Raw genomic sequence first — 56,898 nt, forward strand, 5'->3', positions numbered from 1 at the left:
GCTGGTGGTGGCCGCGCCGGAGGTGGTCTCGGAACCGGAGGTGGTTTCCGAACCGGGGGTGGTGGTCATCCCGCCCATCCCGGGCTCGGTGGTGGCGCTGCCACCAGGGGCTCCGATCGCGGAGGTCACCGAGGCGACGGCGTCGTTCGCCTTGTCCTTGTCGTCATCGCTGCAGCCGGCAGCGAGCAGCAGACCCGCCGCGGCCAGGACCGCGGCGCTCCCGGCAGCAGTACGTCGAGCGAAGTGGTTCATATCCATCCTCTCGCGAGTGGCCCCCCGGGGGTGCCCCCGGAATGGAGCCTGGCCGACATCCGCAACGGCCCGGCGGAACAGTGTTCGCCGAGCCGTTGCTGGATTGGTGTCGGAGCGGATATTACCCACTGTTTGCGGTAATCAAACGGATTCCGGCCGCGACGCGGCCCGATTGCCGACGATTACGCGTTCGGTCCGTACTCCTCGAGCATCTCGGTCACCAGCGCCGCGATCGGCGAGCGCTCGCTGCGAGTGAGTGTGATGTGCGCGAAAAGCGGATGGCCCTTGAGCTTTTCGATCACCGCCGCCACACCGTCGTGCCTGCCGACCCGCAGATTGTCGCGCTGGGCGACATCATGGGTGAGCACCACCCGAGAACCCGTGCCGAGGCGGCTCAACACCGTCAGCAGCACATTGCGCTCGAGCGACTGCGCCTCGTCGACGATCACGAACGAATCGTGCAGCGACCGACCTCGAATGTGGGTCAGCGGCAGCACTTCGAGCATGTCGCGACTGAGCACTTCCTCGAGCACTTCCCGGCTTGCCAGCCCGTCGAGCGTGTCGAAGACGGCCTGTGCCCACGGGCCCATCTTCTCGCTCTCCGAACCCGGCAGGTAGCCCAGTTCCTGCCCGCCCACCGCGTACAGCGGCCGGAACACGACCACCTTGCGCTGGGTCCGCCGCTCGAGCACTGCCTCGAGTCCGGCGGTCAACGCCAGTGCCGACTTCCCGGTACCGGCGCGCCCACCCATCGACACGATCCCGATGCTCTCGTCGAGCAGCAGATCGAGGGCTATGCGCTGTTCGGCCGAACGCCCGTGCAGCCCGAAGGCCTCCCGCTCCCTGACCAGCTGGATCCGCTTGTCCGCGGTGACCCGGCCCAGCGCGCTCGAGCTGCTGCCCAGCAACCGAACACCGGTGTGGCACGGCAACTCTCGCGCATCGTCGAGGTCGATCACCGCATCGTTGTAGAGCTGGTCGATCTGCGCGCCCGCGACGTCGAGTTCCACCATCCCGCTCCAGCCGGAGGTCACCACGTCCTGCGCGTGGTACTCGTCGGCCGACAAGCCGACCGCGCTCGCCTTGACGCGCAGCGGGATGTCCTTCGACACCAGTACCACGTCCTCACCCTCGGCCGAGAAGTTCAGCGCGCAGGCCAGGATGCGGGAATCGTTGGTGTCGGAACGGAATCCGGCGGGCAGCACCGACGAATCGGTGTGGTTGAGCTCCACCTGCAGGGTGCCGCCGTCGGTGCCGATGGGCAGCGCCTGGTCGAGCCTGCCGTGCTGCACACGCAGGTCGTCGAGCATGCGCAGAGCTTCGCGGGCGAACCAGCCGAGCTCGTGGTGGTGCCGTTTCGCCTCCAACTCACTGATCACGACCAGGGGCAGGACCACACTGTGTTCCCCGAACCGGGTGACGGCCCAGGGGTCCGACAGGAGTACAGAGGTGTCCACGACGAAAGTCTTGCGACCGGAACGTGAGGGGCGAGCCCCTTTCTTCGAGGCCGAATTGCTCGAGGCCGAGGCCGAGGCCGTGTGCTTCGCGGAAGCGGAAACGGAGCGTGCAGCAGTCACGGTGGGCTCCTTATGTGTTCGCACGGCACCCGCGCGAACGATCTCGCTGGACCGGTCCGTCCTTGTGGGCGTTTGACGCTGAGTCAACCGCCCCGAGGGCCAGGTGCCGGCCCTCTCGCACTGAATAGCTCAGTCACGGTCAGGACCTCCCGTACGAATCACACCGACGCGACTCGCATCACCGACGCTACCGCCGAATTCGTAGCCGCGCTGCTGGACCGGCGCACGTGTCCGTGAATTTGTCGTTAACCGGCACTGTCGCGGCGGATCCGGCACGTGTGCGCCACCGAGGGCTAGAGTCGATGCCATGGCCGATGACCAGGATCTGGAGAAGCTGTCGTCGAAGGAACTGCACGATCGCGCGGTGAAGACAGCCGTGCGACACGGCGACGTGAAGTTCCTGTGGGAACTGCTCAAGTCGATTCCGGCGGCCCAGGCCGAGGCGGGCGACCTCGGCGAGAGCTCGGCCGACATCAAGTACGTGCTGCCGATGCTCGACGACTACTTCCACGCGGGCGACGGCAAATTAGCCGATGTGCTGCGCCCGACCTACCTGGAGTACCTGCGCGAGCACGGATAGCTCAGCGGCCGGTGATGGCTTTCACCACGCCGACGACGGCGCCGCGCAGGACGTTGCCCTTGCTGAAGTGGTCGTCCCACAGCACGATTCGGCCCTCGCGCAGCTCGAAGGTGCCGCTCACCCAGAAGCCGATGCGCACCGGGCCCACGTGCAGGTAGTCGGTGCGGTCGGTGAGCACGATGTCGCCGTCGGCGGCGATGTGGTGGATCTCCGCGGAGAACCCGAGTTTGGGTCGATCCAGGCCGCGCAACAGCGCGGCGACCCGATTCTTGCCGCGCACGGTCGGCAGCGAGGCGTTCTTCCAGACGATCGCGGGATCGAGCAGATCCAGCGACTCGTCGACCGCGCTGAGCTCGAGTGCGTTGAAGAATTCGCGAACGATGGTGACAGCGGGCTCCGGCAGTTCCGGCTGGTCGGTCATGCGATGAGCCTAGGGTGCCGAGCGCGGTCGGGCCAGGGGTCTGCTCAGTTTCGCTGATCGATCAGGACCGCGAGCCCGTCGAGAATGCGGTCGATACCGAATCGCAGGGCATCGTTGGGACCGCCGCTGCCCGCCGGGGCGGCGGCTTCCTCGGTGAAGGCCGCCAGCACCTCGGGATAGCGGCCCGCGGCGGCGGTCATCATCTCGGTGAACTGCTCGGTGAACTGCAGTTCACCGTCGCCGCTCATCGACGCGACCTGCTGGGCCAGGTTGCGGGCGTGACCGTTGAGCAAAACGATCGTGTCCAGCTTTTCCGAGCCGGTGAGGCCGGTTCCCGCCAATGCGGTGAGCGCGGCTTCGGTCCATCCCATCTCGTTCGGGCCGAAGGGGCGCACACCGAGGGTGAGCTCGATCGTCCACGGGTGCGCGAGGTAGCGCTCGAAGATCGACTTGCCCCATTCCCGCAGGCCTGAGCGCCAATTCTGTTGCGCACCGGTGGTGTTCGGCGGCTCGCCCATCGCCGTGTCGAGCATCAACGCGGTCAGCTGCTCCTTGCCCGGCACATACCGGTACAGCGACATCTTGGTGAAGCCGAGGCGTTCGGCCAACCGCTGCATCGACAGCGCGGACAGCCCTTCGGCATCGACGAGCGCGATGGCCTCGGCGACGATCCCGTCGAGGGTCAGGGCGGGTTTGGGCCCGCGCTTGGGGCGCTGCGTGGTCCCCCACAGCAGCTCGACGGTGGTCGGCGACGGCATCTGCCCATCCTCTCGAAAATCGTCTTGACGTGAAACTGTGTCTACCATACTCTTATCTGCATCCATCGGATACAGATTCCATCGGACACAGATTTTCAGGAGTTGCGTCATGCGTACTGTCCTCATCTCCGGCGCCAGCGTCGCCGGCCCCGCCCTCGCCTACTGGCTGCACCGCTACGGCTTCTCCGTCACCGTCGTCGAGCGCGCCCCCGCGCTGCGGGCGGGCGGTCAGGCGGTGGACTTCAAAGGCAGGACCCACCTGACCGTGCTCGAGCGGATGGGCATCCTCGACGAGGTCCGGGCCCGGCGTACCGGCACCACCGACCTGGTCTTCGTCGACGACAACGGCCGTGAGCTCGGCGTGATGTCGGGCGAGTTCACCGGCGGCGACCTGGAGATCCTGCGCGGCGACCTGGCCGAGGTCATGTACGACAAGACCGCCGACACCGTCGAGTACCTCTTCGGCGACACCATCACCGAACTGCACGACACCGGCGACGGCGTGGCCGTGCGGTTCGAGCACAACCCGCCCCGCACCTTCGACCTCGTCCTCGGTGCCGACGGAATCCATTCGCGGGTGCGGAAATTGACGTTCGGACCCGAAGCCGACTACGTGGCGCACCTCGGCTACTACTACTGCGTCGCAGGCGCGAGCCGCTGGAGCGACGCGGCCACTCCCCGCGACAAAGCGGCAGGCTCCGCCCACAACACCCCGGGCAAACTCGCCATCGACGGCGGCCCGAAGGCCCAGCAGATGTACATGTTCACCGCCCCCGAACGCGACTATCCCCGCAACGACGTCGACGCCCAGCGCCGCATCATCACCGAAACCTTCGCCGACATGGCATGGCACGCCCCCCGCATGCTCGCCGACCTGGCCGACTTCGACGACGTCTACCTCGACTCGATCAGCCAGGTCCGGATGAACGGCACCTACACCCGGGGCCGCGTCGCCCTCGTCGGCGACGCCGCCTACGGAAACACCCTGGCGGGCTTCGGCACCGGCCTCGCCATCGTCGGCGCCTACGTCCTCGCGGGCGAACTGGCCTCCGCCGCGGGTGATCACGTCACCGCCTTCGCCAACTACGACCGGATCATGAAGCGCTACGCCAAAATCGCGGGCAACACCAACGCGGGCCCCTTCCTGGCACCCAGAACCGCCCTGGGCATCAGGGCCCGCAACTGGTTCCTCGGCTCCCGCTTCTTCACCCTCATGATGAAATACGGCGACAAGGCCGCCAACGACATCGACCTGATCGACTATCCGCAGCTGGTCGGGGTGTGAGAAGACGTGGTGTCGAACGGTGGGCGGTGGTGGGCCCATGGTGCCGCGCGTTCGAACGCGGCAGCGAGTCGGAGCACGGTGGCGTCGGCGAGGTGGCGGCCGATGATCTGCAAGCCCACCGGCAGGCCATCGGTGGTCAGTCCCGCGGGTACGCTCGCCGCGGGCTGGCCGGTGAGGTTGGCGGGGTAGTTGAAGCCGATCCAGGCCGAGTCCGATACCTGGCGCCCGTCGATCTCGGTGGGACCGCGGTCCCCGATCGGGAACGCGGGTACCGCCGAGCTGGGGGTGACCAGCACGTCGCAGCGAGTCATCAAGCGCGTCATCGCATTCACCACCGCCTTGCGGGTGATGTTGGCGTCGGTGAACTGCTGTGCCGTCCACGGTGCGCGCATCCAGTCGACCAGGTGCGGTGACATCCGGTGGCCGTGCCGATCGATCATCGCGCGCATGCCGGTCAGATCCGTCTCGGCCACGATCAGTGCCGAGAACGCATCGGCCGGATCGGGCCACTCGGGCACCACCGCCTCCACCACACAACCGAGCCGGTCGGCCAGGACATCGGTAACCGCTGCGGTGACAACCCGGCGAACCTCGGGATCGACTGCCAGATAACCGAAGTCGACACTGAACCCCACCCGCAATCCCGCCACGGCGTCGTCGCGTTCGCGGCCCGCCGCGGCGGCACCGAGCCAGTCGACGTCACCGCTGGGAATCGAATGCCGGTCGCGGGGATCCGGCCCGGCCAGCACCGACAACATCAGTGCGGCATCGGCGACCGTGCGGGTGATCGGGCCGATGTGTTCGATGCTCTCCCAGCCGGATACGCCGGGTAGTCGTTCGTCGCGGCAACCCGGATACACCGGGACGCGCCCCATGGACGGCTTCACCCCCACCAGCCCGCACAGCGCCGCGGGCACCCGGACCGAGCAGCCGCCGTCGCTGCCGAGTGCGACGGTCGCCATCTCCGCCGCCACCGCGGCAGCCGAGCCCGCGCTGGACCCGCCCGGAGTGAGTGCGGGGTTCCACGGGTTGCGGGTGGTCGGGAACAGCGGGTTGTCACCGGTTGCGCTGTACCCGAATTCGGAGGTGTTGGTCTTGCCGAGGCAGATCGCGCCCGCCGCCAGACTGCGTTCGACCACGATGTCGTCTTCGTCGGGAACGAAGTCTCGATACACCCACGAGCCGGAGGTCGTGCGCACCCCGGCGGTACTCAGCAGGTCCTTGATCCCCATCGGTACCCCGGCCAGCGGACCCGGATCACCGCCGTGGGCCAGCGTTTCGGCGACCCGATGCGCCTGTGCCAGCGCGATTTCCGGCGTCGGGGTGCAGAAGGCGTGCAGGGTGGGGTCGAGCTGTTGCATCCGGGCGAGTGCGGACTCGACGACCTCCACCGGGGAGACCTCGCGAGCCCGGATCAGCGCGCTGAGTTCGGTCGCGCTGAACCGGGTCCACTCCCCTGCTGTCACGCGGGCACCTTCGCGGAATCCACTTCAGCGATGCGCGTGCGGCTTTCGACGGCCAGGGTCACGCCGATCAGCACCGCGAAGGCGACGACGAAGCCGACCACCGCGTCGACCGAGCCGGGCAGCCGGTAGTGCGCGATTCCCGCCGCCGTAGCTCCCAGCGCCCACGCGGCGAAAGCGCTCCAGCGGATATCGACCAGTGCCGCATAGCCACGTCGGTTGCGTAGCAGATGGTCGGCCAGCAGCACGGCGCCGATCGGCGGCACGAACACCCCGAGCAGCACCAGCCAGTCCACGATCCGGCTCCACACGCCGGTCAACGCGATGATCGTGCCGATACCGCCGAGGACCAACGCCAGCCCGCGCATGCGCAGCGGCGTGATCCCCGACCAGCCGACGGCGCCGTTGTAGAGGCAGTGTGAGGCGACCGAGCCCAGATTGGCGAGCACGAACAGCACCGCGAGTCCCGTCAGCGGAGCGCCGTGCCCTGTGAGCAGACCGAGGAACGCGCCGCCTTCGGTACCGGGATCACCGACACCGCCGACCGCGACGACCAGCCCGCCGACCAGGAAGGCGATGGTGTTGGCGAACGGAAACGCGCTGGCGGCGGCCAGCACCGCGCTACGTCCGTCGGCTGCCCAGCGGGTGAAGTCGGCCGTCATCGTGCCGGAGTCGGCGAAACCGGCGATCACGATGCCGACACACGCCCAGAAACCGAGCGCGTTGCCGTGTGCCTCGTAGGACAGCACCCCACTCAGCGTCGCGTCGCCGTCGCGCAGGCCGAAGTACAGCGCGATCGCCGCCATCACCAGGAACAGCGGAGCGCCGATCATTCCGATCACCGAGAGCGCGCGGATGCCCGCGACCGTCAACGCGGTGTAGATGACGGCGCCGAGCAGCGCGCCCCACAGCGGACTCCAGCCGAACACGCCCTGCAGGGTCGTGCCGGTGAGTCCGATCTGATAGGAGAACCAGCCGATCACCACGCTTGCGAGAAACCCCGCGGCGGCGACCTTTCCGCGTCGTCCGAACGCTGACACGGCCTGCAGCGAGAAGTTCCGGCCGGAGTTGCCCGCGATCCAGCTCAGCGCGCCGACATAGCCGAAGAGCAGCAGGTTGCCGACCAGGATCGCCCAGAAGCCGAGAGCTATGCCCTGATTGAATACGATCAGCCCACCGAAGACCGCGTTGCCGATGCACATCGGGAAACCCGCCCACACCGCCGCGACCGACAGCGTGCTTCGCCGCGCCGCCATAGGCACTGGTAAATGCTCATATTCCGCGGCCGAATCGAGTTGATCGGGCACTGAGACCGACTGGACCGACATGATGCTCACCGAACTTCCTGTGGTGTTTTCGTATACGAAATCACCGGAAGGGTAAGCAGGGTCTATTACCGTCGGGCGCTTCGTCGGTTACGTCGATGTGACTCGACCCAGCCCTTGACTTGGAGTGCACTCCAAGTCATAGGGTCGGCGACATGAGCATTCGACTCGGCTATCAGATGCCCAACTTCAGCAACACGTCCTCGGTGCGTGAGCTGTTTCCCGCGGTGATCGCGCAGGCCAGGGAGGCGGAGGGGGCGGGGTTCGACGCCGCTTTCGTGATGGATCACTTCTATCAGTTGCCGTTGATCGGCGCGCCCGAGGAGCCGATGCTGGAGGCGTACTCGGCGCTGTCGGGCCTGGCCACCGCGACCGAGCGAATTCAGTTGTCGGCCTTGGTCACCGGCAATACGTACCGCAATCCCGCCCTGCTGGCCAAGACCGTCACCACGCTCGACGTGGTGAGCGGTGGTCGGGCGGTGCTCGGCATCGGGGCGGGGTGGTTCGAGCTGGAGCATCAGCAGTACGGGTTCGAATTCGGCACCTTCACCGAGCGGTTCGAGCGGCTCGACGAGGCCTTGCAGATCATCACGCCGATGCTGCGCGGGCAGCGCCCCACCTTCGACGGAAAGTGGTATCACACCGAGAACGCGATGAACGAGCCACGCATCCGCGACGACCTGCCGATCCTGCTCGGCGGCGGCGGCGAGAAGAAGACCTTCGGCATGGCAGCTCGCTTCGCCGACCACCTCAACATCATCTGCAACGCCTCCGAACTGCCGCGCAAACTCGACGCCCTGCACCAGCGGTGCGAGGAGGCGGGCCGCGACCCCGCCACCCTCGAGACCAGCTTCCTCGCCCTGACCATCGTCGACGAAGACGGCGACCGTGCCCGAAAGACCCAGGCCGACATGCTGTCCCGACTCGGCGTCGACCTGTCCACGCTGACCGAAGCCGAACGCCGGGCCACGGTCGCCGACCGCCAATTCGCCGGCACCCCGGACGAAGTCGCCGAACAGATCCAGGCCCGGGTCCTCGACCACGGCATCGACGGCGTCATCATCAACCTGATCGCCAACGGCCACGAGCCCGGTGTCATCGACCGGATCGGCCGCACCCTGCGCCCTGTGGTGAACTGAGCGAGCTCACCACGACGCGAAGTGGTCTTCTCCTCGCTGGCGGATCTGCTGGCGGCGACGGAAGAAGACTTCTTCGGGGGTGACGGTGGTGAGCGCGTCGGTGATGCGACTCAGGCGGGTGTCGTAGCGGTTTTCGTGGATGTGGCGTTCGATGCCTGCTTGCCATTCAGGAGGAAGGCGCGACCAGATCGCGGCGACTCTGGACTGGGCGGCGGGTTCGGATTCGGCGAGCAGTTGCAGGAGAGCGGGCCAGTAGGTGGCGTCGGTGGCGTGCGCGGGCAGGGCGGCTACCGAGGTTTCGTCGAGTTCGGCGAGGGTGGCGGCGATGTGGCGGCGGGCCGGTTCGCTCAGGCGGGCGGACAGGGCGAACAGGCCGCGCCACGGGTCGGCTTCGTCCTTGCCGTCCAGCGAGCGGACCAGCGCGCCGAGCACGTCGGTGTCGGCGAATTGCGGATTCGTCGACAAGGCCCACAGGGCAACGGGATCGAGTCGGCCGATCACGGTGAGCAGAGCGGGCGAGGCGTTCCGGTTGACCGCGGTGAGCAGGAATCGGCCGACCTCGTGCGTGGTGCCGCGGCCGAAGAAGATGTCGCCGAGGATGCCTGCGATCTCGGGGTCGACCTTGCAGAACAGGGCGAGCATCGCGTGATGCAGGGTGGGCGGCCCCGCCAGGACGGTGTGGAGCATGCCCGGCACCCGCTGACGCGGGCCTGCCAGCAACTGCCGCACGATCCGGCTCAAGGTGTGCGCCGGGTAGGCGTAGGCGGCGGTGAAGATCAGGCCCGCGTCATCGAGGACGGTCTGCTCCAACGCCGCGATCAGCGGCTCGTTCACCACCGAGAGGAACCGCGCGGCTGTCACGTAGTCGCGACGCCGCAGGAGCTCGTTGATGATGAGGGTGATCGGCTCCGGCCTGCCGTATCGCATCAGCTGTTCGAAGACGTTCGGGTCGAGGTACGGCGCTCCGTCGGCCGCGTAGACGGCGTCGACCGCGCACAGCGCCTGCGCGCATTTCCGCGGATGTTTGACGCCGACCGCGCCGAGGAATCGAGCGGCGAGCACCGGCGGCACCACCCGCTCGAAGAGCGCGACGCCCACACCTACCGGAAAGATCGGCACGATCGGACCGACCCGCCGGAAGGTGTCCGCGTGCTCGGCATGCAGTGCTCGCAGGATCTGCTGCTGTATCGCCGACAGGTGTACCGCGCCGAGACGCGCCAGCGGTGCGAGGTGTTGCGGCGGCACCTGCAGCGTGCGCGCGAGCACCACGAGCTGTGTCTGAGCTTCGAGTTCGGTTTCGATCATCAGCTGCCGAAGAGGATCTTGCGCGAGACCTTACGCAGCGGAGCGGGCATCGCGGTGAGCGCGGCGTCGATAGCCCGGCGCAGCGCCCGCACCTCGTTGGCCCGCGCGGCGCGGAACAGTTCGATCAGCTCCTTGGCCTCGGCCTCGGAGAGCAACTCGAACGCGTGCACCTCCCCGCCGACCTCACGCGCCAGCGCACGTCGATATTCCATACGGACTGACCATGCCCTATTCCATTAGGCCCGTATGCGATTCACCGGAATTTTGTGTGTTCCGACAACACGATGGCCCCTGTCTGCATCGCGCTGACAGGGGCCATCGGGCAAGAGTTCTCGGCTCAGCCGAGCAGACGCCAGTCCTCGAGACCCTGGTAGAGCGGGACGCTCTGGGCCAGGCGAGACACCCGGCCGCGCAGGGTGTCGACATCGGAGGTGCCCGCCAGCGCGGCGGCGATGATGTCGGCTACCTCGGTGAACTCGGTGTCGCCGAAACCACGGGTGGCCAGCGCCGCCGTGCCGATCCGCAGACCCGAGGTGACCATCGGGGGGCGGGGGTCGAAGGGGACCGCGTTGCGGTTGACGGTGATGCCGACCTCGTGGAGGACGTCTTCGGCCTGCTGACCGTCGAGTTCGGAGTTACGCAGGTCGACCAGGACCAGGTGCACGTCGGTGCCGCCGGTCAGGACCGAAACGCCCTTGTCCTTCACGTCGGCGCCGGTCAGACGCTCGGCGAGGATGCGCGCACCGGACAGGGTGCGGACCTGACGGTCGGCGAACTCCTCGGTGGCGGCGATCTTGAACGCGGCGGCCTTGGCGGCGATCACGTGCATGAGCGGGCCGCCCTGCTGACCGGGGAACACCGCGGAGTTGAGCTTCTTGGCGAATTCCTGCTTGGCCAGGATCAGACCGGAGCGGGGACCACCGAGGGTCTTGTGCACGGTCGAGGACACCACATCGGCGTACGGCACGGGCGAGGGGTGCAGACCCGCGGCGACCAGACCGGCGAAGTGCGCCATGTCGACCCACAGGTAGGCGCCGACCTCGTCGGCGATCTCACGGAAACGAGCGAAGTCCTGGTGACGCGGGTAGGCCGACCACCCGGCGACGATCACCTTCGGCTTGGCCTTGAGCGCGATGTCGCGCACCTCGTCCATGTCGATGCGGTGGTCTTCCTTGGACACGCCGTAGGAGTGGACGTCGTAGAGCTTGCCCGAGAAGTTCAGGCGCATGCCGTGGGTGAGGTGACCGCCGTGCGCGAGGTCGAGGCCCAGCAGGGTCTCGCCCGGGTTCATCAGCGCCATCAGCACCGCGGCGTTGGCCTGCGCACCCGAGTGGGGCTGCACGTTGGCGAATTCGGCGCCGAACAGCTCCTTGGCACGGTCGCGAGCCAGGGTCTCCACCACGTCGACGGCCTCGCAGCCACCGTAGTAGCGGCGGCCCGGGTACCCCTCGGCGTACTTGTTCGTGAGGACCGAGCCCTGCGCCTGCAGGACCGCGCGCGGCACGAAGTTCTCCGAAGCGATCATCTCGAGGGTGTCGCGTTCGCGGGCGAGCTCGCCCGCCATCGCGGCGGCCAACTCGGGATCGAGCTCACCGAGAGACTGGGTATTCACCGAAGCGGTCGTCTGCGTCACGCCTGCGAGTCTATTGCCGACCGTGTGCGCGCCGAGCACGGGGATACCGCAACACCGTCGCGGCCGCTACCGGAGAGACCGGGGTCACAGCCCATCTGACCAGGTTCGATAGTCGTCGAACGCGCGAACTCGCTGTTCACCCCCGGCTGTCGCGCCGTCATCCGGCAGCGACACTCATCCGCCGGATCGCCCCCGGCGTCAGCGGCTCGTCGAGCAGACGCCCGAACCGCTCGACCCGATCCTGGGCGCCGACCGCACCGTCGAGCCACCCACCGAGCAAGCGGTAACCCTCGACATAGGTGCTGATGTAGGCCCGCCACAGCGGCGAGGACAGAAACCGCAGTGACTGCCGCGCCCGTTCCGGCGTCGCCAGAATCCACCGCTGCAGGAACTGCGCCACCTCGTCCTCGCTGCGATGCTGATCGTGCAGCAGCAGCGCGGCGTCCTGCCGAACGTTCAGCAATTTCGCCGACGCGGTCGCGAAGCGCTCGGCCCGCTCACCGTCGAAACGAAGGCCGAGGTCGGCGTAGATCTCCTGCGCCCAGACTCCCCAGCCGGGCCCGACGATCGACCGAAGGGCCAGGTCGGCGAGGCCCTCGGCCATCAGGCACTGCGGGGTGTTGACCAGGAACAGCGTCTGCTCGTCCTCGCCCGCCGCGACCAGTCCGGCCTCCTTGCGGCAGTGCTCGGTGTGGTGACCGGGGTAGGCCTCGTGCGCGATGAGCGCGGGGAGGTTGCCCATGTGCTGCTTGAGGTCGGAGTTGATCGCGACCGTCGAGGCGAAATTGCCCAGGTAGTAGTTGAAGCCGGACCACGGCTTGTCGCCGACGACCTCGTAGGTGACGTGCTCGTTGTCGGGCAGTGGATAGCGCTCGCGCACCCGCTCGCGCAGCGCGCCGGAGAACGCTTCGACACAGGCACCGAGCTTTTCCGGGGGGATCTCGTCACCGCGACGGTAGGCGGCGGCGCGTTCGGCCAACGGTCCGTCGCCGCCGAGCACCTCGTCCATCTGCCGGTGCGCTTCGCGATAGTCGTCGGGGTCACCCGGTGCGATGTCGACGTCGAAGTAGGCGCGGACCTCGTCGACGAAGCCGATCTGCTCGCCGGCGAACTTGCGCGCCGAACAGTGCATCGCCACCAGGTGGGCATCGAGGAATTCGGTGCGCTGAGCCGAGAGCCCGGCATCGGGCAGGGCGGCGCGCAGCTCGACGGCGCGCCGGGCCAGCTCGGAAGGCACCGGGACGGCCGCGTTCTCGACATCGCGGCGCAATTGCGGATCGCCGGTGTAGGCGTCGACGAACCCCTCTTCGAGGCGATCGAAAGCCAAACCAAGGCGCAGGTATTCGGTGACAAGTGGATGTGACCCCATCCGCCCGACATTACGTGGTCGATCGGAAAATGGCGTCTTACCTCGGTGTTGTCGCTGGTTACCGACCGGTAGCCAAACCCCCTGTTGCGCGCGGGCAGCGAGCACGGAGCACAATCTCGCTATGCGGTCAGAGTTATCCCGGATCTCACCAGACGGGCAGCCAAGCTGTGCGGATGCGCCCGGACGGAGGGTCGGGTAGGTGGCACGGATGAGTGAACCGAGCCCCTATGTGGAGTTCGATCGAAGCCAGTGGCGCACGCTGCGCAAGTCGACTCCCCTGGTACTGACCGAGGACGAGCTGACCGGCCTGCGCGGTCTCGGCGAGCAGATCGACCTCGACGAAGTCGCCGAGGTGTACCTGCCGCTGGCCCGGTTGATCCATCTACAGGTCGCGGCCCGGCAGCGGCTGTTCGCCGCCACCGCCACCTTCCTCGGCGAGAAGCATCCCGACAAGCAGGTGCCGTTCGTGATCGGCGTCGCGGGCAGTGTCGCGGTCGGGAAGTCGACCACCGCGCGCGTGCTGCAGGCGCTGCTGGCGCGCTGGGATCACCATCCGCGGGTCGATCTGGTGACCACCGATGGATTCCTTTATCCCACAGCCGAACTCATCCGTCGCGGCATCATGCACCGCAAGGGTTTCCCGGAGAGCTACGACCGGCGCAAGCTGCTGCGATTCGTCACCGAGGTGAAGTCGGGCGCCGAAGAGGTGTGCGCGCCGGTGTATTCGCACAAGTCCTACGACATCGTGCCCGACGAGAAGCACTGTGTTCGCCAGCCCGACATTCTCATCGTCGAGGGCCTGAACGTGCTGCAGACCGGTCCGCGACTGATGGTGTCGGACCTGTTCGACTTCTCCATCTATGTCGACGCCCGCATCGAGGACATCGAGAACTGGTATGTGCAGCGCTTTCTCGCGTTGCGCAAGACCGGCTTCGCCGACCCCGACGCGCACTTCCACCACTACGCGGCGTTCGACGACGAGCAGGCCACCGCGGCCGCGCGCGATATCTGGCACTCGACCAACCGGCCCAACCTGGTGGAGAACATCCTGCCGACCCGCCCCCGCGCGACCCTGGTGTTGCGCAAGGACTCCGACCACACGATCAACAGGTTGCGGCTGCGCAAGCTCTGATCCGCCTGCGCACCGACACGGCTCAGCCGGTGGCCGTCGGCGCACCCAGCGAGACGACCTGCGTCGCCAATTCCTCACGGGCATCGCCCTTGTGGACGACCAACACCCCGTGCGGTGTGCCGCGCGCGTCGGTGGGCTCACCGGCGACCACCTCGATCACCGACTCCTGCGCGTGCGTCTGCGGGAGCATGTCGACCACCGGGTACTCCCCGACCGGCGCCCACCCCTGCGCCGCCGACTGCAACCGGTCGACCATGCTGGGCGCGCCGACGACATCGGCCCACTTACGGGTGGCGATCGAGATCGGACCGTCGGCGGTCCAGCGCGGGCTGTATGCCGCCGAGCACTCACCCGGCAGTGTGGGCAGGGCCCGGACACCGTTGGTGGCGGCGTCGATGGTCGCCACATTGCCGCTGCCGCAGGTCGCGCTGCGCGCTGTCGCCCCGGCGAGTACGAAGGTGTGCCCATCGGGGCCGGCGGCGGCCGAGAGTCCGGCGTCGATGCCGGGCACGCGACCCAGCGGCAGGATGACGTCGGGGCCGATGGCGTAGAGGTGGCTCTTCTCCCACCACAGGCCGCGCGATTCGACCCGGGCCAGCAGCACGAATTCGTCGGTGGCCGCGACCAGCTTGGCCCCGTCCCACGCGCCACCGGTCAGCGGGCTCGGCGAATCCGGCAGGACGATCTCCCGTTCGGGCGCGGCGGGCTCGGAACCGGCCAGGTCCATGCTCATGATCTCGCCCGGCTCCCGCCACCAGCCGACCACCGACCCACGCAACGCCACCGCGTCGGTGCAGTCACACGGTATGCGCGTCACCGACCGGTCCCGCACACCCAACGCGACCAGCGTCTTGCTGCTGGTCTCCACCGCGAAGGCGTATTGCCCGTCCCTGGTGAATGCCACCGCGGCCGACGAGTAGCCGAAACTGCCCGGTGCCCGCACGGTTTCGGCGCCGTGCACCACCGCCAGCTCGGCGTCGGTGCGATAGGCGAACACCGCGCCCTTCGCGGCCTGCTCCTCGGCCGGCGTCAGGCGTGGCGGCGCGGGCTGGTCGACCCCACCGCAGCCCGCGACGACCGCCACGGCACCGCACACCGCGCCGAGCACCGCGATCCGCGCACGCCATCCGCTCGCCTTCGTCGCAATTCCCACAGCTCACACCCCTGCAATGTGTCGTCGGGCCGGTCTCGGGCAGCAGCCTAGCCGGGGGTCGCGCCGGATCGGGCTTACTCCGCTACAACTTCCAGGCCGCGTCGAGCCTGGTCGCCACGTCGATATTGCGGACCGCCGCGATCTCGGGCTTGCGGATCTCCTGTGCGACGTACCGGGCGACGAACCGGCGGATCTCGTGGTCGACCGAGGCCAGCACCCGCAGCAACTCGCCACGCTTGGAGCTGCTGGCGACATTGACCCGCACATCGCCGGGACGCGGCTCGGCGATGTCGATGACCACCCGCAGTGGGTCGGCGGTGCGCGCGGTGAGATGCAGATGCACGGTGCCGTCCACCCGGAAACGCGACCGGTCGACCGCCAGATCGAGCACGAGATCCACGTGCAGGGGGATGGTCAGTTCGAAGGAGATGAAGGCGTCGACGAAACGCAGGATTCGTGGCTGCGCGAGCTCCACCTGCGCGGTGACCTTCGCCAGCCGACCCGGCCCCACCCCGATCGGTCCGAAATCGAAAGCGGCTCCGGTGAGTTGGCCGAACGCGTCGGCGATGCGTTGCTCGGAGACGGCGTATTCCAGGAAACGCCTGCCGAATTCCTCATAGCTGATGTAAGAAGGCTGTTCGGGTTCCACTGACCGCAGAGTACGCGACGGCTACGACATCACACGCCGAAACGGCGGTGGCGCGCGGCGTAATCCCTTAGCGCGCGCAGGAAGTCGACACGCCGGAATTCCGGCCAATACGCCTCGGTGAACCAGATCTCCGAATAGGCGCTCTGCCACAACAGGAACCCCGAAAGTCGCTGCTCACCAGAGGTTCTGATCACCAGATCCGGGTCGGGCTGGCCGGAGGTGTAGAGGTGCTGGCCGATCGCGTCGACCGTAATCGACTGCACGAGATCCTCACCCGACTCGCCCGAGGCGATCTCCTGGCGCACCAGCGAGCGCACCGCGTCGGTGATCTCCTGGCGTCCGCCGTACCCCACCGCGACGTTCACGTGCACGCCGTCGCGCCCGCTCGTGCGCTCGGCGGCCACCCGCAGCCGCTTGGCGATCAGCTCGGGGAAACCCTCGAGCGACCCGACGATGCGCACGCTCCAGTTCTGCTCCGGCGCGGACAGTTCCTCGACGACATCGGTGATGACCTCGAACAGGGTCTCGAGCTCTTCGGGGTCGCGGCGCAGATTCTCGGTGGAGAGCAGGTAGACGGTGACCATCTCGATGCCCTGGTCGGAACACCAGCCGACGAGCTCGGCGATCTTCAACGCGCCGACGCGATGGCCGTGACTCACATCGGTGAAGCCGTTCTCACGCGCCCAGCGTCGATTGCCGTCGCACATGACGGCGACGTGGCGAGGGTGCTGCTTGTCTGCCAGCTGCTGCGACAGCCTGGCTTCGTAGATGCGGTACGGCAATCCACGCACCCGACCAAGAAACTCCACGCCCGCACCCTACGCTCCCCCGCCTCTCCGGGAATTTTGCCGGTCGTGGGTGGGTGGAAGTTTCGTGCCGGACCGGCGGTCGGGCCGGAGGCAGGTTTTGGCGGGGTTGGGGAGTTACCCGTGTTCTTACGAGTTCAGTTGGTCGGGTTTTGTGTGGCCAGAGGCACGTTTGTGGTGTTGAGATGGGAGTTTGACGTACGGTTGGGACGCAACCTACGGTACCGTAGGTTATGGCGCGGGAGGTTTCGTGGACGCTGTTCTGACTGGAATCGACACGGTGATCAAGCCGCGGTTCCGTGGCTGGATTCATACCTGGGCGGTAGGGGTCGCCGCTGTCGCGGTGACGGTGCTCGTGGTGTTCGGGTTCCTGACGTCATTGACGGCCGGGTGGTCGACATTGCTCTACGGGATCTCGGTGTGCGCGCTGTTCGGGGTGAGCGCGGTGTATCACCGGGTCACCTGGGCGAGTGTGCGGACGCGGGTGCGGATGAAGCGGGCCGACCATTCGATGATCTTTCTGTTCATCGCGGGCAGTTACACACCGTTCGCGCTGCTCGGCTTGCCCGGGCGGACCGGGCAGATCCTGCTGGTCGTGGTGTGGGCGGGGGCCATCGCCGGGATCGCGTTGAAGTTGTTGTGGCCTACCGCGCCCGCGTGGGTGGGGGTGCCGCTGTACCTGTTGCTCGGGTGGGCGATCGTGCCGGTGATCCCCGAGCTGCTGCACAACGTCGGAGTGGCCCCGCTGGTGCTGCTCGCGGTCGGTGGCGTGATCTACAGCGTGGGGGCTGTTCTCTACGCCACCAAGTGGCCCAACCCCTGGCCCGACTTCGGGCACCACGAGTTCTTCCACGCCGCGACGGTGGTCGCGGCACTGTGTCACTACATCGCGATCTGGCTGGTCGTGCTCGGCTGAACGGCGCGTGCGCGTGGCCGCTACCCGCGCGCCTTCTATGCTCGGTAGTTGTGTCACCCGTCAGCGCAGCTCGTGATGCCCGGGCGTCCTCGGGCGCCGGGCTCGGGCGTGCGCGGTGAACCGGCTGGTCCGGTGGGCGCTGCAGTCCTACTGGGGACTCGCGCTGGTGGTCATCACCGCCAACATGGTCGGGGTCGCGGCCATCTTCCTGGTCAGCTGGGCGGGTGGCGTGTTCACCCGGATCGGCGACGACTGGAGTGACGCGGCGGTACTGATCCTGATCTACCCGGTGCTCGCCTTCTCCCTCGGGATCGGGATCGCGCTCTACGACCGGCGCCGGTATATGCGCTGGCTCGACGACAACCGCAAACCGACGCCGGAGGAAGCGCGAGTCCTGATCCGGCTGCCCGCCGCGGTCACCCTGCGCGCGATCATCCTGTGGACACCGGGCGTCGCGTTGACCGTGTGGCTGGTCGACCGGTTCACCGACTATCACAACATCACCGTGCTGCTGGCCGGATTCACGCTCGGCGGGCTGGAGGCGGCGGGCGCGATCTACCTGATCCTGGACCGCCTGATCCGCCCGGCCGTGCCGATCATCACCGCGGTGCTCGGGCCGACCGTGCATCCCAGCTCGACCGTGCTGGTGCGGGTGCTCGTCACCTGGGCGGTTTCCAGTGCGCTGCCGGGGCTGATCATCATCGTCGTCCTCAGTGACACGACCACGCCGGCATCCGACCGGGTGCGCGCGGCGTGGTTGTTCTCGATCGTCGCGTTCGGGGTGGGCGCCCTGGCCACCGCGCTGCTCGCGCGCTCGGTGGCCACGCCGATGCGCACGATGTACCGGGCGCTGGACCGGATCACCCGCGGCGAACTCGATGTGCGGGTGCCCGTCAGCAGCGCGAGCGAGATCGGCCGCCTCGAGCACTCGGTCAACGAACTCGCCGCCACCCTGCGCGACCAGATGCACACCGAGGACGTCTTCGGCAGGCACGTCGGATCCACGGTTGCCGAACGGGCCCTGTCCGGCAGCTCCGACCTCACCGGCGATGTGCGCATCGTCTCGGCGCTGTTCGTCGACGTCACCGGCTCGGTGCAGCTCTCCGCCGAAATGGCCCCCGAGGATTTCGTCCACAAACTCAACCGGCTGCTCGCCACCGTCGTCGCGGCCACCGAGGACAACGGCGGACTGGTGAACAAGTTCGCCGGCGACGCCGCCCTGTGCATCTTCGGCGCGCCCTCCGCACTCCAGGACAACGCCACCCCCGCCCTGCGCGCCGCCCGCCGCATCCGCGACGAGGTGGTGGCCACCGGCGAACTCGACGTCGGCATCGGCGTCGCCCGCGGACAGGTCTTCGCGGGCGACGTGGGCGCCGACACCCGCCTCGAGTTCACCGTCATCGGCGACGCGGTCAACGAAGCGGCCCGCCTCACGACGGTGGCGAAGGAAGCGCCACGGCGGGTGTTGGTGAGCGATGCGATATGGCAGGCCGCGACCCCGGCCGAACGAGCCAAGTGGAAGCGCTACAAGGACTTACGGCTGCGCGGAATCCCCGGCCGGACCCGCACCTGGACAGACATCTCCCCGCGACAGTGAGACGCGGGTCCGTTACCGCTGAAGCGAAGCCGTCAGGGCCGCGGGATCGGTGACCGGGAGGTCGCAGACCGAGCCGCGGCAGACGTAGGCGGCCGGGGTGCCGTTGACGAGGGGGCGGTCGGTGAGGAGGGGGGCGGTGTTCGGCGGGGCCGCGAGGACGATCGAGCCGCCAGGGGCGGACGCGCGGGCGGCGGCGAGGAGTTCCATTGTGGTGGCGGATTTTTCGGTGGCGGCGATGGCCACCTGGTAGGGACCGCGGACCGCGGCTTCGGCGACGGAGAGCCAGTTGCCCGCGGTGCGGGGTGCGCGGGCCAGCAGGATCGCGCCGAGGGCGAGGGTCCGGTCGGCGAGTTCGCGGTAGCGGAGGGCACGGTCGGGGTCGGCGACCGCCGAGGCGGTGAGCAGGGCCTCGGCCAACGCGGAGGCGCCGGAGGGGGTGGCGCCGTCGACGGGGTCGCGGGGGCGGGCGACCAGGGTTTCGGCGTCGTCGGCGGTGTCGAACCAGCTGCCGGGGCGTTCGGGGTCGGCGAAGTGGTCGATCGTGTTGTCCAGCAACAGCTGTGCGGCGGCGAGCCAGTCGGGTTCGCCGGTGGCTTGATAGAGGGCGAGCAGGCCGGTGACGAACCAGGCGTAGTCCTCGAGAACGCCGGGCGGGGTGCCCGCGACGCCGTCGAGGGAGGCGCGGCGCAGTCGGCCGTCGACGAGGTGGACGTCGAGCAGGTAGCGGGCGCAACGCACGGCGGCGGCGATCCACGACGGCTCTTCCAGTGCCGCACCGGATTCCGCGAGCGCGGTGATGGCCATGCCGTTCCAGGCGGTGACCACTTTGTCGTCGCGGGCGGGCTGTGGGCGCTGGGTGCGGGCCTCGAACAGCTGGGCGCGCAGTCGATCGAAACGCGACGACTGTTCGGCGTCGACGGGATCGCTGTGCCGGGTGAGCACCGAGGTGCCCTGTTCGAAATTGCCCCCGGTGGTGACGCCGAAAGCGTCGGCGGCCCACATGCCGTCGAGCGGGCCGAGTTCGCCGATCAGCTCGGCGGGCGTCCACACATAGGTCGCGCCTTCGACGCCGGGCCCATCCGGTTCGAGGTGGGTGTCGGCGTCGAGAGCCGAGGCGAAACCGCCCTGCGCCGTACCGAGATCACCGAGCAGGAATTCGACCGTCTCCCGGGTCACCCTGTGCGGCAACGACTCCAGCGGGGTCACGGGCGCGCGACGCGCGAGATGGGCGTAGGCGCGCAGCAGCAGGGCATTGTCGTAGAGCATCTTCTCGAAGTGCGGTACGAGCCACCCGGCGTCGACCGAGTAGCGCGCGAACCCGCCGCGCAGCTGGTCGTAGATCCCGCCACGCGCCATCGCCTCGGCCGTGCGCTCGACCACCTCGTACACCGATCGGTCGCCGGTCCGCTCCCAGTGCCGCAGCAGCCCTTCCAGCAACGCCGACGGCGGAAACTTCGGCGCCCCACCGAATCCGCCGTGCGTCGAGTCCTCGTCGGCGACGATCGTGGGCACAGCCTTGTCGAGAAGGTCGGGGACAATGGTGAATTCGGCGTCCGGGAGTCCCGCTGCCTGCGCCTGCAAGGCATCGGTCACCTGGCGCGCGGCCTTGTCGACGTCGTCGCGCCGGTTGAGCCAGGTCTCGGTCACCGCGCTGAGCAACTGCGTGAACGACGGCATCCCGCCGCGTGGCTGCTTCGGGTAGTAGGTACCGCAATAGAACGGCGCGCCGTCGGGCGTGAGGAAGCAGGTCATGGGCCAGCCGCCCTGTCCGGTCATGGCCACGGTGGCGTTCATGTACACCGCGTCCAGATCGGGACGCTCTTCCCGATCCACCTTCACGCAGACGAAGCCGGCGTTCATCTGCTCGGCCGTCGCGAGGTCCTCGAAGGACTCGTGGGCGATCACGTGGCACCAGTGGCAGCTCGCGTACCCGATCGACAGCAGGATCGGCACATTCCGCTCAGCCGCCTCGGCTAGGGCATCGGCGTCCCACTCCCGCCAGTGGACGGGGTTGTCGGCGTGTTGACGCAGATAGGGCGAGGTCGCACCGGCCAATCGGTTCACGGTTCCACCCTGCCACACGCGACGAGCACAGGTCGCGCCCGCTCCGTTCGTTCGGCCCGATGCGCTCGGGCAATTTCTTCGCATCCCCTGCGCGACGCACTGTGCCGTCACCGATACGCCGCCGATTATTTACCTCGGCTTCTGAAATCAACGCGATCGCAACGGTGTTCGGCCGCTTCGCCTGGCCGTATACCTAGAACTCGGATCCAGCATCCTGCGTGATTCGCTCGGCCATAGGGGAGTGCATTGTCTGTGCAAGCGGAAACCGGCGAAATCCCGGCTTCCGCGGCAACACGCCGAGCAGTTGTCACAACGGCATGTGTCGCGGTCGCGGTCGCCCAAATGGCGACGACCATCTACCTGCCGAGCATGCCCGCGCTGGGCGCCGACATCGGTGCCGGTGACAGCGTCCTGCAGCTGTCGGTGGCGGTGTTCGTGGTGTTCGCCGCGCTCCCGGTCGTCGCGTGGGGCAGGGCGGCGGAACGGTTCGGCCGGGTGCCCGCCTTCGTCGCGGCCGGGCTGTGCTTCGTCCTCGCCAGCGCGGGCCTCGCGCTGATCACCAACGCCCCGGAGTTGCTCGGGCTGCGCGTGGTCCAGGCGATCGGCGCGGGCGGTATCGCGGTCGTCGGCCGGATGATGATCAAGGACTTGTTCACCGGCGCGGAGCTCGCGCGCCAACTCGCGCTGCTGTCGATGGCGTTCGTCGTCGCGCTCGGCGGCGGGCAGGTGATCGGCGGCATCGTCACCTCGACGGTCGGATGGCGATACGGATTCGTCGTGCTGGCCGTGCTCGCCGCGGTGCCGGTCGCCTTCGCCCTGCGCATCTCACTGCCCCGGCGCGAACCGGGGCCTAGGGACAAAGGCACAGCTAGACGCCTTTTCACCGACAGGGTGTTCGTCGTGAGCGCGGTCGCGGGCGGCATCGGATTCGCCGTCATCGTGATGATCCAGCAGAAGTCCGCGTTCATCTTCACCGACCGGTTCGGGCTCTCGCCTTGGGTGTTCGGCCTGTTCGGCGTCCTCTACGGTGCGGCCTACCTCGGCGGCGCGACCTACGTCCGCCAACGCGTGCGACAGGTGGGAGCGCACGCCATGATGCGTCAGGGCGCCGCGATCATGCTCGCGGGCTGCGTGCTCGTCACCGTCGTGTGGGCCGTCGATCTGCCCCGGGCGATCGCGCTGCCGGTCTTCCTCGCCGGGTACGTCACCACGACCTTCGGTCAGGCGACGCTGTTCCCCAACAGCGCCGCGCACGCCGTCAGCCACCTCGCCACCGGAGCCGCCATCGCGGTCTCGTGGTGCGCGCTGGTGCAGCAGGGCCTCGCGGGCATCGCCTCGCTGGCAGGCCCCACCCTGTCCGGGCTGCTCGCCTGGTCCATCGCCATCACGCTGCTCGCCGCGGTGAACGTGCTCGTCGTCGCGGCGCCCCGGAAAACTGACGCACCCTCGCCAACATAAGGAATGAACGGAATGGCCAGAAACCAATTCGCAAATATCCGCAGGCAGTTGCAACTGAGCAATACATTTTGGGACGACAGCACCGCCCACGGACTGGTCGACATCATCGCCGATGATATGCGCGAGGGAATTGTCCATTCCCGCGACGGTCGAACAATCGTCAACTTCTCGTCCTATTCCTATCTCGGTTTGGACAGCGATCCACGAATCATCGAGGGCGCCCATCGCGGGCTCGACGAAACCGCGACGATCAATTCTTCTATTTCCCGGATGCGCATCCGGCTCGGCCTGCTGGAGGAGGCCGAACAACGCCTGACCCAGACCTTCGACGCGCAGGCGGTGACCGTGTCCTCGTGCGCCGCGGCCGCGTGGGCGACCTTGCCGCTGCTCGCTTCCGGTGAGCTCACCGAGGGGCACCCGCCGCTGGTGGTCTTCGACAAGAACGCGCACTTCTGCCTGAACGCGATGAAGCCGCTGGTCGCGGACGAGACCGAACTGGTCACGATCGAGCACAACGACATCGCCGCCCTGGAAGAGCTGTGCCGCACGCATTCCCACGTGGCCTATGTCGCCGACGGGGTCTACAGCACCGGCGGTGGCGCACCCCTCGCCGAGTTGCACCGGCTCCAGGATCGATACGGCTTGTTCCTGTATTTCGATGAGGCGCACGGTATTTCGACGCTGGGTAGCCACGGCCGCGGATACGTTCTCGGAGCCTACGAGGGCTGGCGCGAACGAACCCTCGTGATCGCCTCGCTCAACAAGGGGTTCGGCGCCAGCGGCGGCGTGATCTTCTTCGGCGCGGCGGGTGACGCGTCCCGCACACCCACCCTGTTGCGCACGAGCGGCCCGCTGATGTGGTCGCAGCGCGTGAACACGGCCGGACTCGGCGCGATCATCGCCGCGTGCGACCTCCACGACGACGGCACCGTCGATCGACTCCAGGTCGCGCTCCAGGAGCGGGTCCGCCTGTTCGACTCGCTGGTCGACACCGAGCTCGCCGGTGACGGCCTGCCGATCAGATTCGTGAGCATCGGCCAGGAGGACGTCACCGTCGCCGTGGCCCGGGACATGCTCGACGCCGGCTTCTACACCTCGCCGGTGTTCTTCCCGATCATCCGCCGCGGCAGCGCGGGCCTGCGCCTGATGCTGCGGGCCGACCTCGACCCCGACACGATCCGCCGCTTCGCCGACACCCTGAGCGCGAGTCTCGCCGCGCATCAGGACCGGGAGGAACTACCAGCATGACCGCCGTCATCGAGAACACCCTCGGCTTCGAAGCCCAACGCGCCCTGCTGCGTGACCACACCGCCGAGATCGTGGCGCCGCGCCGACGCCACGGCGACGCGAAACTTCCTGTGCGCGAACGAGTCAACCGCATCCTGGACCCGGGGACACCGTTCCTGGAGATCGGGCGCCTCGCCGCCCACGAGGTCTACGACACCGATCTGCCCGCCGCCGCGCTGATCGTCGGCATCGGCACCATCCACGGCAGGCCGTGCATGGTGTTCGCCAACGACCCGCACGTGAAGGGCGGAACCTTCTATCCGCTCACGATCAAGAAGCACCTGCGCGGGCAGAAGCTGGCCAGGGAGTACCGCCTGCCGTGCGTGTATCTGGCGGACTCGGGCGGCATCTACCTGCCGTTGCAGGAGGAGATCTTCCCCGACGAGGAGCACCTCGGAAAGATGTTCCGCAATATCGCGGAGATGTCGGCGCTCGGCTTGCCGCAGATCTCGGCCGTGCTCGGCATCTGCACGGCGGGTGGCGCCTATATCCCGGCGATGAGCGACGAGACCGTGATGGTCAAGGATCTGAGCACCGTCTTCCTCGGCGGTCCGCAGCTGGTGGAGGCCGCCACGGGCGTGGTGGTCGACGCGCAGACCCTCGGCGGCGCCGATCTGCACGTCCGCGAAACCGCGGTGGCCGACCATCTCGCGGCGAACGAGCTGGAAGCGCTGGCGATGGTGCGCGACATCGTGTCCCGTACCCCCGGTGACCGCGTGCATCCGCCGGCATTCGAGGTGCTCGAGCCCGCCGACGATCCGGCACGGCTCCCGGATCTGATTCCGGCCACCACCAAGAAGGAGATGGACGTCCGCGCGATTCTGCGCTGCGTGGTCGATGCCGGCTCGTGGGTCGAGTACCGCAAGGACTACGGCATCACAATCGTGTGCGCGACCGCCCGGATCGCGGGTTACGAGGTCGGGATCATCGCCAATCAGGGCGTGATCTTCCCCGACAGCGCGCTCAAGGCCACCAACTTCATCCAGATCTGCGAGCAGCGCCGCATCCCACTGTTGTTCGTGCACAACGTGAGTGGGTTCATGGTCGGCGAGGAGTACGAACGGGCCGGGATCGCCAAACACGGCGCGAAGATGGTGAACGCGGTCTCGTGCGCCACGGTGCCGAAGATCTCGCTGGTGATCGGCGGAAGTTTCGGCGCCGCTAATTTCGCGATGTCGGGGCGGTCGATGGGCGGCCAGTTCATGGCGATGTGGCCCAATGCCCGCTCCACCGGGGTCGGTGGCGAGCAGGCCGCGGCGGTGATGGCGATCCTCAAGCGTGACCGGTTGCGCCGCGACGGCAAGGAACTCAGCGCCGCCGAGGAAGCCGCCATCAAGCAGCCGATCATCGACAGCTTCGAGCGCCAATCGCTGCCGACCTACATCGCGGCCCGCATGTGGATCGACGCCGTGGTCGAACCGGAGGACACCCGCTCGTGGTTGGCGCGGTGCCTGTCGCTGGCTCACGAGCGCTGGGATCGGCCGCAGCCTGCGGGTTCGAACTTCGGGGTGTTCCGGCTGTGATCTCACGACTGCTCATCGCGAACCGGGGCGAGATCGCCGCCCGGATCGCCCGCACCTGCGATCGCCTCGGCATCGAGTACGTGACCGTGAGCGTGGCGGCGGACCGATCACTCACCTATCACGCGGCGGCGGTGTCGACCGTCGCGCTGGCCGCGGGGTATCTCGATATCGACGCACTGGTGCACGCCGCCACCGAAACCGGGTGCGATGCGGTGCATCCCGGATACGGCTTCCTGTCCGAGAACGCCGATTTCGCGCGTGCGGTCCGTGCGGCCGGATTGGTGTTCGTCGGCCCGAGTTCGCGGGTGATCGAGACGATGGCCGACAAGTCCTCGGCGCGCCAGGTCATGGCCGAGGCGGGTGTGCCCGTGCTGCCCGGCACCGTGCGGGCCGGCGAAGACCTCGACGCGCTGGTGGGCGCGGCAGCCGACATCGGGTACCCGCTGATCGTCAAGCCCGCGGGCGGTGGTGGCGGCAAGGGCATGTCGGTGGTGCGCGCGGCCGCCGGACTGCGCGAGGCGCTGGCGTCTGCTTCACGCACCGCGACAGCGGCTTTCGCCGATGGTCGCCTGCACCTGGAGCGGTATGTCGAACGCGCACGCCACATCGAGGTGCAGGTCTTCGGCGACGAATTCGGCCACGCTGTGCACCTTTTCGATCGGGACTGCTCGCTGCAACGGCGACATCAGAAGGTGATCGAGGAAGCGCCGGCCCCCCGCATTCCCGATGCGGTGCGCGCGGCGATGTTCGCCGCCGCGGTGCAGGGCACGAAGGCCTTGCAGTACGTGGGCGCGGGCACTTTCGAGTTCCTGCTGGTCGGGGACGAGTTCTTCTTCATCGAGATGAACACACGGTTGCAGGTGGAGCACACCGTCACCGAGGAGATCACCGGCCTCGACCTGGTGGAGTGGCAATTGCGGGTCGCCGCGGGCGAACCGCTGCCCGCCGGCCAGGCGGATATCGGGTACTCGGGCGCTTCGGTGCAGGTGCGGATGTACGCCGAGGACCCGTTCCGGGCGTTCCTGCCGTGCCCGGGCGGGCTCGAGGTCACCCACTGGCCCGATGTTCGCGTCGAACGCGCCTTCGCCCGCCATCTAGACGTCACCGGTGGGTTCGATCCGATGATCGCCAAACTCGTCGCCACCGGCGCCACCCGCGGCGACGCGCTCACCGCCGCCCGCCGGGCCTGCGAAGACCTTCGCTGGCAGGGTATTTCGACCAACCTCGGTTTCGTCGCACGCGTCCTGGCCGCCCCGATCGTCGCGGCGGCCGAGCACGACACCGCCTACCTGGACCGGATCGATCCGGTCGCCGAGTTCGGCGATCCCGACGAGCTCAGTGCCCTCGCGGTGGCCGCGGCGCTCACCGCACCCGACCGCGCGACACCCTGGTCGACCGGCGCGCCCGGCGGTGATCGGGCCTGGCTCGATCCCGCCGACCGCGACCTCGGCAGTCTCGATCTGTCGGTCGACGGGCGCGCGGTCACGGTGCGAGTCGGCGGCTACGAGGGCGACGCGGTGCTCGTGCGCGCCGACACCGTCGACCCGAGCGGCCCCGCTGTGCAGACCACCGACCAGAGCGCGGCCACCCGGCCGGCGACCGAGGTGTGCGTCACCGCCCGACGAACCAACGGCGACACGATCACGGTCGGCTCGACCCCGTGTGTCGTACGACGCGACGGCGAGGGCTGGATCTGCCAGGCGGCCGGGGTTTCCCGGCAGGTGCGCTACGCCGAATACCGCTCGCTCGGCACGACCGCGACGGATCCCGAGATCCGCTCGCCCATGCCGGGCACCCTCGTGCAGCTCCACGTCGAATCGGGCAACCCGGTCGAGAAGGGGCAGCTGCTCGGCGTGGTCGAGGCCATGAAGCTCGAACACGAACTCACCGCCACCCATGCGGGGATCGTCACCGTGACCGCGGCCGAAGGCGCCGTGGTCACCACAGCTCAATCACTGTTTCTCATCGAAGAGAGGGGCGCCGCGCTGTGATGCGACATCGGCGACTACTTGCCACAGCTCTGGTATCGGCGGTGGCCGTGCTGGCGACCGCGTGTGGTGGAACGGACACCGCGGCACGCGAATCGGCGCAACCGGTCAACGGCGGCTCGTTGACGTGGGGGGTGGAGACCGAGCCGACCACGTTGAACCCGCACCTCAACGGCCAGAGCAATACGCACCTGATGTTGCGCAACGTCTTCGAGTCGCTACTCGCGCGCACGACCGAGGGCGGTTTCGTCTCGTGGCTGGCCACCGGCCACGAGATCTCGCCCGACGGGCTCACCTACACCTTCCCCCTGCGCGAAGGGGTGAAGTTCACCGACGGCAATCCGCTCACCGCGACCGCCGTGGCCCGCAACTTCACCACGATGCAGGACGTGTCCTATTCCGGCGGCTGGTCCGCCGGGCCGCTGTCACACCTGGCCGCTGTCACCGCCCGCGACGAGCGCACCGTGGTGTTCACCCTGAAGGACCCGTACGCGCCGTTCCTCGACTTCGCCGCCGGTTTCCCCATCATCTCCTCGGCCGCGTGGGACAAGCCGCAGCTCAAGGCCGGTGGGCCGGAGATCGCGGGTACCGGTCCGTTCATCCTCGACCGCTACGTGAAAGGTCAGGAACTGCACTTCCGCAAGAACCCCGACTACAACTGGGCGCCGCAGAGCGCGAAGCATCAGGGTCCGGCCTACCTCGACGAGGTGACCTACCGTTTCCTGCCCGAGTCGTCGGTGCGCACCGGCGCGCTCACCTCCGGTCAGGTCGACCTCATCGAAGGCGTCTCCGGCAACGACGCCTCACTGTTCCGGGACAACCCCGATTTCACCTATACGACCGGGCTGAACAACGGCAGCCCGTACACGCTGTACTGGAACGCGACCTACGGCCCTGCCACCGATGTCCGAGTCCGCAAGGCGCTCAACAACTCCGTCGACGTGAACGCGGTGCTGCAGTCGATCTATCGCGGCGAGCGCACCCGCGGCTGGGGTATCGCCTCCAGCGTCGACACCCTGTTCTACGACAAGAGCGTCGAGGGCACCTACGGCGCCGACAAGGCTGCCTCGAACCGGCTGCTCGACGAAGCCGGATGGACGGCAAAGGATTCCGAAGGGTTCCGGACCAAGGACGGCCAGCGGCTGACCGTCGAACTGGTGCAGGCCCAGTCGACCGTGCGCGATCAGCGCGAGGTGCTGTTGCAGGCGGTGCAGGCGCAGGCCAAGCAGAACGCGGGCATCGATCTGAAGTTGTCCTACGTCGACCTCGGCACCTACAGCGAGCTCCGAAAGAAGAACGCCTTCGGGTCGATCGCCAACTCCGACACCATCACCGGCGGTATCGACATCGAGAACCACTGGTATCCGCCGACGCCGCTGGGCACGCTGAACTACAGCCGCGCCACCGATCCCGAACTGTCCACCTGGCTGCGGGCCGCCGCCTCGACCACCGACTCCGCCGAGCGGGCCGAGCAGTACGCGCAATTGCAGCGGTTCGCCATCGTCGACAAGGCCTACGGGCTGCCGCTCTACATTCCCGAGAACCAGATCGCGACAGGAGCCCACGTGTACGGCGCGGGATACCGTCCGTACAAGCAGCTCGCGGAGAACGCGTACGACATCTGGGTCGATCGTGGATAGCCACCGATGACGACGGAAGTGATCGCACCGGAGGTCGTGACCTCCCCGGTGGACAGCGATGCTCGCGTCGGCGCAGCCAAACGGATCGCGCTGCGGGTGATCACGGGTATCGGCGTGCTGTGGGGCGCGACCACGCTGTCGTTCCTCGGTGTGCGGCTGGCGCCGGGCGACACGGTCGACGTGTTGCTCGGCGAACAGCAGCGCACCCCGGAGGTCGAGGCGGCCATCCGCGCCGAGTGGGGACTCGACAGTCCGGCCGTTGTCCAGTACGCCCGCTACCTGTGGAATGTGGCGCACGGGGATTTCGGGCGTTCCTATGTGCTGCAGCGGCCGGTGTCGGAAGTCATCGGCTCGCAGGCCGGTCCCACGTTGGCACTGACCGGGGCCGCGTTGCTGGTGGCGCTGGTGTTCGCGATCGTCGTCGCGACGAGCACGGCGCAGCGGCGGCGATCACGCGCCATCGCGAATGCGGTGGAACTGGCTCTTGTTTCGACGCCCTCCTTCTGGCTCGGCATCGTGTTGCTGTCGGTGTTCAGTTTCCAGCTCAAGATTTTTCCGGTGGCGGCGAGCAAGGGGCTGTCGGCCTTGGTTCTGCCCGCACTCGCGCTCGGTCTGTCGCTCGGCGCGGTGATCTCCCAGGTCCTGCGCGACGGGCTGGAGCGGGCGCTCGACGAACCGTTCGCGGTGACGGTGCGGTCGTGGTCGGTGAGCGAGAACGCGTTGCGACTGCGGCACGGTCTACGGCACGCCGCCCTGCCCGCGGTGACTTTGACCGGCTGGCTGGTCGGCGGCCTGCTCGGCGGGGCGGTGATCATCGAGGAGGTCTTCGGCCGGCCCGGACTGGGGCGAGTGACCGTCGAAGCTGTTCTCGCACAGGATCTTCCCGTCGTACTGGCCGTAGCGATCCTCTCGGCCTTCGTCTACGTCGTGATCAGCACACTGGTCGATCTGCTCTACCTGTGGCTCGATCCGCGACTGCGCCGCGACTCACGCGATGGAGGGAAACGATGACTGTCACCGCGACGCCGCGCGCGGCCGGTCGACTCGGTCTACGCGCACAGGGTTTCGCTGTAGCGCCGGGCGTAGCGGTGGCAGCCCTGACGGTGGGGCTGGTCGCGATCGCGGTGGTAGCCCCGGCCCTGCTGACCGGTGCAGACCCACTCGCAGCCGATCCCCTTGCCGCCCAACTGCCGCCGAGTGCGCAGCATTGGTTCGGCACCGATCACCTGGGCCGCGACGTTCTCACCCGGGTCATCCACGGTGCGCGCTACTCGCTGCTCATCGGCATCACCGCTGTCGCGATCGCGGTGGTGGCGGGCACGGCGCTGGGCCTGCTGTCCGGGTTGGCGCGCGGACCACTCGACGAGTTGATCACCCGGTTCCTCGATGTGGTCTCATCGTTTCCCGACCTGTTGCTCGCCCTGGTCCTGATCTCGTTCACCGGCCCCGGCACCACGAACCTGATCTTCGCGCTCGGCATCGCCTCGATCCCCCGGTTCGCCCGGGTGGTGCGCGCGCAGACCCTCGTCGTGCAGGAGTCCGGGTATGTCGAACAGGCAAGAACTTTCGGGCTCACCAGAGCGACGCTGGTGCGGCGACACGTCCTGCCGCACGCGGTCGCGCAGGTCCCGATCCTGGCCACCATCGGCCTCGGCACCGCGATCCTCGGCGCGGCCGGTCTGAGCTTTCTGGGGATGGGTCCGCAACCGCCGGAACCGGAATGGGGCGCGATGCTCGCCGAGGGACGCAACTATCTGCGCAATGCCTGGTGGATCGCGGTGCTGCCCGGCGTGGCGGTGACCGCCACGGTCATCGCGGTGAGCTCGCTCGGTCGGCACTGGCAGCGGCACTACGACGGGAGGCCAACGATATGAGTCTGATCGCGGTCGAGAATCTGCGAGTCGGGTTCGCCGGCAAGGAGGTGGTGCACGGCATCGATCTGCGGATCGAGCCGGGCGAGGCCGTCGCCCTCGTCGGTGAATCCGGGTCGGGCAAATCGGTGACGGCGCGCGCGATGGTCGGCCTGGCCGGAACGGGCGCCGGGGTGCGCGCCGACCGTCTCGAACTCTTCGGGCAGGACGCGCGCGGTCATCGCGATCGGCAGTGGCGCCGAATCCGGGGCAGCGACATCGGATTCGTACTCCAGGACGCGTTGGTCTCCCTCGATCCGCTGTACTCGATCGGTAGCCAACTCGCCGAAGCGCAACGCGCGCTGACCGACCTGCGCGGGCAGGCGCTCACCGCCCGCAGTGTGCGACTGCTCACCGATGTCGGCGTCCCCGAACCCGAACTGCGACTGCGTCAGTATCCCCACGAGCTGTCCGGTGGGTTGCGTCAGCGCGTGTTGATCGCGACGGCACTCGCCGGCGATCCTCGACTCATCGTCGCCGACGAGCCGACCACCGCACTCGACGTGACTGTCCAGCAACAGATTCTGGAACTCCTTCGCGCCCGCAAGGCCGACGGCACGGCACTGCTGCTGATCAGCCACGACCTGGCGGTGGTCGCCGAGGTGGCCGACCGGGTGCTGGTCATGCGTGACGGGGAGGTCGTCGAGGAGGGCAGCACGCGCGACGTGCTGACCCGTCCGGCGCACCCGTACACGAAGAAGCTGCTCGCGGCCGTGCCGTCCGCCGCCTCGCGCGGTTCGAAGTTGTCGGTCTCCGACCAGCTCGCCGAACCACGGCAACCCACCGATCCGCCGAATTCATCGCCGGCGCCGGCATCGTCGCGATCGGAGTCGCCGGTCCGCGCCGAACTCCGCGAGCTGCTGCCGCCGCGCTCGGTGGACAACACCCGGGTCGTGCTCTCGGTCCGCAACCTGCGCAAGACCTACGGCTCCGGATCAGCCGCCCGCACCGTGGTGGACAACGTCGACTTCGACCTGTTCGGCGGCGAAACTCTGGGCATCGTCGGCGAATCGGGTTCGGGCAAGACCACGACGGCCCGTCTCGCACTGGGACTCATCGCACCGTCGTCCGGGCGGGTGGTCGTCGATGGCGAACCGTGGAGTGAGCTCTCCGCCAAGGCATTACGCCCGCTTCGCGGCGCGGCGCAACTGATCGCCCAGGACCCCCTCAGCTCCTTCGACCCCCGCTACACCGTGGAGCGCGTCATCGGCGAAAGCCTCGACACCATCGGTCTCCGCGGCACAGCGCGCACCCAGCGGGTCCGCGAAATCCTCGACGCGGTCGGCCTCGCCCGCGACCTACTCCCCCGCCACCCCCGCACCCTCTCCGGCGGCCAACGCCAACGGGTAGCCATCGCCCGCGCTCTCGCCCCCAACCCCGCCCTCCTGGTCGCCGACGAGCCGCTGTCCGCCCTCGACGTCTCCGTTCAAGCTCAGATCCTCGACCTCCTCGCCGGGCTCCAGTCCGAGTTCGGCACCGCCCTTCTGCTCATCTCCCACGACCTCGGCGTCGTGCACCACCTCGCCGACCGCGTCCTCGTCATGAAAGACGGCAGGATCGTCGAATCCGGCGAAGCGGATTCCGTCCTGCGCTCACCCCAGCACGAATACACTCGCCAACTCGTCGCCTCGGTCCCCCGCCTCCCCGAAGCCGCCGATCGCCGATGACCACCACAGAGACGCCGACCCGAATCACCGGTCGCGGCACACCCGGCGACACGTCGATACCCTGGTACGAGTGAGCGTCGATACCCGTTCGAAGATCCGCGGTTCAGCGCGGATACCGACCGCGTGGGCACGGCCGGGCCACATCGGGTACATCGGGCCGGATCTGCGGCCCGATACGCACTCGCCGCCGGTCGCGATGCTCACCGTCGGCCTGGACGGACCGCTGATCGTGCACACCACCCGCGGTCTGATTCGCACGGGCAGTTCCTTCGCGCCTGCCCGCACCGCCCACCGCGTCGTTGCCACGCAGGGGTGGATCCTGGTGCTGTTCATCGACCCGTCGAGTGCACCCGCGACCATGATTGCCGACGAGATGACTTCTGCGGCAGGCACTTTCGGTCTAACCCACCGCCGCGAGCGCGAACTCGTCGAGCTGTGTGGCCAACCCGGCGTCGACCCGGATCTGCTCTACAACCGCGCCATCGCGGGCCCGACCCTCGGCACGGACGCACGCATCGCCAGACTCGCCGCCGCGATCCGCGACCAGCCCGCCAACGCGCTGCGTGCCGACCAGATCGCCGCGAACCTCGGCCTGTCCACCGGCCATTTCCTGCACCTGTTCACCCAGCACTGCGGCACCACGTTCCGCGGCTATCAACGCTGGAACCGCATGGTCACCGCAATCGCCAACGCCGTCAACGGCCACGACCTCACCCGCTCCGCCATCGACGCGGGCTTCGCCACCCCCTCCCATTTCAGCGAATCCTTCCGCGCCATGATCGGCCTCCCCGCCACCACGATGCTCGGAGCCGGCATCCACTTCGACCTCGGCACCAGGGCCGTCCAGCGCGGGTGAGCAGCTCGTCGGCCACCCACCCACGCCGTTCAGCGGACGAGAACTCTCGTTGCACCAGCTCGCGCGCATCGTGGCCTTGCCACTGCTCGCGCTGCTCACCTCTCTCCGCGATCAGAGCAGGAAGCGGGCCAATTCCGCGGGCCTGGACATCATGACCATGTGCCCGCCATCCATTTCGACCGGCTCGATCCCCAGCCGGGAGGCTACGAGTTCGCGCATGAAGTCGGCGGGGAAGAATCGGTCGTCGCGCAGCAAGATGAACCGGGTCGGCACCTCGGGCCGAGATGCCAGCGGCCATGGGGACGCCATCGGGGTATCGGTCTGGCCGCGCTCGTATTTCTCCGCCTCGGCCCGCTGCTCGGGGGTGAGCTGGTTGTAGAACACGTCGTCATCACCCGAGGTCGCGTGTCCGGTGTTGGCCCACCAGTCGCTTGGCGCCTCGCCAGGCGCCGGAATCATCGCCGATACCAACACCATTCGCTCCACCGGTACTCGATCGCATACGAGCGGCGCGGTGAACCCGCCGAACGAGTGCGCCACCACAACCACATCCCGTCGCCCGCCGATCGCCTCGACCACCGCGTCGGCGTATTCCGCCAACCCGGCGCTGTCGTCCTCGCTCGGCAGCGACACGGGCACCGCGTCATGGCCGAGCCCGCGCAACTCGTCGGCCACCTGCCCCCAGTAGCCGGCATCGCACCCCGCTCCCGGGATCAGCATGAATACGCTCATGCACCTTGATACCAAGGCCGATCCCGCCTGTCCCGTGAACCCGGCGTCGCGAGGTTGTCGTCGTGGTAGTTCGGCCTGACGAAACTGCTGCTCAGCGGGTGGCGCTGGGGCATGATGGAATGTGGAATCCTCGCCCAGTTCGTCTAGTAGGAAGACCCGAGATGGTGCAGCTCACGCTTTCCGCGCAGCGGGCTGCGCTGGAGCGGGAGTGGGCGATGTGGGTGCCGGGCGGGGTGGAGGTTTCGGGGGCGGGGGTGCGGACCGAGGTGGCGCAGTCTTGGACGCGGTCGTTGCGGACCGTGGATCCTGGGCGCGATCACGCGCCGGTCAGTGAGACCGATATCGGTCCCCGGTGGGCGGAGTCGCCGTTACGGGGGCCGGTGACCGAGCTGAAAGAGCAGTTGCACAGTGTCGCCGACGACGCGGGGTACGTCGCGGCGGTCACCGATGCTTCGGGGACGATTCTGTGGACTTATGGCGGGCCCGTCATGCGCAGGCGGGCCGAGCAGGTGAACTTCGCGCCGGGTGGCCGGTGGGACGAGGCGCACATGGGGACCAACGCACTGTCGTTGGCGTTGCGCACCGACCAACCGCACACCGTGTTCTCGGCCGAGCATCTCGTCGCGGCCCTGCACGGCTGGGTCTGTTATTGCGCGCCGATCCGCGCCGCCGACGGGACCCTGCTCGGCGTGCTGGACCTGTCGACCACCTGGAAGCGCTCGCATCCGCTGGCCATGGCCACCGTGCGCACCATGACCAGCGCCATCGAGTCGAAATTGCACGCCGCCGTACCCGCGCCCGCCGGGATGCGGCTGACCTGCCTCGGAACCGGCCGGTTGATGCGCGACGGTCAGCAGATCCGGCTGCGGCCACGCCACCTCGAGATCCTCACCCTGCTCGCCCTCGACGACGACGGCTACAGCCACGAACGACTGCACTACGCCGTCTACGGTGATCGCGCGGTCGGCGCCAGCACGCTCAAATCGGAGATGTCGTACCTGCGCCGTGCCACCGGCGGCGACATCACCAGCCGCGTCTACCGCTTCACCACTCCCCTGTCCTGCGACGCCCTCGACGTGCTGCACGCCATCGAGCGAGGCGATCTGGACACGGCGGTTCGCCTGTATCACGGTCCACTGCTTCCCGATTCGGATACACCGGGCATCAGCGAATGGCGCGACTACCTCGAAGTCGCCATGCGCAACGCGGTTCTGAACAGCCCCGACGCGAATCACGCACTGGCCTACGGCGATTCCGCCCCCGACGACATCGCCGTCCACGAACACGCCCTCGCCCTGCTCCCCGCCCGCGATGCCCGTCGCGCGGTCGCCACCGCACGCTTGCACAGCGCCCTTCGCGCCTGATCGGTCCGGCTTCAACGTTTCATCAACCCTGAACAGGGATAGTGATGGGCGTCACGATTCACCGGAATCAGCGAGGAGCCACCGCACATGATCTACGCCAAGCCGGGCACCGAGGGCAGCATCGTCAGCTACGCGCCGCGATACGACAATTTCATCGACGGCAAGTGGATTCCGCCGGTCGAAGGCCGCTATTTCGAGAACACCTCCCCGGTGGACGGGCAGCCGTTCTGCGAGATCGCCCGCTCGAGCGCCGCCGATGTGGAACTGGCGCTCGACGCCGCCCACCGCGCGGCCCCGGCCTGGGGTGAGACCTCGGCCGCCGAGCGCGCCAACATCCTCAACAAGATCGCCGACCGGATCGAGGCCAACCTCGAGGCCCTCGCCGTCGCCGAGACCTGGGACAACGGCAAGCCGGTCCGCGAAACCCTGGCCGCCGACCTCCCCCTGGCGGTCGATCACTTCCGCTACTTCGCCGGAGTGCTGCGCGCGCAGGAAGGCGGCATCAGCGAGGTCGACAAGGACACCATCGCCTATCACTTCCACGAGCCGCTCGGCGTTGTCGCACAGATCATTCCGTGGAACTTCCCGATCCTGATGGCCACCTGGAAGCTGGCGCCCGCACTGGCCGCCGGCAACGCGGTGGTGCTCAAGCCCGCCGAGCAGACCCCGGCCTCGATCATGAAGGTCGTCGAACTCGTCGCGGATCTGCTGCCGCCGGGGGTTCTCAACGTGGTCAACGGTTTCGGCGTCGAAGCGGGCAAGCCGCTCGCCTCCAGCCCGCGCGTGGCGAAGGTCGCGTTCACCGGTGAGACCACCACCGGCCGGCTGATCATGCAGTACGCCAGCGAGAACATCATTCCGGTCACCCTCGAACTGGGCGGCAAGAGCCCCAACATCTTCCTGCCCGATGTGATGGCCGCCGATGACGACTACCTGGACAAGGCGATCGAGGGCTTCGTCATGTTCGCCCTCAACCAGGGCGAGGTGTGCACCTGTCCGTCGCGCGCGCTGATCGCCTCGTCGATCTACGACGAGTTCATGGCCCGCTGCATCGAACGCACCAAGGCCATCATCAGCGGCAACCCGCTCGACGAGGCGACCATGATCGGCGCCCAGGCCAGCAACGATCAGTTCGAGAAGATCCTGTCCTACATCGACATCGGCAAGAAGGAAGGCGCCGAGGTACTCACCGGCGGCGCGGTGCGCAGCGTCGACGGGCTGGCCGACGGCTTCTACATCGAGCCGACGATCTTCAAGGGCAGCAACGACATGCGTGTGTTCCAGGAGGAGATCTTCGGGCCCGTCGTCGCGGTCACCACCTTCGACTCCACCGAGGAGGCGCTGTCGATCGCCAACGACACCCTCTACGGTCTCGGCGCCGGCGTGTGGACGCGCGATATGAACACCGCCTACCGCCTCGGCCGCGGCATCAAGGCGGGCCGGGTCTGGACCAACTGCTACCACGCCTACCCCGCGCACGCGGCGTTCGGCGGCTACAAGAAGTCCGGCATCGGGCGCGAGAACCACAAGATGATGCTCGATCACTACCAGCAGACCAAGAACATCCTGGTCAGCTACTCGGCGACGAAGCTCGGCTTCTTCTGATGGTGCAGCGCGTCGACCTCACCGAACAGGCGGCGGCGCTGCTGCGGGACTTGACCGGGCAACACGGCCCGGTCATGTTCCACCAGTCCGGCGGGTGCTGCGATGGCAGCTCGCCGATGTGTTACCCGCGTGGGGAATTCCGGGTGGGCGGTTCGGACGTGCTGCTCGGGTACCTGCCCGGCGACACACCGTTCTGGATGAGCGCCGACCAGTTCGAGTACTGGAAACACACCCATCTCACCGTCGACGTGGTGCCGGGACGCGGCGGCGGGTTCTCGCTCGAAGCTCCCGAAGGCGTGCGGTTCCTGATCCGCTCACGCCTGTTCACCGACGAGGAAGCGGCCGCGCTCGAAACGGCGCCGCCGCCGATAACCGGGTGATCTGAAACACCCGTAATCAGATTGTTTTCGCAGGTCAGCGGTGCTCGATACGCACCGCTGACCTGACGGATCCACGGCCGTAACAGTCGTCAACCATTCTTCAACCCTCGACGATCACCGTTGCCGGGCGAACGCGCTTTGCTTGTTGATGAGGAGCTCCCACGTGAGTACAGAAATCAGCCCCGCCACCGGCGAGGGCTCACCGGTCGACGACTATCTCGCCAAACGCACCCTGCGCAAGGGCTCGGCGGGCTGGGTGCTGCTCGCGGGGCTCGGCGTGAGCTACGTGATCTCCGGCGACTTCTCCGGCTGGAACTTCGGCCTCGCCGAGGGCGGCTTCGGCGGACTGCTGATCGCCACGATCGTCATCGCCGCGATGTATCTGGCGATGGTGCTCGGCATGGCCGAACTGTCCTCGGCGCTGCCCGCGGCGGGCGGCGGCTATACCTTCGCCCGGCGCGCGCTCGGACCGTGGGGCGGATTCGCCACCGGCACAGCGATTCTCATCGAATACGCGATCGCGCCCGCGGCCATCGCCACCTTCATCGGCGCCTATGTGGAATCGCTGAACCTGTTCGGGATCACCGACGGGTGGTGGGTGTATCTGGCGGTCTACGCCCTGTTCATCGGCATCCATCTGGCCGGTGCGGGCGAGGCGCTCAAGGCGATGTTCGTGATCACCGCGATCGCGCTGGTGGGTCTGGCGATCTTCGCGTTCGCGGCCGTCGGCAAGTTCGACGCGGCCAACCTCACCAACATCGCGGCCGATCCCGAGGCCACCGGATCGTCGTCGTTCCTGCCCTTCGGATACCTGGGCATCTGGGCCGCCATCCCGTTCGCGATCTGGTTCTTCCTCGCCGTCGAAGGCGTACCGCTGGCCGCCGAGGAAGCCAGCGAACCGGAGAAGAACGTGCCCAAGGGCATCATCGTCGCGATGCTGCTGCTGTGCGTCACCGGCGCGGTGGTGCTGTTCCTGGTGACCGGCGCGCTCGGCGCCCAGAGCGCATCGTCCTCGGGCAACCCCCTGGTGGAGGCGCTGGGCGACAGCTCGGCGGCCAAGGTGGTGAACTACATCGGCCTGGCCGGTCTGGTCGCCAGCTTCTTCTCGATCATCTACGCCTACTCCCGCCAGACCTTCGCGCTCTCGCGCGCCGGCTACCTGCCCACGGTCCTGTCGGTGACCAACTCCCGCAAGGCCCCGATGCTGGCACTGATCGTGCCCGGCATCATCGGCTTCGCCCTCTCGCTCACCGGCAAGGGCGCGATGCTGCTGAACATGGCGGTGTTCGGCGCGGCCGTGAGCTATGTGCTGATGATGGTGAGCCACATCGTGCTGCGCAGGCGCGAACCGAACATGCCGCGCCCGTACCGCACCCCCGGCGGCATCGCCACCACGGGGTTCGCGCTGGTCATCGCCGCCGCGTCGGTGGCGGCGACCTTCCTGGTCGACCCGACGGCCGCCCTGTGGACCCTCGGTGTGTTCGTCGCCTTCATGGCCTACTTCGGGCTCTACAGTCGCAAACACCTGGTCGCCAAGTCGCCGGATGAGGAGTTCGCGGCGATCGCCGAAGCGGAATCCGAGCTGGAATAACACGACGCCGCCGGGATCCGGTGGCCGACAAATCTTTTCGAAAGGACCCGATGACCGTGTACCGCAGCACAATCGGCGTCACGACCTACACCTTCGACGGTCTGATCGAGCTGATGGCCAAGGCCACGCCCCTGCGCAGCGGCGACGAACTCGCCGGCTGCGCGGCCGCCACCGACGCCGAACGTGCCGCGGCGCAGTGGGCCTTGGCCGAGGTGCCGCTGACGACGTTCCTGAACGACGTCCTGGTGCCGTACGAAACCGACGAGGTCACCCGGCTGATCATCGACAGTCACGACCGGGTGGCCTTCGGGCCGATCGCGCACCTGACGGTCGGCGGGCTGCGGGACTGGTTGCTCGCCGTCGCCGCCACCGAGGATTCGGCGGCGACCCTGGCCGCGGTGTCGCCGGGCCTGACGCCGGAGATGGTGGCCGCGGTCAGCAAGATCATGCGCAATCAGGACCTGATCGCGGTGGCCAAGGCGGCCGAGGTGACCGCGGGATTCCGCACCACCATCGGCCTGCCCGGCCGGTTGAGCACGCGGCTGCAACCCAATCATCCGACCGACGATCCGCGCGGGATCGCCGCCGCCACGTTGGACGGGCTGCTGCTCGGCTGCGGCGACGCGGTGATCGGGATCAACCCGGCCACCGATTCGCCGCAGGCCACTGCGGATCTGCTGCACCTGCTCGACGACGTGCGGTTGCGCTTCGACATCCCGACGCAGTCGTGCGTCCTCTCCCATGTCACCACGACCATCGGGTTGATCGAGGCCGGTGCGCCGGTGGACCTGGTGTTCCAGTCCGTCGCGGGTACCGAGGGCGCGAATACCGGTTTCGGCGTGAACATCTCGCTGTTGCGGGAGGGGAACGAGGCGGGGCGATCGCTACGGCGCGGCACCGTCGGCGACAACGTGATGTACCTCGAAACCGGCCAGGGGTCGGCGCTGAGCGCGAATGCCCATCTCGGCGTAGGCGATCGGCCGGTGGACCAGCAGACCCTGGAAGCGCGCGCCTACGCCGTGGCTCGGGATCTGCGACCGCTCCTGGTGAACACGGTCGTCGGCTTCATCGGACCCGAGTACCTCTACGACGGCAAGCAGATCATCCGCGCCGGACTCGAAGACCACTTCTGCGGCAAGCTGCTCGGCCTGCCGATGGGCGTGGATGTCTGCTACACCAACCACGCCGAGGCCGATCAGGACGACATGGATACCCTGCTCACCCTGCTCGGCGCGGCCGGTTGCGCGTTCGTCATCGCGGTGCCCGGCGCCGACGACGTGATGCTCGGCTACCAGAGTTTGTCGTTCCACGATGCCCTGTATGCCCGCCAGGTCCTGAACCTGCGGCCCGCACCGGAATTCGAGGCCTGGCTGTCGGGCCTCGGCATGCTCGACGCGAACGGCCGTGTGCGCCAGGTGGAACCGCTGTCCTCACCCCTGCGAGCGCTGACAGCCACTCGATGAGCGCACCGCGTCAGCCGGACGAGCCGCTCACGAACATCGACGCAGAAACGGAACCGCCTGTGACCCCACCTGTTCCGGCCCCACCGGTCGCCGCAGCGCACGAGACGCAATCGCCTGTCGCCGAAGACTTCTGGCGAGATCTGCGGGGCAGTACGCAAGCCAGAATCGGGCTCGGCCGCACGGGCGACGCGTTGCCGACGACCGACGTCCTCGCCCTGCGCGCCGCACACGCCGCAGCACGGGACGCCGTGCACCTTCCTCTCGATGTCGCGGCGTTCACCGAACACATCGCCGCACTCGGCCTCGGCACTCCGGTCACCGTAGCCAGCAGGGCGGCCGATCGCGCCGAGTACCTGCGCCGCCCCGATCTCGGCCGAGTGCCCGACGATCTCACCCCCGTCACCGCTACCGGCGCAGACATCGGCTTCGTTCTCGCCGACGGGCTGTCTCCCTTGGCACTGTCCGAGCACGCCCCGGATCTGCTCGCCGCCCTGGCAACCGAACTCGGCGACCGCTACACCATGGCCCCACCGGTGATCGCCACCCAGGCCAGAGTGGCGCTGGGTGACCACATCGCCGCAGCCATGGGCGTGCGAACTGTTCTGGTCCTGATCGGCGAGCGCCCGGGCCTCTCGGTCGCCGACAGCCTCGGCATCTACCTGACCCACCTTCCGCGCCCCGGCCGCGCGGACGCCGAGCGCAACTGCGTCTCCAACATCCACCCACCAGACGGCCTCACCTACGCCGACGCCGCCCGCGTGGTGGCAGGTCTGGTCGCGGGGGCCCGCGCTCTCGGTCGCTCGGGAGTCGACCTCAAAGACACCTCGCGTACCGACTCGCTGGCCGCGGCCGAAACGCTGACCGTCGACGCGCCGTCGCAGGCGCCGTCTCGGTGAGCTGACCCAGACACCAGCGTGACGCGGAGCACGTTCGGCACGAGACGGGGCCGATCGCTCCTTAGAGTGATCCCCATGATCCGCACCGCCGCCCTCGCCCATGTCCGCGACCGCAGGCTGATTCAGACGCGTCCCGAAGGCAAGGATGTCTTCTACATGGCGGGCGGCAAGATCGACCCCGGCGAGACCCCTTTACAGGCGCTACATCGCGAGATCGAGGAAGAACTGGGCGTCGGCCTGGCCGGAGTCGCCGAGTTCGGCGTCTTCGAGGCCGAAGCCTTCGGGCACCGCCGCAACACCGGCCTGCACATGACCTGTTTCCGGGCCGAACTCACCGGAGAACCCTTCGCCACCGGCGAAATCGCCGAATTCCGCTACTTCACCGTGAGTGAATACGCCGCGATGGAGCACGTCGCGCCCGGTTCGATGATGGTGTTCCGGCGCCTGCACGAACTCGACCTCATCGACTGGTAGTTCGCGCACGGCGTCGATTGGGTATCGGCAGAAACGAACCTGTGAACAGTGACGATCCCATAGTCGTGAACCTGCCGATAACCACCGCGCCGATGACAGTGTCCGAACGCCGCGCCGCCCTACGTCAGCTCGTCGCGTTGTTCGGCCTGATGAACACGATGATCGAGTTGAGTGCCGGCGGCGCGCCGCGGTCGGTGGCCGAACACGCCGCCACCGCGCGCGACCTGGTCGGCGAACTCGTCGCCGACCTGGCCGCCGCGCGCTAGGAGCTCTGCTTCGGTTCGGATTCCTCGACGGCGATCACACCGGGCTCGGTGCCGTCGTCGGCCTTCTGATCCGGTTCCGGGTGCTCGGGTTCGAACGTTTCCGGCAGGCCCTTGAGGTGCTTGTTCATCGAGCGGACCAGCAGCACCGTGCCTGCCAGCAGGATCAGGATGACCAGCAGGCCGAGCGGGGAAGCCTTGCCGAATTCGGGGCCCGTCGGTTGCTGTGCGAGGTAGACCAACATCACCGGTCGTTGTCCTCGATGCCGGCGAACAGGTCGGTCTCCGGGATGGCGGTGGACACGCGCGTCTTGGCCAATTCGAACTCCTCGGTCGGCCAGAGCCGCTGCTGCATCTCCAACGGGATCGCGAAGAACGCGCCGTTGGGATCGATCTGGGTCGCGTGGGCGCGCAGGGCGTCGTCACGCTGGGGGAAGTATTTCGAGCATTCGATCTGGGTGGTGACGCGGCCCATGATGTCGCCACGCTCCGCCATGTACTGCTTCATCCGGTCCAGCCACTCCTGCAGCGGGAACGGTTCACCGATGCGCTCGTACTCCTCGGCGAAGGCTTCCAGGCGCTTCATGCTGAAGCCGTGGTCGTAGTAGAGCTTGAGCGGCGTCCACGGCTCGCCCGCCTCGGGGAACTTCGTGGGATCGCCCGCCGCCTCGTACGCGGCCATCGAGACCTCGTGGCAGCGGATGTGGTCCGGGTGCGGGTAGCCGCCGTTCTCGTCGTAGGTGGTGATCACCTGCGGCTTGAACTCGCGGATCACGCGCACCAGCGCCTCGGTGGATTCCTCCAGCGGCACCAGGGCGAAGCAGCCCTCCGGCAGCGGCGGCAGCGGGTCGCCCTCGGGCAGACCCGAGTCGACGAACCCCAGCCAGTGCTGGCGCACGCCGAGCGCGTGGGCGGCCGCGGCCATCTCCTCGCGCCGGACCTCGTTGATCCGGTCCAGCACACCGGGGGTGTCCATGGCCGGGTTCAGGATGCTGCCGCGCTCGCCGCCGGTCAACGTCACGACGAGCACCTCGACGCCCTCCGCGGCGTATCTGGCGGTCGTCGCGGCGCCCTTGCTCGATTCGTCGTCGGGGTGGGCGTGCACTGCCATGAGGCGAAGGCCACTCACTTCTCGTTCACCGTCGCTCTCGCTCGCGGGTGTCAGATGTCGTTACCTATAGTTCCATCCGACCCCCTGTTTGTTCCGACCACCCCCGGGAGCGCGAAACCGATGACCGAGCCCGCACCGGACTCCGCCGCGACCTCGGCCGCCGCAGCAGCGCGACACGCCGATCGATATGGCACGAAACCACCTGCGCGTCGCCTGTGGCTGATGGTTTTGCTCGGTGTCGGCGTGGTGGCGGTCGGCTTCGCGGTGGCCTATCTCGGCTTTCAAAAATATGGCCCGAAGGCGATCGAGACCGAGCAGCTGGGTTACGTGGTCGTCGACGACGCCACCCTGGACATGCGGATCAAGGTCACCCGCGACGACCCGCAGCAGGCCGTGGTCTGCTTCGTGCGGGCGATGGACCGCGACGGCACCGAGGTGGGCCGACGCGAAATACTCGTGCCGGGCTCGGACTCGACCAGCGTGCAGGTGAGCACTACGGTGAAGTCATCGACACGCGCTTCGGCGGGCGATATTTATGGTTGCAGCGACCAGATTCCTGGGTATCTACGCACCAGCGAATAGTGAGCCTGCACCGCGAATAGCCCGCGTGACTAGGCTGACCTGCATTTTTGTGAGACATGCTAAAATGGGCTGATACACGGTTCCGGGGTTCGGAGCCGTGTTTGCTGCATTGGCGGCCAGCGGTGCTGTTTGCGGGTATCGGGTTCACCCCCAGGATCGCTCCAGCCGTCGGGCTGGTGCATGCCCTCCTTCGGGAGGTTTCGCGCTGGTTTCAGGGAATCCCGGTGCGCCGGGAACAACTACTAGGGAGTGATCGAGATGACCGAGAATGTGACCTGGCTTACCCAGGAGTCGCACGACAGGCTCAAGGGCGAGTTGGACTCGCTCATTGCCAATCGTCCGGTCATTGCCGCCGAGATCAACGAGCGCCGCGAAGAGGGCGACCTCAAGGAAAACGGTGGCTACCACGCCGCGCGTGAAGAGCAGGGTCAGCAGGAGGCGCGCATCCGCCAGCTGCAGGAACTGCTGAACAACGCCAAGGTCGGCGTCGCCCCCACCAAATCCGGTGTGGCGCTGCCCGGCTCGGTCGTCACGGTCTACTACGACGGCGACGAGGGCGATACCGAGACCTTCCTGATCGCGACCCGCGAAGAGGGACTCGGCGCCACCGGCCTCGAGGCCTACTCGCCGAACTCGCCGCTGGGCGGCGCGCTGATCGACGCCAAGGTGGGCGAGACCCGCGAGTACACACTCCCCAACGGCAACACCATGAAGGTGACGCTCGTCAGCGCGGAGCCGTACCACAGCTGATCTCGCTGAACCCGTACGTCCAGAACCCGAACGCAAGCGGCCGCATCCGGATACCGGATGCGGCCGCTTCGTCATGTGTGTCGGGTCCTGCTCAGCTCAGCGCCTGTTCGACATCGGCGAGCAGATCGCTGATGTCCTCGATACCGACCGAGAGCCGGACCAGGTCGGCGGGCACTTCCAGCGCCGAACCCTCGGTGCTCGCGTGGGTCATGGCACCGGGGTGTTCGATGAGCGACTCGACACCGCCCAGCGATTCGGCCAGCGTGAAGATCTCCGTTCGCGAGCAGAACTTCAGCGCCGCTTCCCGGCCACCGGCCAGTCGCACCGAGATCATGCCGCCGCTGCGGCGCATCTGCTTCTGCGCGATCTCGTAGCCGGGGTGCGTGGGCAGACCGGGGTAGATGACCTGCGAGATGGCCGGGTGGTTGGTCAGGAACTCCGCGATGACCTCGGCGTTGTCGCAGTGCTTCTCCATGCGCACGGCCAGGGTCTTGATGCCGCGCATCGTGAGGAAGGCGTCGAACGGGCCGGGGACCGCGCCCGCGCCGTTCTGCAGGAACGCGAAGTCCTTGTCGAGGTCGGCGCTGTTGGTGATCAGCGCGCCGCCGACGACGTCGGAGTGTCCGCCGATGTACTTGGTGGTCGAGTGCAGCACCACGTCGGCGCCGAGCAGCAGCGGCTGCTGCAGGTACGGGGTGGCGAACGTGTTGTCCACGACCAGCTTCGCGTCGGCCTCGTGGGCGATATCGGCCAGCGCGGGGATGTCACCGATGCTCAGCAGCGGGTTGGTCGGCGTCTCGATCCACACCAGCTTGGTGTTGGGGCGGATGGCCGCGCGCACCGCGTCGAGGTCGGCGATGTGGGCGGGCGAGTGCTCGATGCCCCACTGGCTGAAGACCTTGTCGATGAGCCGGAAGGTGCCGCCGTAGGCGTCGTCGGGAATCACGATGTGATCGCCGGGGCGCAGCATCGCGCGCAGCGCACAGTCGGTGGCCGCCATACCCGAGGCGAAGGCGCGCCCGTAGCTGCCCGATTCGAGGGCCGCGAGGTTGGCTTCCAGTGCCGTGCGGGTGGGGTTGCCGGTGCGCGCGTACTCGTAGCCACCGCGCATGCCGCCGACGCCGTCCTGGGCGAAGGTCGAGCTCGCGTAGATGGGCACGTTGACCGCACCGGTCTGAGGATCGGGTTCGTATCCGGCGTGCACGGCCCTGGTGGAGAATCCCAGCTCACTCATATGACCCAGACTAGTTGGCCGGTTCGGGTCACTTCCGCAGGGGTTCTCGACATGGTCGAAGTGTCGGATTCGGTATCGGTACTGCGGTTAAGCTCACGCCATGGTCACCGTCGAAGAGTTGTTCGCCATTGATCCGTTGCTGTCGTCGGAGGAGCGCGAAATTCGCGACACGGTGGCGCGATTCGGGGAACGCAGGCTGCGACCGCACCTCGCCGACTGGTTCGAGGAGGGCACGTTCCCGGTCCGTGAGATCGCGCCGGAGCTGGGCAAGCTCGGGCTGCTCGGCATGCACCTGGACGGCTACGGCTGCGCGGGCGCCTCGGCCACCGCGTACGGCCTCGCCTGCCTGGAACTCGAAGCCGTCGACTCCGGCGTGCGCAGCATGGTGTCTGTGCAGGGCTCGCTGGCGATGGCGGCCATCCATTTCTTCGGTTCCGAGGAGCAGAAGCAGCAGTATCTGCCCGCGATGGCGGCCGGCGAGGTGATCGGGTGCTTCGGGCTCACCGAACCCGATTTCGGCTCCAACCCCGGAGGCATGCGCACGCGGGCACGCCGCGACGGTGACGACTGGATCCTGAACGGGTCGAAGATGTGGATCACCAACGGGTCGGTGGCCGATGTCGCCGTCGTCTGGGCGTACGCGGAGGAGCCCGGCGCGGACAAGCCGCGGGTGCGCGGCTTCCTGGTGCCCGCGGGCACACCGGGTTTCACCACTCGCGAGATCCATCGCAAGCTGTCGCTACGCGCATCGATCACCGCCGCACTGGATTTCGACGACGTGCGCCTGCCCGCCGATGCCGTGCTGCCCGAATCGCGGGGGCTCGGTTCGCCGCTGGCGTGCTTGAGCGAGGCGCGATTCGGCATCATCTTCGGTGCGCTCGGCGCCGCACGCGACTGCCTGAGCTCCGCGATCGACTATGCCCGTACCCGCGACGTGTTCGACAAGCCGCTCGCGGCCTACCAGCTCACCCAGGCGAAACTGGCCGACATGGCGCTCGAACTCGGCAAGGGGCAGTTGCTCGCGCTGCACCTGGGCCGGTTGAAGGATCGTCACGAGATCACCGGCGAGCAGATCAGCGCGGGCAAGTTGAACAGCACGCGTGAGGCCCTCGAGATCGCTCGCGAATGCCGGACCATCCTGGGCGCCAACGGCATCACCCTCGATTACCCGGTGCTGCGGCACGCCAACAACCTGGAATCCGTGCTGACCTACGAGGGCACCGCCGAGGTGCACCAGCTGGTCATCGGCAAGGCGCTCACCGACGCCAACGCGTTCCGGTAGCTCAGGTTCGGGCCGACAGGCTCGGCCTCGGCGCGGGCCTGATCATGCCCCCGGCGAAGGCCGCGGCGAGCATCACGATCACCACGGTGAACACGGTCAGCGCGATCGGCACGGTGATCGCTGTGGGAATGCCGAGCACGGTCAGCCCGGCCACACTGCCGCAACCCCAGAAGATCGCGGCGGCCAGACGACCGAGCAACGGCGCGTAGGGCGAGCGGCGCCAGGCGCCGGAGATCCTCGTCTGCGCCGAATACCCTGCGCTAGCAGCGATTACCGTGCTCATGCCGAACAGGTGAACGGCCGGGTCGGTGACCTGCACTGCGGATCCCTTCGCTCGCCGAGCTGGTTTGCCGAAAGTTGTCTCGGAACGGTTATACCCATTCAGAGTCCATCGGACGCCCGGTTCACGCAAGTCCGCGATCTCGATCACATCTCGTCGACTACGCCCTCGTCGTCGAGGTCGGCGCGGGCAGTTCCAGGTTCTCGCGGTAGGTCGCGCCCAGATAGTCGGTGTCGAGCAGCTTCCGGCGACGCAGCTCGGGCAGCAGACCGTTGACGACGAAATCGTGGGTGCGCGCATCGGTGAACCCGCCGAGGGAGATCACGTCGAGCACATTCGCCCGGTAGCGCTCCTCGATCGCGTCGGCCAGCTGTTCGGGTGTGCCCGCCGCGGCCCAGTGGCCGGTGTCCTTGGCGGCGATCACGAGTTCTCGCAGCGTCGCGCCGGAGGCGGCGAGCTTGGCGAAGATCTCGACCCGGCCGCGCCGGCGATGGACCGAATCCAGTTGCGGCAGCAATGTTTCCGGGATGGGCTTGTCCAGCGGTAGCTCGGACAGGTCGATGCCGCCACCCAGCATGTCGGCCAGCCGGCGCCGCCCCGCCTCGAAATCGGTGGCTTCGGCGGCCTCGCGCACCAATCTGCGGGCTTCTTCCTCCGTCGCGCCGTAGGTGGCATGGAAGGAGCTGAAGATGAGCGGAAGCCCGTCCGGCCTGCCCAACTCGCCGGCGCGGGTGCGGATCTTCTTCGTGTAGGTGATCGCGTCCTCGAGCGTCGAGAGCGAGGTGAACACCACCTCCGCGAATCGTGCGCCGAGTTCGACGCCGCCCGCGGATTGACCGGCCTGGAACTGCACCGGCCTGCCCTGCGGCAACGGTGGGATGTTCAGCGGGCCGCGGACCGAGAAATGCTGTCCGGCGAAGTCGATCGGCCGCACGAGCGATTCGTCCAGGGTCGCACCGCCTGCGCCGTCCGGCCGCAGCGCACCAGGGCGCCAGCTGTCGAACAGCCCGTTGACCACCTCGATGGACTCCGTGGCGCGCGCGTAGCGCTGCTCCGGGCTCGGTAGATCGCGGTCACCGTAGTTCTCCTCGCCCAATGACGAGGTCACCGCGTTCCAGGCCGCGCGGCCGTTGCTGATGTGGTCGAGCGTGCCGAAGAGCCGGGCCAGGTTATAGGGGTGATGGAAGGTCGTGGAGACGGTGGCGATCAGGCCGACATCGGTGGTCACCGCGCCGAGTGCGGCGAGCTGGATCAAGGGTTCCTGCGCGCCGATCGCCCCCTGGGCGCCGAAGCTGAGCAGATCCGCCGCGAAGATCGCACCGATCTTGTTCTCCTGTGCGATCCGCGCGATCCGGATACCTTCCTCGAGCGTGGAACGGGTCGGGTCCAGTGCCGCGGCGTACACATCGCGCGATCCGCTGACCCCGGTGACGGTCTTCAATTTCCGACGTTCGCTGCCCATGTTCGACAGTCCAGCAGGGCGCTCCGCGAGCGACCATGGTTGCGCTCAACCCAATTCGATCGAGCGCGCGGTTGTTGCTCTATATTCGCTCGATCACGCTATTGATCTTGAATCGTTCCGATTTCATCAGCGATGGAGAAATTGCTACCATATTGCAATGTTTGCGCCAGGTCCCGCGTTGCTCGAACTCTCGGCGCAACGACAATTACAGCAGTTGAACACCGAGTTCGGAGCACCCGCGGCCGCCGTCGCCGCGGTCGTGCCCGCACTGTCCGCCCAGCTGGACCAGCACGCCGCCGCGGTGCGTGACATTCTCGATCTCGGTGTCGACGATTCCGCGCGGGTTCCCCTCGTCATTCTGATCGCCGGTTATGTCCGCGGACTGCTCGACCATTTCGCCGAGCGGGCCGACGGGTTCTTCGCGGGCGCGCCGGACAACTGGCACACCGCCGACTGGCTGCAGTTACGCCTTGCCGCGGTGTGCGCGTACGCCGCCGACTGACACCGCACCGACCGACATCGGCGCACCGCCACCCGAAGGTGACAGTGCGCCGACGCCCGTTGGTCACCTGGCTGTTTCGCCACCCCAGCCCGGCTCGCTTGCGGGGTAGCTCGCTCCGGGCGTGACCCGCGCCTGCCCGGGCGCACTCGGTGGCGCCACCTGCTCGCCCTGCCGCTCGGCGTCCTCACGTCCACGCTGGTAGGCCTGGGCATGCCCCTTCATCGCGGGCATCTCCGATTCCAGGTTGCCGAGCCAATTGCTCCAGCGCTGCTCCATGGGCCTGACCAGGCCGCCACCGACACCGACCACCAGGATGCCGCCGATGGTGGCGAGCACGGCGATCAGGATCGGAGTGGTCACCGAGGTCGCGACACCGATCTGGTTCAGCGCGGCGATGATGCCGATACCCCAGATGAACACCGCCGCGATCCGGCCGAGCATGGTCCCGTAGGACAGCCCGCCGAGCACGTTGGAGACGAGTTCGCTCACCGCGTGGGCAATGGCCGCGGCGATCACCACGATGATGATCGCGACCACCGCCTTGGGCAGCCACGCCACGATGCTGGTGAGCAGCGCACTGACCGGGTTCGGCCCGAACACCGCGAAACCGATCTGCAGCGCGATCAACAGAATCGCGTAATAGGCGATCTTGGCGATGATGTCGGAAGCGTCATATTTACTGCGGGACATCATTTTCCGCAGTTCGCCGCGTTCGACGAGCTTGTCGAATCCGACGCGTTCCAGCACCGCGTTCACGATCTTGGCGACCACCTTCGCGATGATCCAGCCGACGAGAAGAATGGCGATGAATGCCACCGCTTTGGGGACGAACTGCGCGACCGAACTCCACGCGTCGGTCAAGCCCTGCTGGAAATCTATCGCAATGACGGAGGTATCCACGGCCTATCCTTTCGCTCATTCCGATCAGTGCGGCTGAATTGCCGATGCACCTGTTCGTGCTGGTTACCCAGGTATTACTCATCGAATCCGTGCAGTTGCGACAAATTTGCTCACGGCCGGTCAGCGCCACTATGGCCCACGGATGTCGGTGGGGCTTGCGCTGTGGTGAGGTCGGACCGGCCGGTCCCACGGCCGCGATCGCCGCCGGTCCGAAATTCGGTTGCCTACATCTCGACCGCTTCCTAGAGTCGGTCGCATGTCGTGCCACTACTTCATTCGTCTCCGCTACAGCCGGGCTCTGGCCCGCTAGCGGACGCGGATAACTTCATCGGCGTCCACCGGCGCGCTCAGGGCCCTTCGAGACTCATTCGACTCGAAGACCCGAAGGGGCAACTGCCGTGGCGCAGGATTTTGCACACCGAAACTACTCACACACCCAGCGCAAGGTCACCGGTAAGGGTGGCGGTCGGACCGCCCGTGACCACGCGAGAAGGACACTGTCCCAGAATTTTCTGGTGGATCGTGCCGCCGTCGACTCGATAGTGGCGGTGGCCGATCCGGCGGGCACAGTTCTCGAACCCGGTGCGGGCGAAGGCGTTCTCACGCACGCACTGGCTCGCCGGGGCGCTCAGGTCACCGCGTACGAGATCGATCCACTGCTCGCGGCCAAGCTCTCGGCACGAACACGGTCCGAGGACGGAATCCGTGTCGTCCGTGGCGATTTCACCAAGGTCAGGGCTCCCCGCGAGCCGTTCGCCGTGGTGGGCAACATCCCGTTCTCCGTGACCGCCGAGATCGTCGACTGGTGCCTGACCGCACCGGCCCTGACCTCGGCGACACTGCTCACCCAACGCGAATACGCCCGCAAACGCACCGGCGACTACGGCCGCTGGAGCCTACTGACCGCGACGACCTGGCCGTGGTTCACCTGGGAACTCCACGGGCAGGTGCACCGCAACAGCTTTCGCCCGATCCCGTCGGTCGACTCGGCGATTCTGCGAATCAGCCGACGGCCGGAACCACTTGTCCAGCAACAGGATTCCTATGCCGAGCTGGTTCGAACCGGTTACTCCGGCATCGGCGGCACGGTGCGCGCTTCCCTGCGCACCCGCTACCGAGGCGTCGACGACGCGTTGACCGCGACCGGCATCGACCACAACACCGTCGTCGCCTATGTCCACCCGGACCAGTGGGTGGAGTTGCACTCGATTCTCACCCGCTGACCGGGAGCCGGTGCTGCCTTCACTCGTGCGGGCAGCACCGTCTTCCGCATACCCCGCGCTCAGGGGATGACGACCGGCCCGGTGAGCGGTGACGGGTCGTCGGCCCAGCGGTGGCCGATCTCGCGGGGGGTGATGTTCTCGTCGGTCCAAGCGGTCAGCAGCTGTGCGACCTTGTCGTGCATGGTGGTGCGGAGTCGGTCGAAGGAGGTGTCCGGGACGTCGTCCACTTCGCCGAGCAGCAACCACCACGCCCAGGCCACCGCACCCGCGTTGGCGACGAAATCGGGCAGTACCGGGATGCCACGGGCGGCGAGCATGGCTTCGGCTTCCGGTGTGGTGGCGGCGTTCGCGGCTTCGACGACGACGCGGGCCCGGATGTCGTACGAGTTGTCCGGCGTGATCGCATACGAGATCGCCGCGGGCACAAGGATATCGACGTCGGCGGACATCACGGCGCTGCGCGGCAGCTCCTCGATGCCCGCGGGCAGGCGCGACCGGTCGATCTCGCCGTAGCCGTCGCGCAGATCCAGCAGCGCCGGAATGTCGAGGCCCTCGGCGCGGTACAGGGTGCCCGCGGCGTCGGCCACCGCGGTGATCTTCATCCCGGCCTCGTGCAGGTAGTACGCCGCCGCCCCGCCCATGGTGCCCACGCCTTGGATCGCGGCCGTCGTGTCGGCAGGCGCCTGCCCCCACTGCACCGCGGCGGCCAGACAGGCGTGCGCGACACCGAAACCGCCGATGACGTCACCGAGCAGGAAGCCGCCGTCGACCGCGGCGTTGAGCCCGCTGCGGACCCGCGCCAGCGTCGCCGCCGGGTCGGCGGAGCGCCGGATCGCGGCGTGGAAGCTCTGGTCGAGGTCGAGCTTGTCGAAGACCGTGTCGATCAGATGCTGCGGAACCCCCAGGTCCTCCGCGGTCACCCAGTGCGTGTCGAGCCACGGGCGCATCGCCTCGCAGAACCGCTCGAGCACTTCCACCGCGCGCGGATCCTTCGGATCGAAGTCGATCCCGCCCTTGGCGCCGCCGATCGGCAGGTCGAAAGTGGCGGTCTTGTTCGCCATGCCGCGCGCCAGGTCCTCGACCTCACGCAGGGTGCAACCGGTGCGCATCCGGGTGCCGCCGGTGGCCAGGCCGCCGCGCAGGGTGTGGACGACAAGATAGCCGACCGCGTCGGTGTGCGAATCCGTCCAGTGCAGACGCAGGTAGGGCTCGCAACGACGGATCGCGGGAGTGCCGGCCGGGTCCGTGGATGTGCCCGCAACGCTGTGCGAAGTCACCTGCGGCGTACCTGCGCCCGGGTTCAGCATCGTCATGGTGCCCACCTCCTCATTCGTCGTGATCGCCCGTGGCGGACCTCGTCGTCCCGGTAGCACCCAGCGTGCGCGGCCCCCTGGCCGCGCGTCTATTTACGGTTCGTTCACGGCACCCTTCATGGTTCCTGCACAGTGCTTACGCTCGGTGCTATGGACCTGTCTCTGGCCCGCCTGCGGATGTTGCGCGAACTACACCGGCGCGGCACGATCACGGCCGCCGCGGCCGCTCTGCACTACACCGCGTCGGCGGTGTCCCAACAGCTCGCCCAGCTCGAACGCGACGCGGGCACCCGGCTGTTCGAACGACGCGGGCGCCGAGTGCAGCTCACCGATCTGGGGATCGTGCTCGCCGAGCACGCCGAGGAGATCCTGGCCGCGGTCGAGCGCGCGACCCAGGCGCTCGAGGAAGCGGGCGGTTCGGTCACCGCGAAGATCACCGCCGGGGTGTGGGCGTCGGTGGCCTCCGGCCTGCTCCCCGACGCGCTCACCACCCTTGCCGCCTCGCACCCGGGCATTCTGGTGCGCACCTCCGAACTCGCGCCGGAGTCGACGGCCGCCGCGGTCCGTGACGGCACACTCGACCTGTCGTTCGTTCTCGACTACTCGAACTATCCGATGACCTGGGACCGTGGCCTGGAACGGGCAGTCATCGGTGTCGAACGGATCCACGCCGCCGTCCCCGCCGGTGCGGTGCCCGCGGGCAGCGTGACCCTCGCCGAGTTGTCCGAGCATCCGTGGATCATCGCGCCCGCCCGGTCGCATTTCGGGCACGCGGCGCGGCTGGCCTTCCAGTCCGCCGGGCTCCGGCCGCGCATCGACCACGAGCTGGAGGAGCAGGCGACCGCGATGGCGATGGTCGCGGCCGGACTCGGCGTCACGCTGGTGTCGGATCTGGGTCTGGCGCTGCGACCACCCGGGGTGGATATCGTCGCCCTCGGCGACGCCCTCACCCGGACGGTATCGCTGGCCTACCGCACCAACTCGGCGGGCCGAGCCGCGCTGCTACTGGTGGTGGACGCGATCCGGACCGCCGCGGCGAAGAAGGGACTCGGCGCCGAAATCCGGACCGGTCCCACCGTACGTCGAACCTCAGATGCTGCCGGTGCTCAGGAAACCGAGTAGATCGTGGCGGGTGATGACGCCGACTGGCTTTCCGTCTTCGACGACCATCAGCGCGTCGGAATCCGACAGTGCCTTGGTGGCGGTCGAGAGGGGCTCGCCCGAGCCGATCAGCGGGAACGACGGGCTCATGTGCTGGGCAACCGAGTCGGTGAGATTGGCGCGGCCTTCGAAAACCGCCGAGAGCAGGTCGCGTTCGGTGACGCTGCCCGCGACCTCACCGGCCATGACCGGCGGCTCGGCGCCGACGACGGGCATCTGGGAGACGCCGTATTCGCGCAGGATCTCGATGGCGTCGCGCAGGGTTTCCGACGGGTGGGTGTGCACCAGGTCGGGCAGGGCGCCGGACTTGCCGCGCAGCACGTCGCCGACCAGCGGTTCCGGGCCGGCTTCCAGCGGCGTCTGGAGGAAGCCGTAGGAGCTCATCCACTTGTCGTTGAAGATCTTCGACAGGTAGCCGCGGCCACCGTCGGGCAGCAGCACGACCACCACGGCGTCGGGATCGCGACGGGCGACCTCGATCGCGGCGACCACGGCCATGCCGCAGGAACCACCGACCAGCAGGCCCTCCTCGCGAGCGAGGCGCCGGGTCATCTCGAAGGAGTCCGCGTCGGAGACGGCGATGATCTCGTCGGGGATCGACGCGTCGTAGGCGGTGGGCCAGAAGTCCTCGCCGACACCCTCGACCAGGTAGGGGCGACCGGTGCCGCCGGAGTACACCGAGCCCTCGGGATCGGCGCCGATGATCTTGACCTTGCCGCCGGAGACTTCCTTGAGGTAGCGGCCGGTGCCGGAGATGGTGCCGCCGGTGCCGACGCCCGCGACGAAGTGGGTGACCTTGCCCTCGGTGTCGGCCCAGATCTCGGGACCGGTGGTCTCGTAGTGGCTGTCGGGGCCGCCCGGGTTCGAGTACTGGTTGGGCTTCCAGGCTCCCTCGATCTCGCGGACCAGGCGATCGGAGACGTTGTAGTAGCTGTCGGGGTGCTCCGGCGGCACGGCGGTCGGGCAGACCACGACCTCGGCGCCGTAGGCACGCAACACGTTGCGCTTGTCCTCGCTGACCTTGTCCGGGCAGACGAACACGCACTTGTACCCGCGCTGCTGGGCGACCAGCGCCAGGCCGACACCGGTATTCCCCGAGGTCGGCTCGACGATCGTGCCGCCCGGCTTCAGCAGTCCGTCCTGCTCGGCGGCGTCGATCATCTTGACCGCGATCCGGTCCTTGGAGCTGCCGCCCGGGTTCAGGTATTCGACCTTCGCGGCCACCAGGCCCGCGTTGGGGCCGACCACCGAGTTCAGCCGAACAAGGGGGGTGTTGCCGATGAGATCGACGACATGATCCGCGATGCGCATGGTGCCGAGGGTAGCCGAGCACTTGCGCCCGACGCCGAGCGGAGGGGCGCCCACCAGGCCGCAAGTGGCCGACATCTCCGTTCATCGCGATCTCCGTCGTAGAATTTTCGAATGTGAGCGCACCTCGAATCAGCTGGCGGACGGCGGCCGTGACCGGAGCGACGACGGTGCTCGCCGGATCGAGCGCCGGAACTGTCTCCTGGGCGACGTATCGATTGCTGATGACGCAGGCGGGTGCGGCGCGCGCGGTGATCGGCCGCGATACCTCCAAACCGCCAGAGGCCGATGGCGTGTACGCACCGGGCGCGAGCCTGCCGGAGCCGTGGCGTAAGACGACGCCGGTCGACCTGCACCTGATGATCTTCGGGGACTCCACCGCGGCCGGGCTCGGCTGCCTCGGCGCCGCCGATGTGCCGGGGGTGCGGTTGGCCCGCGGGCTGGCCGAGGCCACCGGCCTGCGCATCCGGTTGAGCACCAAGGCCATCTCCGGCGCCACCTCGAAGGGCTTGGCCGGACAGGTCGACGCGATGTTCGTCGCGGGGCCGCCGCCGGACGCGGCGGTGATCCTGGTCGGCGCCAACGACATCACCAAGAAGCACTCCATCCGGGCCTCGGCACGCAGGCTGGCCGCCGCGGTGTCGCGGCTGCGCGAGGCCGACGCGCTGGTGGTGGTCGGCACCTGCCCGAACCTGGGCACCGTCACCGCGATCCAGCAACCGCTGCGCACGATCGTCGCGAACTGGAGTGTGCGACTGGCCAAGGCTCAGACGGTCGCGACCACCATCGCGGGCGGCATCGCGGTGCCGATGGGCTCGCCGCTGGTCGCGTCGGAGTTCCGCGCCTCGCCCGAAATCCTCTTCGCCACCGACGGATTCCACCCTTCCGCGGCAGGCTACGAATTGGCGGCTGCGCAGCTGCTTCCCGTGCTCGTCGCGCAGGTGCGCGACCGACCTGCTCTTCCCGTCGCGCAGCTGGAGACGTAGATTCGAGAATTGACCGGCATGTAAACAGCCGTTCACGTCGAACAACGCGAAAAGGAGTCCTCATGCCCGAGGCCGTCATCGTCAGCACCGCCCGTTCCCCGATCGGCCGTGCCGTCAAGGGGTCATTGGCGGGAATGCGCCCGGACGACCTGACCACGCAGATGGTTCGTGCCGCGCTGGCCAAGGTGCCTTCGCTGGATCCGACGCAGATCGACGACATCATCCTGGGCACCGGCTCCCCCGCAGGCGAGGGTGGCTTCGGTATGGGCCGCATGATCGCCAT

The 56,898-nt window shown here is 67.9% G+C and carries 54 protein-coding genes (2 of these 54 running past the window's edge); 31 read left to right on the forward strand and 23 right to left on the reverse strand.

Features of this window, described 5'->3' with window-relative positions; genetic code table 11:
* Both ACFVJ5_RS25590 and ACFVJ5_RS25595 read right to left on the reverse strand, forming a co-directional pair.
* Positions 1–252, reverse strand: partial view of an esterase gene (locus ACFVJ5_RS25590; RefSeq protein ID WP_379223731.1) — the 5' portion only. It extends 375 nt beyond the left edge of the window; 252 of the gene's 627 nt are visible here — the first part of the coding sequence; its start codon is at positions 250–252; its stop codon lies beyond the left edge, outside the window.
* A gap of 182 nt (positions 253–434) precedes the next feature.
* Positions 435–1,829: a PhoH family protein gene (locus ACFVJ5_RS25595; protein WP_379223733.1), complete on the reverse strand. Its 1,395-nt coding sequence runs from the start codon at positions 1,827–1,829 to the stop codon at positions 435–437.
* 307 nt (positions 1,830–2,136) lie between these two features.
* On the opposite strand from ACFVJ5_RS25595, the gene ACFVJ5_RS25600 reads away from it, so the two are divergent.
* Positions 2,137–2,409: a hypothetical protein gene (locus ACFVJ5_RS25600; RefSeq protein ID WP_379223734.1), complete on the forward strand. Its 273-nt coding sequence runs from the start codon at positions 2,137–2,139 to the stop codon at positions 2,407–2,409.
* A 1-nt stretch (position 2,410) separates the two neighbouring features.
* On the opposite strand, the gene ACFVJ5_RS25605 is transcribed toward ACFVJ5_RS25600, so the two are convergent.
* Positions 2,411–2,830 (reverse strand): limonene-1,2-epoxide hydrolase family protein, encoded by a 420-nt coding sequence (locus ACFVJ5_RS25605; protein ID WP_358108024.1) that lies wholly within the window; start codon positions 2,828–2,830, stop codon positions 2,411–2,413.
* Between the two features lie 44 nt (positions 2,831–2,874).
* Positions 2,875–3,588, reverse strand: a complete 714-nt coding sequence (locus ACFVJ5_RS25610; RefSeq protein ID WP_379223736.1) for a TetR/AcrR family transcriptional regulator — start codon at positions 3,586–3,588, stop codon at positions 2,875–2,877.
* Between the two features lie 109 nt (positions 3,589–3,697).
* On the opposite strand from ACFVJ5_RS25610, the gene ACFVJ5_RS25615 reads away from it, so the two are divergent.
* Positions 3,698–4,873 (forward strand): FAD-dependent monooxygenase, encoded by a 1,176-nt coding sequence (locus ACFVJ5_RS25615; RefSeq protein WP_379223738.1) that lies wholly within the window; start codon positions 3,698–3,700, stop codon positions 4,871–4,873.
* Here ACFVJ5_RS25615 and ACFVJ5_RS25620 read toward each other — a convergent pair.
* Both ACFVJ5_RS25620 and ACFVJ5_RS25625 read right to left on the reverse strand, forming a co-directional pair.
* Positions 4,849–6,339, reverse strand: coding sequence for an amidase (locus ACFVJ5_RS25620; RefSeq protein WP_379223740.1), 1,491 nt, complete (start codon positions 6,337–6,339; stop codon positions 4,849–4,851). The genes ACFVJ5_RS25615 and ACFVJ5_RS25620 overlap by 25 nt on opposite strands.
* Positions 6,336–7,592 (reverse strand): purine-cytosine permease family protein, encoded by a 1,257-nt coding sequence (locus ACFVJ5_RS25625; protein ID WP_379223742.1) that lies wholly within the window; start codon positions 7,590–7,592, stop codon positions 6,336–6,338. The genes ACFVJ5_RS25620 and ACFVJ5_RS25625 overlap by 4 nt, the downstream gene beginning before the upstream one ends.
* Before the next feature lie 224 nt (positions 7,593–7,816).
* Here ACFVJ5_RS25625 and ACFVJ5_RS25630 point away from each other — a divergent pair, with 224 nt between their 5' ends.
* Positions 7,817–8,800, forward strand: coding sequence for an LLM class F420-dependent oxidoreductase (locus ACFVJ5_RS25630; protein WP_379223744.1), 984 nt, complete (start codon positions 7,817–7,819; stop codon positions 8,798–8,800).
* A 6-nt stretch (positions 8,801–8,806) separates the two neighbouring features.
* Here ACFVJ5_RS25630 and ACFVJ5_RS25635 read toward each other — a convergent pair whose 3' ends face one another.
* The 4 genes from ACFVJ5_RS25635 to ACFVJ5_RS25650 form a co-directional block, all read right to left on the reverse strand.
* Entirely contained in the window at positions 8,807–10,105 is a 1,299-nt protein-coding gene (locus tag ACFVJ5_RS25635) for a hypothetical protein (RefSeq protein ID WP_379223745.1), read from the reverse strand.
* Positions 10,105–10,317, reverse strand: coding sequence for a hypothetical protein (locus ACFVJ5_RS25640; RefSeq protein WP_379223747.1), 213 nt, complete (start codon positions 10,315–10,317; stop codon positions 10,105–10,107). Before ACFVJ5_RS25640 ends, ACFVJ5_RS25635 begins: the two co-directional genes overlap by 1 nt.
* A 125-nt stretch (positions 10,318–10,442) precedes the next feature.
* Entirely contained in the window at positions 10,443–11,738 is a 1,296-nt protein-coding gene (glyA, locus tag ACFVJ5_RS25645; protein WP_101468461.1) for a serine hydroxymethyltransferase, read from the reverse strand.
* Positions 11,739–11,895: 157 nt separating this feature from the next.
* A complete protein-coding gene (locus ACFVJ5_RS25650) occupies positions 11,896–13,107 on the reverse strand; it encodes a DUF885 domain-containing protein (RefSeq protein WP_379223749.1) in 1,212 nt (403 codons plus the stop codon).
* Positions 13,108–13,306: 199 nt separating this feature from the next.
* On the opposite strand from ACFVJ5_RS25650, the gene coaA reads away from it, so the two are divergent.
* Entirely contained in the window at positions 13,307–14,239 is a 933-nt protein-coding gene (gene coaA, locus ACFVJ5_RS25655; protein WP_101465876.1) for a type I pantothenate kinase, read from the forward strand.
* Between the two features lie 22 nt (positions 14,240–14,261).
* On the opposite strand, the gene ACFVJ5_RS25660 is transcribed toward coaA, so the two are convergent.
* From ACFVJ5_RS25660 to ACFVJ5_RS25670, 3 genes are all read right to left on the reverse strand, one after another.
* The gene (locus tag ACFVJ5_RS25660; RefSeq protein ID WP_379223751.1) at positions 14,262–15,392 is read right to left on the reverse strand and encodes a hypothetical protein; all 1,131 of its coding nucleotides are present in this window, start codon (positions 15,390–15,392) and stop codon (positions 14,262–14,264) included.
* A gap of 82 nt (positions 15,393–15,474) precedes the next feature.
* Positions 15,475–16,041, reverse strand: a complete 567-nt coding sequence (locus tag ACFVJ5_RS25665) for a hypothetical protein (RefSeq protein WP_101465874.1) — start codon at positions 16,039–16,041, stop codon at positions 15,475–15,477.
* A 29-nt stretch (positions 16,042–16,070) separates the two neighbouring features.
* The gene (locus ACFVJ5_RS25670) at positions 16,071–16,850 is read right to left on the reverse strand and encodes an isoprenyl transferase (RefSeq protein WP_266293063.1); all 780 of its coding nucleotides are present in this window, start codon (positions 16,848–16,850) and stop codon (positions 16,071–16,073) included.
* A 247-nt stretch (positions 16,851–17,097) separates the two neighbouring features.
* Here ACFVJ5_RS25670 and ACFVJ5_RS25675 point away from each other — a divergent pair, with 247 nt between their 5' ends.
* Together ACFVJ5_RS25675 and ACFVJ5_RS25680 are read left to right on the forward strand one after the other, a co-directional pair.
* The gene (locus tag ACFVJ5_RS25675; protein ID WP_379223753.1) at positions 17,098–17,763 is read left to right on the forward strand and encodes a hemolysin III family protein; all 666 of its coding nucleotides are present in this window, start codon (positions 17,098–17,100) and stop codon (positions 17,761–17,763) included.
* A gap of 115 nt (positions 17,764–17,878) precedes the next feature.
* Positions 17,879–19,360, forward strand: coding sequence for an adenylate/guanylate cyclase domain-containing protein (locus ACFVJ5_RS25680; protein WP_379223755.1), 1,482 nt, complete (start codon positions 17,879–17,881; stop codon positions 19,358–19,360).
* A 12-nt stretch (positions 19,361–19,372) separates the two neighbouring features.
* Here the strand turns inward: ACFVJ5_RS25680 and ACFVJ5_RS25685 are convergent, their stop codons facing one another.
* Positions 19,373–21,424 carry a thioredoxin domain-containing protein gene (locus ACFVJ5_RS25685; protein ID WP_379223757.1) on the reverse strand — a complete coding sequence of 684 codons (2,052 nt, stop codon included), beginning with the start codon at positions 21,422–21,424 and terminating at the stop codon, positions 19,373–19,375.
* A gap of 252 nt (positions 21,425–21,676) precedes the next feature.
* Between ACFVJ5_RS25685 and ACFVJ5_RS25690 the strand changes: the two genes are divergently transcribed.
* From ACFVJ5_RS25690 to ACFVJ5_RS25730, 9 genes are all read left to right on the forward strand, one after another.
* Entirely contained in the window at positions 21,677–22,882 is a 1,206-nt protein-coding gene (locus ACFVJ5_RS25690) for an MFS transporter (protein WP_379223967.1), read from the forward strand.
* A gap of 12 nt (positions 22,883–22,894) precedes the next feature.
* Positions 22,895–24,130 (forward strand): aminotransferase class I/II-fold pyridoxal phosphate-dependent enzyme, encoded by a 1,236-nt coding sequence (locus ACFVJ5_RS25695; RefSeq protein ID WP_379223759.1) that lies wholly within the window; start codon positions 22,895–22,897, stop codon positions 24,128–24,130.
* Positions 24,127–25,692: an acyl-CoA carboxylase subunit beta gene (locus ACFVJ5_RS25700; protein WP_379223761.1), complete on the forward strand. Its 1,566-nt coding sequence runs from the start codon at positions 24,127–24,129 to the stop codon at positions 25,690–25,692. The genes ACFVJ5_RS25695 and ACFVJ5_RS25700 overlap by 4 nt, the downstream gene beginning before the upstream one ends.
* Positions 25,689–27,683 (forward strand): biotin carboxylase N-terminal domain-containing protein, encoded by a 1,995-nt coding sequence (locus ACFVJ5_RS25705; RefSeq protein WP_379223763.1) that lies wholly within the window; start codon positions 25,689–25,691, stop codon positions 27,681–27,683. The genes ACFVJ5_RS25700 and ACFVJ5_RS25705 overlap by 4 nt, the downstream gene beginning before the upstream one ends.
* 41 nt (positions 27,684–27,724) lie before the next feature.
* Entirely contained in the window at positions 27,725–29,320 is a 1,596-nt protein-coding gene (locus ACFVJ5_RS25710) for an ABC transporter substrate-binding protein (RefSeq protein ID WP_379223764.1), read from the forward strand.
* 6 nt (positions 29,321–29,326) lie between these two features.
* Positions 29,327–30,331 (forward strand): ABC transporter permease, encoded by a 1,005-nt coding sequence (locus tag ACFVJ5_RS25715; RefSeq protein ID WP_379223766.1) that lies wholly within the window; start codon positions 29,327–29,329, stop codon positions 30,329–30,331.
* A complete protein-coding gene (locus ACFVJ5_RS25720) occupies positions 30,328–31,194 on the forward strand; it encodes an ABC transporter permease (RefSeq protein ID WP_379223768.1) in 867 nt (288 codons plus the stop codon). The genes ACFVJ5_RS25715 and ACFVJ5_RS25720 overlap by 4 nt, the downstream gene beginning before the upstream one ends.
* Entirely contained in the window at positions 31,191–32,897 is a 1,707-nt protein-coding gene (locus ACFVJ5_RS25725; RefSeq protein ID WP_379223769.1) for a dipeptide ABC transporter ATP-binding protein, read from the forward strand. Before ACFVJ5_RS25720 ends, ACFVJ5_RS25725 begins: the two co-directional genes overlap by 4 nt.
* Positions 32,898–32,967: 70 nt before the next feature.
* On the forward strand, positions 32,968–33,753 hold the full coding sequence (locus tag ACFVJ5_RS25730) for a helix-turn-helix domain-containing protein (RefSeq protein WP_379223770.1): 786 nt from the start codon (positions 32,968–32,970) through the stop codon (positions 33,751–33,753).
* 111 nt (positions 33,754–33,864) lie between these two features.
* Here the strand turns inward: ACFVJ5_RS25730 and ACFVJ5_RS25735 are convergent, their stop codons facing one another.
* A complete protein-coding gene (locus ACFVJ5_RS25735) occupies positions 33,865–34,485 on the reverse strand; it encodes an alpha/beta fold hydrolase (protein ID WP_379223771.1) in 621 nt (206 codons plus the stop codon).
* A gap of 161 nt (positions 34,486–34,646) precedes the next feature.
* On the opposite strand from ACFVJ5_RS25735, the gene ACFVJ5_RS25740 reads away from it, so the two are divergent.
* From ACFVJ5_RS25740 to ACFVJ5_RS25775, 8 genes are all read left to right on the forward strand, one after another.
* Positions 34,647–35,849, forward strand: a complete 1,203-nt coding sequence (locus ACFVJ5_RS25740; protein ID WP_379223773.1) for a transcriptional regulator — start codon at positions 34,647–34,649, stop codon at positions 35,847–35,849.
* 87 nt (positions 35,850–35,936) lie between these two features.
* Positions 35,937–37,454 carry an aldehyde dehydrogenase gene (adh, locus tag ACFVJ5_RS25745; RefSeq protein WP_379223775.1) on the forward strand — a complete coding sequence of 506 codons (1,518 nt, stop codon included), beginning with the start codon at positions 35,937–35,939 and terminating at the stop codon, positions 37,452–37,454.
* The gene (locus ACFVJ5_RS25750; RefSeq protein WP_358064324.1) at positions 37,454–37,834 is read left to right on the forward strand and encodes a DUF779 domain-containing protein; all 381 of its coding nucleotides are present in this window, start codon (positions 37,454–37,456) and stop codon (positions 37,832–37,834) included. The genes adh and ACFVJ5_RS25750 overlap by 1 nt, the downstream gene beginning before the upstream one ends.
* Positions 37,835–37,982: 148 nt before the next feature.
* On the forward strand, positions 37,983–39,425 hold the full coding sequence (gene eat, locus ACFVJ5_RS25755) for an ethanolamine permease (protein WP_379223777.1): 1,443 nt from the start codon (positions 37,983–37,985) through the stop codon (positions 39,423–39,425).
* A 50-nt stretch (positions 39,426–39,475) separates the two neighbouring features.
* Positions 39,476–40,888: an ethanolamine ammonia-lyase subunit EutB gene (locus ACFVJ5_RS25760; protein WP_379223779.1), complete on the forward strand. Its 1,413-nt coding sequence runs from the start codon at positions 39,476–39,478 to the stop codon at positions 40,886–40,888.
* Between the two features lie 59 nt (positions 40,889–40,947).
* Entirely contained in the window at positions 40,948–41,784 is an 837-nt protein-coding gene (eutC, locus tag ACFVJ5_RS25765) for an ethanolamine ammonia-lyase subunit EutC (protein WP_379223780.1), read from the forward strand.
* Between the two features lie 75 nt (positions 41,785–41,859).
* A complete protein-coding gene (locus ACFVJ5_RS25770) occupies positions 41,860–42,258 on the forward strand; it encodes an NUDIX domain-containing protein (RefSeq protein ID WP_056816067.1) in 399 nt (132 codons plus the stop codon).
* Between the two features lie 41 nt (positions 42,259–42,299).
* Positions 42,300–42,524: a hypothetical protein gene (locus ACFVJ5_RS25775; RefSeq protein WP_379223782.1), complete on the forward strand. Its 225-nt coding sequence runs from the start codon at positions 42,300–42,302 to the stop codon at positions 42,522–42,524.
* On the opposite strand, the gene ACFVJ5_RS25780 is transcribed toward ACFVJ5_RS25775, so the two are convergent.
* Positions 42,521–42,766, reverse strand: a complete 246-nt coding sequence (locus tag ACFVJ5_RS25780) for a hypothetical protein (protein WP_379223784.1) — start codon at positions 42,764–42,766, stop codon at positions 42,521–42,523. The genes ACFVJ5_RS25775 and ACFVJ5_RS25780 overlap by 4 nt on opposite strands.
* Entirely contained in the window at positions 42,766–43,632 is an 867-nt protein-coding gene (mca, locus tag ACFVJ5_RS25785) for a mycothiol conjugate amidase Mca (RefSeq protein WP_379223786.1), read from the reverse strand. The genes ACFVJ5_RS25780 and mca overlap by 1 nt, the downstream gene beginning before the upstream one ends.
* 120 nt (positions 43,633–43,752) lie before the next feature.
* Here mca and ACFVJ5_RS25790 point away from each other — a divergent pair, with 120 nt between their 5' ends.
* Both ACFVJ5_RS25790 and greA read left to right on the forward strand, forming a co-directional pair.
* The gene (locus ACFVJ5_RS25790; protein ID WP_379223788.1) at positions 43,753–44,214 is read left to right on the forward strand and encodes a DUF4307 domain-containing protein; all 462 of its coding nucleotides are present in this window, start codon (positions 43,753–43,755) and stop codon (positions 44,212–44,214) included.
* A gap of 258 nt (positions 44,215–44,472) precedes the next feature.
* Positions 44,473–44,964 carry a transcription elongation factor GreA gene (gene greA / locus ACFVJ5_RS25795; protein ID WP_056813695.1) on the forward strand — a complete coding sequence of 164 codons (492 nt, stop codon included), beginning with the start codon at positions 44,473–44,475 and terminating at the stop codon, positions 44,962–44,964.
* A gap of 91 nt (positions 44,965–45,055) precedes the next feature.
* Here greA and ACFVJ5_RS25800 read toward each other — a convergent pair whose 3' ends face one another.
* On the reverse strand, positions 45,056–46,198 hold the full coding sequence (locus ACFVJ5_RS25800; protein WP_379223790.1) for a cystathionine gamma-synthase: 1,143 nt from the start codon (positions 46,196–46,198) through the stop codon (positions 45,056–45,058).
* Between the two features lie 100 nt (positions 46,199–46,298).
* Here ACFVJ5_RS25800 and ACFVJ5_RS25805 point away from each other — a divergent pair, with 100 nt between their 5' ends.
* Positions 46,299–47,480 carry an acyl-CoA dehydrogenase family protein gene (locus tag ACFVJ5_RS25805; protein WP_379223792.1) on the forward strand — a complete coding sequence of 394 codons (1,182 nt, stop codon included), beginning with the start codon at positions 46,299–46,301 and terminating at the stop codon, positions 47,478–47,480.
* Between the two features lies 1 nt (position 47,481).
* On the opposite strand, the gene ACFVJ5_RS25810 is transcribed toward ACFVJ5_RS25805, so the two are convergent.
* Positions 47,482–47,763, reverse strand: a complete 282-nt coding sequence (locus ACFVJ5_RS25810; RefSeq protein WP_379223794.1) for a hypothetical protein — start codon at positions 47,761–47,763, stop codon at positions 47,482–47,484.
* A 157-nt stretch (positions 47,764–47,920) separates the two neighbouring features.
* A complete protein-coding gene (locus ACFVJ5_RS25815) occupies positions 47,921–49,222 on the reverse strand; it encodes an NtaA/DmoA family FMN-dependent monooxygenase (protein ID WP_379223796.1) in 1,302 nt (433 codons plus the stop codon).
* Between the two features lie 157 nt (positions 49,223–49,379).
* Here ACFVJ5_RS25815 and ACFVJ5_RS25820 point away from each other — a divergent pair, with 157 nt between their 5' ends.
* A complete protein-coding gene (locus tag ACFVJ5_RS25820) occupies positions 49,380–49,724 on the forward strand; it encodes a DUF6401 family natural product biosynthesis protein (protein WP_379223798.1) in 345 nt (114 codons plus the stop codon).
* Positions 49,725–49,787: 63 nt separating this feature from the next.
* Here the strand turns inward: ACFVJ5_RS25820 and ACFVJ5_RS25825 are convergent, their stop codons facing one another.
* The gene (locus tag ACFVJ5_RS25825) at positions 49,788–50,624 is read right to left on the reverse strand and encodes a hypothetical protein (protein WP_379223800.1); all 837 of its coding nucleotides are present in this window, start codon (positions 50,622–50,624) and stop codon (positions 49,788–49,790) included.
* 398 nt (positions 50,625–51,022) lie between these two features.
* Between ACFVJ5_RS25825 and erm the strand changes: the two genes are divergently transcribed.
* Positions 51,023–51,847, forward strand: coding sequence for an ErmE/ErmH/ErmO/ErmR family 23S rRNA (adenine(2058)-N(6))-methyltransferase (erm, locus tag ACFVJ5_RS25830; RefSeq protein WP_379223802.1), 825 nt, complete (start codon positions 51,023–51,025; stop codon positions 51,845–51,847).
* Positions 51,848–51,906: 59 nt separating this feature from the next.
* On the opposite strand, the gene ACFVJ5_RS25835 is transcribed toward erm, so the two are convergent.
* The gene (locus tag ACFVJ5_RS25835; protein ID WP_379223804.1) at positions 51,907–53,160 is read right to left on the reverse strand and encodes a Glu/Leu/Phe/Val dehydrogenase dimerization domain-containing protein; all 1,254 of its coding nucleotides are present in this window, start codon (positions 53,158–53,160) and stop codon (positions 51,907–51,909) included.
* Positions 53,161–53,310: 150 nt separating this feature from the next.
* Between ACFVJ5_RS25835 and ACFVJ5_RS25840 the strand changes: the two genes are divergently transcribed.
* Entirely contained in the window at positions 53,311–54,282 is a 972-nt protein-coding gene (locus tag ACFVJ5_RS25840) for a LysR substrate-binding domain-containing protein (RefSeq protein ID WP_379223806.1), read from the forward strand.
* On the opposite strand, the gene ACFVJ5_RS25845 is transcribed toward ACFVJ5_RS25840, so the two are convergent.
* Positions 54,250–55,632: a cystathionine beta-synthase gene (locus ACFVJ5_RS25845; protein ID WP_378636216.1), complete on the reverse strand. Its 1,383-nt coding sequence runs from the start codon at positions 55,630–55,632 to the stop codon at positions 54,250–54,252. The genes ACFVJ5_RS25840 and ACFVJ5_RS25845 overlap by 33 nt on opposite strands.
* A 113-nt stretch (positions 55,633–55,745) precedes the next feature.
* On the opposite strand from ACFVJ5_RS25845, the gene ACFVJ5_RS25850 reads away from it, so the two are divergent.
* Together ACFVJ5_RS25850 and ACFVJ5_RS25855 are read left to right on the forward strand one after the other, a co-directional pair.
* Positions 55,746–56,615: an SGNH/GDSL hydrolase family protein gene (locus ACFVJ5_RS25850; RefSeq protein WP_379223808.1), complete on the forward strand. Its 870-nt coding sequence runs from the start codon at positions 55,746–55,748 to the stop codon at positions 56,613–56,615.
* Positions 56,616–56,677: 62 nt separating this feature from the next.
* Positions 56,678–56,898, forward strand: the beginning of a protein-coding gene (locus tag ACFVJ5_RS25855; protein WP_379223810.1) for an acetyl-CoA C-acetyltransferase. Its footprint extends 1,000 nt past the window's final position; only the first 221 of its 1,221 coding nucleotides appear in the window; it begins with the start codon at positions 56,678–56,680; its stop codon lies beyond the right edge, outside the window.

The organism is Nocardia sp. NPDC127606, assembly GCF_042671725.1.
Taxonomy (GTDB): Bacteria; Actinomycetota; Actinomycetes; order Mycobacteriales; family Mycobacteriaceae; genus Nocardia.

Coding starts and splice junctions, on each gene's coding strand:
- ACFVJ5_RS25600 (WP_379223734.1), top strand. CDS start 2,137: ATGGCCGATGACCAGGATCTGGAGAAGCTGTCGTCGAAGGAACTGCAC.
- ACFVJ5_RS25605 (WP_358108024.1), bottom strand. CDS start 2,830: ATGACCGACCAGCCGGAACTGCCGGAGCCCGCTGTCACCATCGTTCGC.
- ACFVJ5_RS25610 (WP_379223736.1), bottom strand. CDS start 3,588: ATGCCGTCGCCGACCACCGTCGAGCTGCTGTGGGGGACCACGCAGCGC.
- ACFVJ5_RS25615 (WP_379223738.1), top strand. CDS start 3,698: ATGCGTACTGTCCTCATCTCCGGCGCCAGCGTCGCCGGCCCCGCCCTC.
- ACFVJ5_RS25625 (WP_379223742.1), bottom strand. CDS start 7,592: ATGGCGGCGCGGCGAAGCACGCTGTCGGTCGCGGCGGTGTGGGCGGGT.
- ACFVJ5_RS25630 (WP_379223744.1), top strand. CDS start 7,817: ATGAGCATTCGACTCGGCTATCAGATGCCCAACTTCAGCAACACGTCC.
- ACFVJ5_RS25635 (WP_379223745.1), bottom strand. CDS start 10,105: ATGATCGAAACCGAACTCGAAGCTCAGACACAGCTCGTGGTGCTCGCG.
- ACFVJ5_RS25640 (WP_379223747.1), bottom strand. CDS start 10,317: ATGGAATATCGACGTGCGCTGGCGCGTGAGGTCGGCGGGGAGGTGCAC.
- ACFVJ5_RS25650 (WP_379223749.1), bottom strand. CDS start 13,107: ATGGGGTCACATCCACTTGTCACCGAATACCTGCGCCTTGGTTTGGCT.
- ACFVJ5_RS25695 (WP_379223759.1), top strand. CDS start 22,895: ATGGCCAGAAACCAATTCGCAAATATCCGCAGGCAGTTGCAACTGAGC.
- ACFVJ5_RS25700 (WP_379223761.1), top strand. CDS start 24,127: ATGACCGCCGTCATCGAGAACACCCTCGGCTTCGAAGCCCAACGCGCC.
- ACFVJ5_RS25715 (WP_379223766.1), top strand. CDS start 29,327: ATGACGACGGAAGTGATCGCACCGGAGGTCGTGACCTCCCCGGTGGAC.
- ACFVJ5_RS25720 (WP_379223768.1), top strand. CDS start 30,328: ATGACTGTCACCGCGACGCCGCGCGCGGCCGGTCGACTCGGTCTACGC.
- ACFVJ5_RS25725 (WP_379223769.1), top strand. CDS start 31,191: ATGAGTCTGATCGCGGTCGAGAATCTGCGAGTCGGGTTCGCCGGCAAG.
- ACFVJ5_RS25735 (WP_379223771.1), bottom strand. CDS start 34,485: ATGAGCGTATTCATGCTGATCCCGGGAGCGGGGTGCGATGCCGGCTAC.
- ACFVJ5_RS25740 (WP_379223773.1), top strand. CDS start 34,647: ATGGTGCAGCTCACGCTTTCCGCGCAGCGGGCTGCGCTGGAGCGGGAG.
- adh (WP_379223775.1), top strand. CDS start 35,937: ATGATCTACGCCAAGCCGGGCACCGAGGGCAGCATCGTCAGCTACGCG.
- ACFVJ5_RS25750 (WP_358064324.1), top strand. CDS start 37,454: ATGGTGCAGCGCGTCGACCTCACCGAACAGGCGGCGGCGCTGCTGCGG.
- eat (WP_379223777.1), top strand. CDS start 37,983: ATGAGGAGCTCCCACGTGAGTACAGAAATCAGCCCCGCCACCGGCGAG.
- ACFVJ5_RS25760 (WP_379223779.1), top strand. CDS start 39,476: ATGACCGTGTACCGCAGCACAATCGGCGTCACGACCTACACCTTCGAC.
- ACFVJ5_RS25770 (WP_056816067.1), top strand. CDS start 41,860: ATGATCCGCACCGCCGCCCTCGCCCATGTCCGCGACCGCAGGCTGATT.
- ACFVJ5_RS25780 (WP_379223784.1), bottom strand. CDS start 42,766: ATGTTGGTCTACCTCGCACAGCAACCGACGGGCCCCGAATTCGGCAAG.
- mca (WP_379223786.1), bottom strand. CDS start 43,632: ATGGCAGTGCACGCCCACCCCGACGACGAATCGAGCAAGGGCGCCGCG.
- ACFVJ5_RS25790 (WP_379223788.1), top strand. CDS start 43,753: ATGACCGAGCCCGCACCGGACTCCGCCGCGACCTCGGCCGCCGCAGCA.
- greA (WP_056813695.1), top strand. CDS start 44,473: ATGACCGAGAATGTGACCTGGCTTACCCAGGAGTCGCACGACAGGCTC.
- ACFVJ5_RS25800 (WP_379223790.1), bottom strand. CDS start 46,198: ATGAGTGAGCTGGGATTCTCCACCAGGGCCGTGCACGCCGGATACGAA.
- ACFVJ5_RS25805 (WP_379223792.1), top strand. CDS start 46,299: ATGGTCACCGTCGAAGAGTTGTTCGCCATTGATCCGTTGCTGTCGTCG.
- ACFVJ5_RS25810 (WP_379223794.1), bottom strand. CDS start 47,763: ATGAGCACGGTAATCGCTGCTAGCGCAGGGTATTCGGCGCAGACGAGG.
- ACFVJ5_RS25815 (WP_379223796.1), bottom strand. CDS start 49,222: ATGGGCAGCGAACGTCGGAAATTGAAGACCGTCACCGGGGTCAGCGGA.
- ACFVJ5_RS25820 (WP_379223798.1), top strand. CDS start 49,380: ATGTTTGCGCCAGGTCCCGCGTTGCTCGAACTCTCGGCGCAACGACAA.
- ACFVJ5_RS25835 (WP_379223804.1), bottom strand. CDS start 53,160: ATGACGATGCTGAACCCGGGCGCAGGTACGCCGCAGGTGACTTCGCAC.
- ACFVJ5_RS25840 (WP_379223806.1), top strand. CDS start 53,311: ATGGACCTGTCTCTGGCCCGCCTGCGGATGTTGCGCGAACTACACCGG.
- ACFVJ5_RS25845 (WP_378636216.1), bottom strand. CDS start 55,632: ATGCGCATCGCGGATCATGTCGTCGATCTCATCGGCAACACCCCCCTT.